Genomic DNA, 57,671 nt, shown 5'->3' on the forward strand with positions numbered 1-57,671 from the left:
ATCTTGTTTCATTTCAAAAGCAGGTGTATCTTCTTCTGGCGAATACGTAAATGCGCCCATACGATCCCAATGTACATCTTCTACAAATCCCATCAACTCATCAAAGTCTTCTTTCGTTTCTGTTGGAAATCCAATAATAAACGTTGTACGCAGTGTCGCTTGTGCAAATGTAGCACGAATCTTTTTCACAAGGGATAGTACTTCTTCCTTACTACCTCTACGATTCATTGCTTCCAACATACGATTGTTCGCATGTTGCATAGGAATATCGAAATATGGTAAGACTTTTGGTAATTTCGCCATTCCCTCTATCAACTCTTCATCAATTTCATCTGGATACATATATAATATACGAATCCAATGAAACCCTTCGATTTCATGAACCTTCTGTAAAAGATCTAACAAGGAGCGTTTCTCATATAAATCCACACCATACTTTGTAGTATCTTGTGCAATTAAAACAAGTTCTTTTACACCACGCTTCGCAAGTTCTTTTGCCTCTATGACCAATTGTTCCATAGGAAAGCTTACATTCCCTCCACGAATCAAAGGAATTGCACAATAGGTACAACGATTGCTACATCCTTCTGCTATCTTTAAGTATGCACTCCAAGGTTTTGAAGAAACTTTGCGTTCGCATTTATCATAGCTAATCAAATCTTTTCCATTTAATAATTCCCCTAATATCTCATGAAGATGAGGGTACTCTTTAATACTAATCACCGCATCAATTTCAGGTATCTCTTGTTGTAGAGTATCTTTATAGCGCTGCGCTAAACACCCTACCACAATTAACTTCTTACAATTTTGCTGTTTATATTCTGCCATTTTAAAGATTGTGTTAATTGCTTCTTCTTTTGCAGAATTGATAAACCCGCATGTATTGATAATAATCGCCTCTGCTTCTTGTGCATTGGCAACCAATTCATGTTGTCCACTCGTAATCATGCCCATCATTTTTTCACTGTCCACTAGGTTTTTACTACATCCTAATGATATAAATCCTATTTTCATAATTCAACACCTCGCTAATAATATAACATGAAACAAATCTTACATCAAAGGAAATAACGAATTTATAGTTTGTCACATTCTGGATATGATATAATAAATAATATTTATAAAGGAGGGAATTCATGTATAAACCTATTCACATAGAAGATGAGATCAAACAACATATATCAATCGTACTAAAATATTACAGGAGTTTTCAAAAAATAAAACAAAGTGATTTTATTTTATATAATAATGCTTCTGTATGTTCAGCCGATACCTATAGTCGTATTGAAAATGGAAAAGTAATCAAACGAAATTCGATCTATACTTATCTTTTATATCAAATTGATGCGACTTATGAATGTTTCCCTTCCTTTTGGAACAATGAACTTCCTAAGTTTCAACAACTCGTCCGTGCTTTGACTATGTATCATATGGAAGACTATCGTAACCTATGCGAACAAATCAAATCTGACTTACAAGGTTCTAAAGACTTTCTCGCAAGAGAAATCTATAGCTTTTTAGATATTTCTCTTCAATATTTTGACACACGTGAAATGCTTAAACGCGATATATTTGAAAAATATAGAGAGATTTATACAATATTTCCAAATCCATTACAAGAAATTATAAAGACAATGCTGTATCAAAATGCCTTCTATCATCAAAGGAATATTACTTTATGTAAAAAAATCTTTTATGAAATGCATATGGAAGAATCTACATCCCCTTTCGTACGCATTGACCAATGCCGTCAATATTTCTTTGAAGAACGTTATTTAGATTCTCATGCCATTGCCTTGCGGTTGGAAGAACTTTTCATTAAAGAAAAGAATTACCAACGCTTATTGGATATTTATGAAGTTCTATTGTTGTTGTATCGCAAAGTCCAAACCAACGATACCATTCGTGTATATTTACTTAAATTCTTTCAATTGATTCAAGAACATTCTGAAAATTTCCATCCTACAAAACAAAAACAAGGTTTACTCATCGCAGGAATCATGCATTATTATCAAAACGATGTAGAAGAAGCGTATGCATGTTTCTCGCATTTAATTACACTTGATAAAGCATATTATCTCCCTGCCGCATTGTTTATGAATATTGTTGTAAAACAAGGTCCATATGAAGGTGCTCAAATGTTAGAACCAATTAAAAACAAAGAAAGTTATCCTTCTTATATTGTTTCTTTCTATCAATACTTTATCGATCGCCATCAAAACTGTACCAATGAATATTTAGAGAATTTACTTGTTAAACAAGTACTTCCTTATTGTAGTCCTTCTGATATGTTGTATTGGGAACCTTTAAAGGAAGAATTATTATCGCTCATAAAAGATACAAAGCATTACTATATTAAAAAGAAATTAATGGAGAATAGTGATTAAAAAGATAGTTCCTAGTGATAAGAACTATCTTTTTATTAGAGCTTTGATTTATAAAAGTTTCTATTTTCAAGCGCAAAGACACGCTGTGTGAACTCTCCTGGTTCTACTGTTTTTAATGCTTTTTCCATAGTATTCATACGTGCATCAATGTTATCTAATAAATGTAATATTTCAGCTTCTGGAATCATTGGAAGTACTGGAGAACCATATTCATATACCCCATGATGAGATAAAATCATATGTTTCAATAACGTAACTTCTTCTCCTTCAATACCTAATGTTTTTGCCAAATGATCAAGTTCCGCTTGCATCATAGAAATATGCCCAAGTAGTTTTCCCTCAGTCGTATATTCTGTAATGATTGCCCCACTTAATTCATGAAGTTTTCCAATATCATGTAGGAATACCCCACCATACAACACATCTTGATGTAACAATGGATATTGGCTACATACTTGTTTTGCCAAATCCAACATCCCTAACACATGAGTCGCTAATCCTCCAACAAAATCGTGATGATTTTTTGTAGCGGCAGGATATTCGTAAAAATCTTTTTCATATTTCTTAATTGTTTCTTGTACTAGTGTTTTGATCTTTTCATTTTGTATTGCATCTAGATACGCTTGTACACGTGTTACTAGTTCGTCTTTAGGAACTGGTCCTTCTTGTGCGTATTCTTTAATATCTTGTGTATCTTGTTCAAGAATATCTGCTTTTTGCACACGGAACTGTAATTGCTTTTGATGAGAGATAACATCTCCCTCGACTTCCACAATGAGTCCTGGCTTATAACTGTATAAAATTTCTTCACTTACGTTCCAATACTTCGCATCGATTGTGCCTGTATTGTCTTGCATAGTAAAGGATAAATAAGGTGCTCCTTTATTGGTAACTCCACGTCCTACATGAATGAGTAGAACACTGACTTTGCCTTTGAATCCATCTTGTAATTCATTAATTTTCATTGTGGTCATTCCACTCCATTTCATTTAATTTATCATTGATATCTGCTGTATTAAATCCTTTACGCATACAATGTGCTAATATACGTCCACGCAATTCTCTACCCGCATATTTGCGCATATAGCTTCGCATTGCTTTTTGGATTGTCTTATCCAAAGCTTCACTATCGTCTTCTTCATCCAATCGTAAGGTATCTCCTGTCGTCTTCGCTATATCACTATCGAATCCTAAGTTGATTAACTTTTGAATGATGGTTTGTTTTTTCATTTTGCTGGATTTATCTTTGATTGTCATTAATAATTTCTCTGCCATTTTCACAGCTTTTTCGCGTTCTTCATCATCTCCGAAATCCGCAAGTGCTTGATCTACTTCTTCCGCAGGAATCCCCTTGTTGATTAAGGTACGACGAATATTTCCCTTACCAGTTAGTGAATACTGCATCTTTTCTATTTTTTGACTCATATATAGAGTATCATTGATATATCCTTTTTCCTCTAACTCATGAATGATTTTATCTTTATCTTCCTCACTCAAGCTTGGATATTTATAGAAGTATTGTTTCATTTCCTTACGTGTATAATCACGCATTCGAAGTCTTCGTATCGCACCACGATACGCTTCCAATAAGATTTCTTTTTGTTCAAACAAAGAAACAGTCATACGATCCAACATCGTATGAACGCGAATCTTATATAAGAAGTAATCATCCAAATCAATCAAAATCTTCTTTGGTTCATCTTCTTTTTCGTTCATAACATAAATACGAACATAATCATCTAATGCTTTGACTTTAATAACTTCATACGCATCCTGAAAATCATCAATTGCTTGATAATATACACTGATTACTTTTGAATAAAATACCTTAGAATCATACTTTGCAATTTTTGAAATTGCTCGTCCATGAAAAGCAAGTTGTTCTTCTTTTGGCAACTTCATAAAGTCCATAAGTTTCTTCGCAAATTCTTGTGGTGATTGAAATAAGAACCCACTATCATTTTCAACCACAAGGTCTTTTAGCACATCATCTGGTCGTGCAAAGACTGGAAGCCCACATGCCAAAGATTCAATATAGGTCATTCCCTGCGTTTCTGTTAAAGATGCCGAAACAAAACAATCTGCACATGCATAATATGCAGGTACTTCTTCTGATAATACTTTATCTGTAAAGATAACTTGTTTTTCTAAGTGATATTTCTTTACCATACCCTTTAAATCTTCTAATTGTGGTCCACCACCAACAATGAATAGTTTAATCTTAGGGTCATCTACATAACGAAATCCTTCAATTGGAATATCAATGCTTTTTTCTTGTGCAATTCTTCCTACAAAGGTGATAACTTTATCATCTTCCGCAATACCATAGCTTTCACGAATCTTTTTTACTTTTTCCATATCAATACGATCTGGATTAAATTTATCAAAATTCAATCCTGTTGGTATTACATAAATAGGTGTTTTCACCCCATATTTCAATAATGTTTCTTTTGTTTTCTCACTGGGAGAAATAACCGCTTGTACATTATCTGAAATCGCACGAGAAAATGTAGAAACTACTTTTTTAGATACTTGATCTACACCTTCAAATTCAAAGCGATTGATATAGTGCGTGTAGTCTTCATACATCGTGTGATAAGTTGATACCACTGGTATATTGAGGTATTTCGCAACGATTCTTGCGAACATCCCTACCCCAAATTCCGTATGCACATGAATCACATCCAAATGCATTTTTCGCACTTCTTCTTTCGCTGAGATATGATATGGAGTAGAAAGCTTATACCCATATAACCATTTTAATTCTAAACCTGGCAAACGTAAAACATTACCTTCTCGTTTCGTGGATAATGCTTTATGATTACATATCACATACACAGTATGTCCATTTTTTTCTAATTCATTTTGTAATGTCACAATGGAGGATACAACCCCATTAATATCTGGTGAATACGTATCTGTAAAAATCCCTATCTTCATGACAACACCTCCTGCTCTGTAATGTCATCATCTAGTTCCTCTGTTTCTGTTCTATATTTTTCATTATTATATTTATGCTTTAGATAGATAAACACACCAGCACCTACAAGCATGACAACATGATAGGTAGAAAAACGCCACAAGATCATAATACCACTTGCACTTGCATAACTTCCTACAAGATAGATAAATAATTTCGTAAAGACAAGTTCTGTTCCTCCACTTGCTCCTGGAATCGGTATAAAGGCATTCACCATCAAGACAAAGCTAGATAAAGCTAGACAGTCTACAAACTTGTCCCATCCTATGGTAACTCCAATCGCATTGGCAATAAAGAATGGCAATACAAATTGTATCGTCATACGAATCACATTTAAAACCACAGTCTTAATAATCATTTTTTTCTCATGCCGCATTTTCTTTATCTCAGTTGTAAAACCTTCTACTTGAATGGTCCAAGTAGACAAAGTCTTTTCTTTATTTTTTACAATATGCAATTTCACTAACAATTCTACTACGATCTGACTTAAACGGACATATAACTTAGGAAATAACGCCATTGTCCAAAGAATCGCAATGACAAACACATTCACAACATACCCAAAAAGAATACCTAAAAACCAACTACCAATAATATCCATATAATGGCTATAACGAAGTGCAAATAATATGGTTACATAAATCATCATTGTAGTTTGATAAACAATAAAATCCGCCCATAAGATTGAAGCACCATCACTATACTTTATTCCTTGTTTCTTAAAAATATACGCTTGAGCAAATTGTCCCCCAGTAGCACTAGGTGTAATTCCACTAAAAAAGATTCCTACCAATCCATTTTGAAATCCTTGTAGATATGTATATTTTTTCCTATTACGTCTGGCAAATACAGTAAGTATCATTCCTATCACCCATGCATAGAGAATCCCCCAACATAAGATGATGGCAAGCCAGTACCATTTTAAATTTGCTATCAAAGCCATTACACTGTGATAATTATCCTTTAGCGCAAACCAAAGAACCAATACGGTAAACCCAAGTATAATGAGCAAATTGAGAGCATAACTTCGAAAAGAATTTTTCATTATGGCACTCCTCATATATATAATCCTATAAAATGACTATATTTCGTTTTCTAACGTAGTTATTATATCACATTCCCTATAGTAAGAAAATGACAATAGTGTAAGCTTTACGAAATCCCCTCGTAAGAGAAAGAACCTCTCACGAGGTTCTTATTTTTTCTTTTCTTTAGGTTTGCGTTTCTTTGCTTGAATCACGCCATCTTCTTGTTCTTCATATACCTTTGTATAGAAATCCTTCCAAATTTGCAATACATTTTCTTTACAATAGAATTCACTGATTTCCTTAGAACGAATTTGACATTCTTCATAACTCTTTTTATCGTTATACAATTTTTCAATTTCTTGTGCGAAGGTATCGTTATCATCTCCACGTTCATACTTTTCAAATAAAATATCACGATATAAATCAAGATCGCGTAACACAAGTGGAATATGTAAGTTTACAGCTTCTAAGATTGCCATTGGAAACAATTCATTATAAGAAGGCATAAACAATACATCTGACATGTTATACATATCGTTCATTTCACTTCTTGGCACAATCCCAGTAAACTTCACATTTGCCGGTGGGTTTTCTACAACTTCACTTAATTCTTCATACCCATCTGTTATCTTTCCAAAGGAGAATCCTCCACACCAAACAAATTGCACTTCAGGAAGTTTCTTCGCAACCTCGATAAAATCCAATACTCCTTTACGCATTTGAACTTGTCCCACACCAATGACCACAAAGGCATCTGGATCAATTTCATACTTCTTACGCAATACATCGCACGCTTCTTTTGGTTTTGGATAAAACTCTTCTTTAGATACATAGTTTGGAATATACACCATTTTATCTCTTGAAATTCCATATTTTTCTAATTCATCCATAAATGTAGGATTTACTACGATTAAGTAATCCGCAGATTTATAAAAACTGATAACATATTTCTTAAAGACAGAAAAAGCTATTTTTGGTAACTGGATACTTCCATCTAATGTATCAGGTAAAAAATGCACGTAACAAACCACTGCATTTTTACTACTTTTCATTTTGATATAGTTCTGTGGATCAACTGTATGCGTATGGATGATATCTGCTTTTTTTATACTATTGATACGCACATCAAACATCTCAGGAGCTCCCTCACTCACAAGTTTGACCTGTTCAAGATAGGCACTACCAACACCCTGTCCCTCAATTTTGTCTGCACTTGATAACATATTGATGGTAATTTTCTTATTCAATTCGATCCCTCCGTTTTTCATGCTTTTTATTCTTTGTGTAAAACACTTATGTAATTATAGCATAACTTACTTAACTAGCATACCCAGATTTCCTTCTATTACAAAATTGTTAGTGATCTTTATATATTTCGTAATGCAAAATAAGCGCTAAATGTAACATCGCTTTGTGTAATTTTCGATGATACGTACTCTCCACAATGCCACCTAATTCTTTCATGACTTGTTGTTTACTAAGCTGTCTTACATAAACATCAAAAAGGAGTTCTCGCTCACTCTTCTTCATCTGCGCGATTCCCTCTAACAAAATATATGCTTGTAAGTCTCTTTTCTGTAGTTGTTCTTTGTGTTTTTGTTGCCTATGCATGGCTTGTAATACAACATTCTCTCGCTCATGATAGCTTGCATTTCGCTCGATCTGTACAACACTCTTCGTATATTGTAAATAATCTCCAATTTCATCCTCAATGCGCAAGGTACTATCATACTCTCCATATAGAATACTTTGCAAACGAACTCCTGCACTGTAATATCGCAAATACTCTAATCTTTGTTTCATATCCTTTACTGTTGCTTTTTCATCAATGTATGTTTTTATACTTTCCATAGTGCCTCCTATTAAACCCTTACACTATGTATATACGAGATAAAATTCAAAAATCCTAAAAAAAAGAGAAATTATTTAAAAATTTTCTCTTTTTCATAAATGGAAAACACAATTTCCTTCTGTCTGCCATGACTTTCCCACACCGCATCTTCTCCTAAATACGTATAATAATGCCCATATTTCATCTTTCCAAGAATCGCTCCCATAAGGATATCTCGAATATTTCTAGTGTCTGAAAAATAAGCAAGTGCTTCTCCTCTCATACATTTATAAATTGCATCTGGACATCCCAAACGATGTTCTTGATCATCCACGACAGTATATCCTTGTTCTATAAGATGTTGTACAATATCTTGTGAAAGACGGCTATTCTTATAGATTATGGATGGAGTATGCTCATTGGGGATATAATTGAGTTCTTCCCCATCGTTGATATCCATACATGATACTTTTTTATAAAACAAAGTTCCCACTCCATCACAATAACTATACATCTCATCTCTAGCAGGAAAATACACGAGCGCAACTTTCATATCTTGATCCTGTAGGATAGCACTACAAATCGAATAGGTATCCCTTTGTTGTAAGTAATCGAGTGTTCCATCGATTGGATCCAATACAAGGGTCATTGCGTAATCTTGTTTCGTAAATAGTTGAATACTTTCTGTATCCTCTTCTACATCTAAGGTAAGGATATCTTTGTATTTTGGCAACAAAGAAGTAAGGATCATTTCTTGTACGATTTCATCTGCTTTTGTTTTTGCTTCACGCATTGCCTTATGATGCGCATCTTCCCCTTCTAATAAGTCCACTTTCTTACCTTCATTCAAAATCCCTTGTTGCATTATCTTTGCAACAACTCCTGCTTGTTTACTTACTAGAAACAAACGTTCATATAGTTCTTGATACATAGTTTCCCTACTTTCTTCATATTAAGAAAAGACAATCCAAAGGGATCGTCTATTTCAAGAATGCTGGTGCAGCATTATTTGCGATATTCATATATTCTTCTTTTGTTTCTTTTTTAAGTTTTTTAAGGAATGATTCTACTCCTTTATAAAGTTCACTATCTTTGCTATCTTCTTCCATTGCCATAACCAAAGACTTACTAACTTTAAATCCTTTTTTCAAGGATACAATACTTACATCACTATTTTGTTTTGCAACAAGTGCAGCAGTAGCATTATCTAAAACGATTGCATCTGTTTTCTTATCTTTTAATGCTTTTAAAAGCTCTGCCGTATTGGCTTTAGGTTCTTGATGTTTTACATCCTTGATTTGATCAATGACACGATCACTTGCCATACCAGCTTGTGCACTTACTTTTAATTTTTTGAACTGTTTGATATCCGTGAAGGCTGCACTTTTATCATCCTTACGTACAACTATGGATAACCCAGATTCTCCGTATGCAGAAGAATATGTAACGTTATCATTTTCATCTTCTTTTAATAATCCATTAATTACGATATCTACTTCATCAGAATCTAGTGCTTCTTCAAATTTTGCACTGCTCATCTTTTTAATAACCAGTTCTTTCTTCAAAGATTTTGCTAAATCTCTAGCAACTAGTACATCATAACCACTTGCAAAATAAGATTTCCCAAATGCTATCGTATTGTCATTTTGTGTTTCGGATAGATAATTGTAAGGCGCACTTTCCGTATCCATTGCGACAATCAATTGTTCTTTTCCTGTATTTTCGCTGATGTTTGGTTCTTCATCACTACCACATCCTGTTAGTAACAATGTACATGCAAACATAACTGCTAATAGTTTTTTCATATATACCTCATTCCTATACTCACAGTTCGAGTATTTTTTCATTTTATAGTACAACAAAGAGAATGTCAAATTTTCACATAAATTCCCTTATTTATAAATCTATGTACGCAATCATTACACTAATCTAAGCATACTTTTCAAGGATTTATTCTCTACTTCCTTCTCTTCATTTTCATTCCATCATAGAATTTGATAAGTCATAAATAAATCATAGAAAAATACATATGAAAGATGTTCTTTTTGTAGTATGATATTAAGACAATAAAATAGTACAAAAAATGTAATAGTACTTTTTGTGAATCATAAAAAGGGGAAATTTGAATGAAATGCATAGACGAGCTTCAAAGCAATGAACAGAAAAAAATAATGATTTTATTGCTTTCTGAAAACAGTATGATTGTCAATGAGATTAAATACGACTTATGTGAACATCTCAGCAAACAAGCTTTAAACTTATTGAAACTTCTCCTTCTGCATGGCAAACATACCATTCCAAAGGAAGACATTATGGATATTTTATGGAATGACGCAAATAATCCTCAAAGTTCCTTAAAGTTTTATATCTATAAACTTAGAAAAGAACTTAAAGAAATCCCTGGATTAGAGTTTGTAGATATCATACGAACAAGTAAACAAGGTTATTATATTGATGAGTGTATACAATCTGATTGTTATGACATAGAAACCAAATTTGAACAAATAAATTATGAAACACTACTTTGTGACGAATTAGTTTCTGATGCAAATGAAATTATAACACTTTATGCAAATGGATTACATACGACAAGTGATTCTCTATGGTTCATACAAAAATGTGAATATTTTAGAGGGATTTATTTGGAAACTGTTGATAAATTATGCGAATATTATTATACGCATAATGAATTCGAACAATTAAGAACACTAGCTTTGCAATCAAGTATACTAGAACCATCAGTAGAAATACATCACTACAACTATATTCGTGCTTTACTAGCATTAAAGAACTTTGGATATGCTTTTACATATTATCAAAGCATCTCAAAAATACAAACAGATCTAGGTTATCAACCAAGCAATCGAATGAAAGATTTAAAGAACCAACTTTCCGATTATTTTGAAGAAGAAGTAGATATCCATATCATTTCAAATCATTTGAAAGAGAAAAAAATAGAAGATGGTGCACTTTGTTGTGATCGTATCGTATTTGATCATTTATTTGAAGTATATTTAAGAGATAGTAAGCGTACAAATAAATCCTATTTCCTCATTATGTTTCAAGTGAAATCCCCTCTTACACAGATTCCGTTGGAACGATTATTGATGCGTACGCAAACATGTATTCAACAAAGTTTACGCAGTCAAGATATTATGACACATATTAGCAAAACACAGTTTATGGTGTTGTTACACTGTAAGGAAAAAGACGACGCATTTAGCATTGTACAAAGAATTATGTTAAAATTTAAAAAATATATTTCAGTAGAAAAAGGTAGATTATCTTACTATATAGAACATGTTATATAAACGCGATAGAAATATCAGCGTTTTTCTTTTTTCTAACCGTTTATTATACCTTTACATCATATACTATAGATGTAGATATTTATTTATCTGAAAAGGGGTATAGTATATGAAACAAAAGAAATTTAAAAAGACAATATTGTCTTTAGGAATTGCATTATTTACAATATTTTCGATAAGTAATCCAATCCTAGCAATCAGTGATCCAAATAAAAAAACAAAAGAAGTATACGAATCTTTGGACAGTATACTTTTCAAAAGTAAAGTAACTGTACAAACAACTGGTGAGTATGCATCCGAGGGAAATGTTAATCGTAATGGCAATTGGGTTGGTAATACCTTTGCTTGTGGTACAGGAGAAGTATACTTTAAGGTCATTGTACCAGTTGAATATGATGTGGAGTTTAGTGCTACAGTTAGTGAATTAAGCGGAGGCGCAACAGCACAAGATTTCTATAACGTACAGTTATCGAATGAGAATTCAAATGGAAACGCAGTATACGACATTACTGTTTATCATAGGTCTATTGGATATCATAGACACGGGGGTATCGGTAATGAATTATTAGACATCGTAATTAATGCATCTATTACAAAAAAATTGGATTTGACAACGTACTCAGCAGAAGTTAATTATGAAATTGATACTTGGAAAGAAGATGGAAGTCAAATTCAAACTCCTCAAGCTCCAATTAAGCAACAAATTAATAACTTAAAGACAAACGAGTCTTATACAATTGATTCTCCATTCATCAATGGATACACACCTTCAAAAGCAAGTGTAACTGGAATTATCACCAACAGCAATGTATCAGAAAAAGTTATATATTATAGAGACCGTAACAACAATGGCGTAGCAGATAAAGATGAAACTAATTATTCAGCAACTGTAAGCTATGTGATAGATCCTGAATTGAATGAAACAATTTATGGAGATAAACTACCATCAGCTCCTAAAGCACAAGTGATAACTGGATTATTAACTACGGAAGAGTATTCATTTACTTCCCCAATCTTAGATCGACTTGTTGCGGAGAAAGAAGTAGTTAAAGGTGCTATTATAGATGTAGATGTTAATGAGACTGTAACCTATTATCTAGATCGTAACAACAATGGCGTAGCAGACAAAGATGAAAGTAAATATTCAGCAACTGTAAGCTATGTGATAGATCCTGAATTGAATGAAACAATTTATGGAGATAAACTACCATCAGCTCCTAAAGCACAAGTGATAACTGGATTATTAACTACGGAAGAGTATTCATTTACTTCCCCCATCTTAGAGCGACTTGTTGCGGAGAAAGAAGTAGTTAAAGGTGCTATTATAGATGTAGATGTTAATGAGACTGTAACCTATTATCTAGATCGTAACAACAATGGCGTAGCAGATAAAGATGAAAGTAAATATTCAGCAACTGTAAGCTATGTGATAGATCCTGAATTGAATGAAACAATTTATGGAAATACATTACCATCTGCTCCTGAAGCAAAGAGTGTGTTGGATTTATTAACTAAGGAAAAATATTCTATAACATCTCCAACATTAGAAGGATTTGTGGCAGATAAAGAAGTAGTTGAAGGTACCATCGAAAATTCTAGTGTTAATGAGACTGTAACTTATTATCTTGACCGTAACAACAATGGTATTGCGGATAAAGATGAAACACTATTGAAAATAGAGTTCGTTGATTATAATGATGAAGTATTATCTACGCAACTTGTTCTTCCAGGATTATCGGCTTCACTTCCAACTGATCCTATAAGAACTGGTTATGAATTTACAGGTTGGAGTGGAATATATCAAAATGTTTCAAAGGATGAAAGGGTTGTTGCGACCTATCGTAGTTTAATTTTACCAATCGTCCCAACACCAACACCAACACCAACACCAACACCAACACCTGGACAGCCAACAATACCAGCTCCAGTGTTACCTGCTCCATTTGTACCTGTAGTGAACACACCAGCACAAGTTGTGCCAGTGCCAGTTCAAAATAACAATCCTCAAAATGCTCCTCAACCTGAAGAAGAAGTAGTTGTTGAAGAAGACGTAACTCCTAAAGCTGAGCCGGAGAAAGTAAAAGACAATTCCACACCAAAAGCAAAAGCTGAAGGATCATGGGCACTATTCAATTTAATCGCAACAGGATTATCTTGTATACTAGCAATCTTCTTACTACTTTCTAAACAGAAGAAAGATGAAAAAAACAATGGTTTTAAAAAACTTGCTTCTATAATAGTACCAATTGTATCAATCGTTACATTTGTATTAGTGGAAAATATGACGATGCAAATGGTAATGAGCGATAAATGGTCACTATTATTCGCAGCATTCTTGATTGTTCAAATAGCAATTTGTGCAGTAGGAATTAAATATAGAAGTACTAAAAATAAAGAAGCTTAACAATTCATTACTTCGATAAGCATCTTGTCAAGAAAACATCCTTTGACTAAGATGCTTTTTTATTTGCAATCTTCATTTTAATATAACATAATTTCATAAAATAAAATTTACAAAAAAACGTCGTAGTATAAAAACTTATGATACTATGTAAGAAATAGATGATAAAAAGGAGAACATTATGGAAAAAGCAATGGATTTTAGTGAAGTTATTGATGCGTCAATTGAAAGTGTTTGGGAGGTCTTACATAAGCCTGCACACATTGTGACGGAAGGATTTTCAAAACTTCGTATAGAGGATGATTTACATTGGGTTCAAAGAGAAGGTGAAGTTGATACAAACTGCACTGCTACATTACACGAAGATACATATACAGTACATGTTGTAACACAAAACACAAAATATGATAGTGAAAAAACAGACATTACACTACGTCTTGAAGAAGTTGATGGAAAATGTAAAGTAAATGTTCATTATGTAGTAGATACAACCGCCCTTTTGAATATGTTAGTGTTCAAAACTATGGGTGAAAAATTAGAACATCACGCTAGCAATGTAATTATTAAAAACATCAAAAAAGCGGTACGTTAAGGTTAAACATTAGAGTAAACAAAAAAAGTGGAAAATCCACTTTTTTTGCTTAAGAACATATAACATCACAATTTCTAAAGTTGCTTTGTCTTGCGTCTCTCTTTATATTTTATGAGTACTTTATAATATATTTGTAAAAGCATAAAGCCAAGTGTTCCACCAAAGGTATCAATCAGTACATCCTTAAATTGTCCACTTCTGCCTTCCACAAAAAGCTGATGAAATTCATCTGTTGAAGCATATAGGAAAACTGCCACGATTGCATATACACCATAATGTTGTACATTTATCTCTTTAAAATATAGAGCAAATAAGATTGCTAAGACTGCATATTCACTCATATGCGCAAGTTTTCGTAAAATGAAGCTTGCCACATCAAATAGCCATCCACCATTTTCCACAAGATTTATATTGAAGATGCGATCTATTAGTTCAATTAGTTTATTGCTCATTCCTTGGGAATCATCCGCAACTTGAGCAGAGAACCAAAATATAACGGCCATCCAAATAAAACACAGAATTAGATAAATATGTTTTCTTTTCATACAATCACTCCTGTGCTTCATTATATATAATATTGAGTGTTTTGTCAGTTATTATTTTTTATTGGTATTTGAAATTGTATCAACTGTTTTAAATGTATACCCTAAATCTTTCATATTTTTAATGAATGTATCCATAGCTTCATAGTTGCCTTTATTGCTTGGATGCAACAAATAAATGGCTCCATTATGGTAATGATCCATCATAGTCTTTAATGCCTCTTCCCCACTTACATCACTTGCATAATCATAATATGCATGACTCCAGTTATACGTACGATAACCTAAATCACTCACCATCTTCATTGCACGTTCGCTGCTTCCACCTTTTGGAAAACGAAATACTTTAACCATAGGTTTTCCTGTTACTTGCATATAGGTCTTTTCTGTTTCAGTTATTTCCTTCACAAACTTATCTACACCACTCGCATTCGCAAGCGTCGTCATATCATAATGATGCCACGTATGATTACCTATTAGATTTCCATCTTTGACAAGTTCTCTCATAAATTCTGGATTATCTCTAATATAATTCAAGGTTAAGAAGTACGTTGCCTGTACATCATTTTTCTTTAGTACTTCGGCAATTTCTTTGATATAGGTAATGTCATTGCCTCCTTCATCAAAAGTTAAATAAATCACTTTCTCATCAGGTCCTTGAAAAAAGGTATTATATTTCAATAGAAATTGTTCATCTTGTGCCGCAGTGGTTCTTTTGTGATCTTTTGATTTGCGAAACCACCACTCTTCCATTTTATTATCATAGGTATCATGATTATAATAGAGTTTCACACTTGTAGGATCATCACATACTTGTACCTTACGAACAGCTTTACCAACATTTCCACTACTATCTTTTACCTCATATTCAATCTTATAAGTGCCTTTTTTCTTGTTGTTCACATGATTTTTTATCGTTACTTTTTCTTGCAGTTGTTGATCATAATTATCCTTCACTTCATACCCTGCTTCTTGAAATTCACCATTCATAAATATACGTACAGTATTGTCTCCCTTTAGATGAAATTTCGGAGGCGTTGTATCCACGACACGAACTTCACGTGTTACCTTTTTTTGATGTCCCTTTGATTCATAAGTAATTTCATATGTTCCAAGTTTGTGTGTGTTTAACGTGCTATTTACTTGTATATCATCACTATAGTCTGTTAAATGATAACGTGCCTTTACACCAGGATCTACAAAGGCAGTGTTTACTTCTATCTCCATTTGTTGTTTACCCTCAAGTTTTAGTAACGGTACAAACAATCCACTAAAACATAGAATTTTTATAAGCAGCGTAAATACAAAAACACCCACACATCCAACAAGAACATATATCCCTAAACGACAACGTTTACTCACAGCGTTCACCTCTCATTTCAATCTATGCCCTTCCTCTATAGAAAATGCTATGAGTATGTTATAATATTGGATATAAAGGTGTGACGAACGTGAAAAAATACTTATTTATTACAACTCCTATCATTATAGCGCTTCTCTTGTTATTGCGTTATTTCAATGTATTACAAGGCATATATGCAGAACCCATCTTCATTTTATTGGTCGCATTGATATTGTCGATTGCATTTGCGTACATAGAGAGAAACGCCCAACATAATGCAGATGAAAAAGAAGTACATTATGATAATCTAGATATTACTAGATTTGCCTTGTCTATCGTTGTTGTACTAGTACATATGAGACCATTCCTTGGTTATAATGATCATCTAGATTTAGCATTTAATTACATCGTTGGAAGAATTTGTGTACCTCTGTTCTTTATAACTTCTGGTTATTTCGCCGCAAAAAAAGAACAGGAACGCCCTGGGTATATACGAAACTATATCAAAGGATCCTTAAAGTTCTATCTTGTTTGGAGTATTATTTATCTGCCATTTGGAATAGAAGCGTTAGAAACGCTAAACATACAATTACCTCCTGCAGCCTTCCCTTTAGCTATCCTTGTGGGATTCTTCTATACTGGTACCTTTTATCACCTTTGGTACTTTCCTGCGCTGTTACTCGCGATGATTGTCTTAAGAGGATGGATGAAGCGTTTCCCTATGAAACCATTATTGGTAATTTCGTTCCTTCTCTTACTCTTAGGCGCAACAGAAACATACTTTGGTTTTCTACCTGATCAGTTACAACACTTTCTATCTACATATTACTTCCAGATTTTCTATACAACCCGCAATTTCTTATTCTTTGGTTTGTTTTATGTTGCGCTTGGATATTACATCGGCACAAAAGAAAAAACTTATGTATCCTATGCTTTTTTAAAGCTCTTGTTGTGTTGTGTGTTGTTAGTGGCAGAAGCCTTAATCCTACAAACCATCGATCGTTTAGATAGTAATATTTTATTATCTTGTATCCCATTGGTGTATTATCTCTTTATTACTCTCATTCACACAAAGCCATTCTTTAAAACAAAGAAAACAATTCCATATCGTGAATACTATAAATATTATTATTTAGTACATCCTTTTGTAATATATTTTGCGACGATGGTATTCTTGCATTTTGATCGTTTTGAAGGTCATTATTGGATACAGATTGTCATTGTATTAACGAGTGTTCATCTATTATCTAAAGCAATCTTGATGCTAAAAAAGAAGTATCCCAGGGCTTTACGCCATCTGTGATACTTTTTCTTTTATATATTGAGCTACTCCATCATCTTCACAGGTTCCACAAATTTCATATGCCTCTTTTTTTATCTCATCACATGCATTATGTACTGCGATGGTATATGGAAATTGTTGAAAGACTTCTAGATCATTATTGCTGTCTCCAAAATATAATAAGTCTTCCTTTGCTAGTTGTTGATAAGCTAGTACTCTTTGAAGCATAGAGGCTTTATTTACACCCTTTGCGGTTATCTCAATATTGTACGGCAAAGAAGAGGAAACTTGTAAATGTTCAAACATGTGTAATTCATCCTTCACTTGTCTAATAAATGCTAGATTTACACACATGGTTTCCATTTTTAAAATAGGTTCATGTATTTGTGTATAGCTATCCACAATATGAACAGGTTCCATGAAATACTCTCCTTGATAATCTGGATGATAATATGCTTTTACACAGTCCATCATACCTTGCAATTCTCCACTTCCATAAATTCCACGAGAGGTGAAGTAAAGACACGGTAAATGATGGTTTACTATGGTTTCTTCTATGTTCTTTATATATTCATCTTGCATCGGATATGATAAAATCTCATTTCCAAGAGCATCTACGTATAAAGCTCCGTTTAATAATATGGCTGGTACCTTTATATCTGTTGGAAAGGCACTTCGAAAATCCATATAGCTTCTTCCTGTACAAACTAGAAACAATATCTGTTTCTCTTCGAGTTCTTTTAACATCTCTCTTGTTTTCATACTCATGGTATTGTCTTCTAATAAAAGAGTGCCATCTAAATCACTTGCTATACATTTCATTTTAATAGTTCCTTTCTTTCAAAGAGGGAACGATACATCTTCGAATTATTCTTTAATTGCACAACGCGTTTATATAACCATCTTGTTGTTATCCCCGTAAGACATGCAGATAATACGGTTCCAATACCGATGACTCCACCTAATAAGAAACCACAGAGAAAGAATACAATATCCAATGAAGTTCTTATCCATACATAGGATAATTTAAAACGTACAACAAAGAAATAGATAACCGCATCCACCATATTCATCCCACGTTCTACAGTTTGAAAGATCGCATAGGACATGCCAAAGCTTAACTGTGCAAGAATGATACATAAAAATCGTATGATGAAAGATTGTTCACTAAGATTCATAGGGATGATAAACACGTTGAAAAAATCAATCGCAAACCCTATTAACAAAGTATACAAAATAGAAGGCCAACCGATATAACGTCGATTTACCAACAATGCAAAAACTAAAAAGAAAATAGAAAATAATTGATCTGCTCTTCCTAAGGAAATATTTAACGTACGATGTAATCCATCCACAAATACATCAATGGTATCACTTCCTAATCCTACCTCTACAAACAACGCAACCCCAATCGCACATATACAAGTAGAAAATAGTGTTTCTACTACAATTACAGCATTCTTCTGAATCGTTTTCTTCATACAACCCCTTTCCAAAAAAGGGGAAGCTTTCGCTACACCCTTTTCTAATCATTATAATTGTTCACCATTTGTTTTAATGACTTCTTGATACCAATAGAAGGAATCTTTACGTAAGCGTTTCTTTGTACCATTTCCTCGATCATCGATATCTACATAAATGTATCCATAACGTTTACTCATTTCGCCTTGTGAACAACTGATGATATCAATTGGACCCCAAGACGCATAACCAAATACATTTACACCATCTTTAATAGCTTCTTTCATAGCGCGTATATTTCCTTCTAAATAGGAAATACGATAATCATCATGTACTTTACCATCCACAACTTCATCAATTGCGCCAAGTCCATTTTCCGCGATAAACATAGGTACATGGTAGCGATCCCAATACTGATTCAAAGAATTACGGAATCCAAGAGGATCGATTGCCCATCCCCAAATGGATTTTTCTAAATAAGGATTGGGTTGTGGTTCTTTCATACCCGCTTTTGTTGTACGTGTAAAATAGTAAGAGAAGGATAAATAATCAGCTGTGTTTTCTTTTAACAGTTTCATATCTTCTTCTTTCATTTCGAAATCAATTTGATTCTCGTTAAAGAAACGTAGCGCATACTCTGGATAATATCCTCTTAATAAAACATCACTATAGAAATATACACCCATTTGATTAGCTTGTGTTGCTGCGAACACATCCTTTGGATCACAACTAGCTGGATAGCTTGTATCATCCCCTGTCATCAACCCGATTTGTAGATTAGGATTGATTTCATGCGCGATTTTTGTAGCCATTGCACTTGCGATAAATTGATGATGAACACCTAGATATACATCACTCAAAGTATATCCCTCCATAAGTCCAAGAGAGGAGAATTCCCCCCATCCTCCAAGGGAATTTATTTGATTGAATACAATCCAATATTTTACTTTGGATTGATATCGTTTAAATAGTACTTCGCAATATTTTACAAAGCATTCCATTACATAACGACTTTTGAATCCGTTATATTTCGTAACTAAATTCACTGGTATTTCATAATGAGAAATGGTCATAACTGGTTCTATACCTAGTGAAATCATTTCATCCAACAAATCATCATAGAATTGTAGACCTGCTTCATTAGGTTGTGTTTCTTCTCCTGTTGGAAAAATGCGTGTCCAGTTGAAGGAAGTGCGGAAACACCTGAAACCCATTTCTTTCATAAGAGCCAAATCTTCTTTGTATGTATGATAGAAATCAATTGCGCTTCTTCTAGGATAGTATCCTACGCTATCTTGTAGTGCTTCATCAATTTCTTCTTTGCTATGTTTAAAGCCTACAATACTTGTACGACTATATTCTTCAGGTAAAATTTCGATATCTGCGATAGATGGACCTTTTCCATCTTCATTCCATGCACCTTCTGCTTGATTTGCCGCAATGGCCCCTCCCCATAAGAAATCCTTAGGGAAGCCGGTTGGAGTTTTTATCATAATTTGCCCACCTTTTCTTCTATTTTTCGAATCATACGAATGATATGATTGGTCATATTTACTTCTGAATTGATGGTCATTAAGGTATCTTGTGCATGTGTAAAGAGTAAGGTTGTTTGTAGTTCCTCATCTTCTATCGTACTTTGAATCATATCCGTTTGTACTTTATGCGCAATCGTGATTTCATCTTTTGCTTCTTTTAGTTTCGCATTCACAGCATTTACATCAACGCCATCTTCTGTATCATGTACTGCCTCATTTAATAAATTTCGACAGTTGCCGGCATGCAGAATCATCTGCATTGCCGCACTGTTTAGTTCTTCTGGTGTTACTTTTTTCATAGGAATTCCCCCTTATACACTTTCTTCTATTTCTTCTCTATGTGCTGCTTTCTTCGCAGCTAGTTTTTCTTTCTTTTCTTGTTCTGCTCTTTCTTCTTCACAAACTTGCTTGTCGTAAATTTTGAAGAATGGATAATAAATCACCCAAGAAATCGCGAAGATTACCATAACAAGAATTGCTCCATTTAATGATTTTGTGACCATGTATCCAACGATTGGACTAGGTAAATACCAAAATCCAAATGTTTCTGCAGGAATTGGAGCCCAGCCCCATGCTAAAGCCGCGTAAACTATCATTGGTGAGATTAATCCAATAATCCACATAGGAATCATTAACAATGGGTTAAAGGCAACTGGTGCACCGAAAATCAATGGTTCGTTGATATTACATAAAGAAGGTACAAATGTTGATTTTCCAATTACTCGTAATTTCTTTGATTTCGCAAGCACTAATAACATAACCGCAAGTGCTAAGGTAGTACCACCACCTCCAAGTAGGAATAAATTAGTGGTTTCACTTGTATGGATGAAGGTAGGTGCATTTCCTGCCGCAACTGCAGCCATGTTATCACCCATTCCTTGTAAACAGATTGCGGATGTAATTGGATAGATTACCCATGTAGAAATACCGAAGGTATATAAGAATGCATATCCAATGAAGTTTAGTAGAACAAATCCCCAGAAGGATTGTCCAATAGAAATAAATGGTGTGAATACTTCATAGATTACATCGAAGATACTAATCTTTAATGTGAATGTGAAGATAAATCCAATGACAAGACAGATTGTAATAGGAATCAAAGTATCAAACCATACCGTTATAAAGTCTGGTAATGCGCTATCTTCTTTAAAGAATGAATGTTTTGCGAATTGATTCATCACAGCTCCAACAAATAGACCCGCTACAAGTGAAGCAATCATACCTCCAGTACCTAAGTTTGAGAATACAATTTGGATATTCCCAGCATCATCGAAGGTAGGATACACAATCATTAAGAAGAAGGCAATTCCTGCCATACCTGCTTGTTTTGCTGTTTTCTTGTGTTTTTTCTTCTCCATAAGAGTAGATGGAATTAAGTATGCCAAGAAGATGGAAAGTAGTCCAAATGAGAAACTGCTCAACATCGAAATATCTGGCATTTGTGGTACAAAGTCTCTAATAATATTAAATACAGTCGCAAAGGAACCAATTAAGATAAGTGGCATTGCCGCAAGAATTGATTCTTGTACAGAGGCAAGCCATGGGTTTCTTGCAATTTTGTTCATCTTTGGCGCAAATACATCTGTCATCCAATTCATAAATGATTTCATAAAATTTCTCCTCTTTTATTTAAATGTCTAGTTCTTTTCTGATAGAGTTTAATACAGCCGCTCCATCCAATGATCCATAAGCATTTTCATCAATGATTCTTACTGGAACATCATAAGGATCTGCAATTTCCTCTAGGTCATGAAGCATATACTTTAAATGTGGTCCTACCAATAATAGATCGATTTCCTCAATATAATCTTCTACTTCAGAATCACTTCGTGCTTTCACACCTATTTCAAATCCTTCGTTTTTTGCGGCAACGCGGATATTTTTTGCCATAAAGCCACTGGAAGCACCAGTTCCGCATACTAATAAAATGTTTTTCATATTCTAATCTCTCCTTTTTGTGAAATTTTTCGTGAAATTCATTACGATTGATGATAAACTATATTTGAGATATATCTACTGACTGTATGAGCGTACAAGTTTGAGGGGATGTATCTCTTTTTCTGTCTTTCACGAAATGTTTCTAACCTCCTTTCCTCTCTTTACACTTCAAGCATATAGGATTGTAAAAATTCCTTCAAATAAAAAAAGTTCCTCTAGATGGGAACTAATTCCATTTGTATCAAGGAAGCTTCTTTTATATACTGTAGGTAGCATAATAGGACAATACTGTCTTTTCATTGGGGTGAACATATGAAAATAAAAAAACAAGATCAGTTGGTCATATTGTTACGAGATGAGCGTGAAGAACGATATGTCCCTGCACAAGAACTAGCCGATAAGCTAGGCGTATCCACTCGTCAGATTCGTAAGTATGTAGTAAATATCAATGCGTTTTATAATGCTTCTGTCATCCTTTCCAACTATCGTGGATATTGTATGGATCAAGGCCTATATGCAGATATACAAGAACATACACCAACACGTACCATCGAAACTCCAGAAACAAGGAAGAACTATATCCTACAAAAGTTAATTTGTATCAAAGAAGGATATGATATCTTTGATTTAAGCGACGAACTATTTGTAAGTAGTGCGACGATTGAAACTGATTTAAAAGAAATCCGAAGCATTCTACGCGATCACAATTTACATTTGATTCGCAATAAGAATATGTTGTTGGTAGAAGGAAATGAAATGAACAAGCGTACCTTCATGAGTCACCTCATATCTTCTGATAGTTATGATAACTTTATCCTGAAAGATGAAGTTCAACTACTGACATTCCATTATCATTTTTGGGATTTTCGAAAAAATATAAGAGATATATTTTCACAAAATGATATATTTGCGAATGATTATACCCTAAACAATACAGCACTGCACCTCATCATCATGATTGATCGTATCCGCAATGGATGCATTATGAAAGATGAAATTGATTTAGATAGAGTGAAAAAGAGTAAACAATATCAAGTGAGCACCCAAATTCAAAGTTTTATAGAAACAACCTATGATGTTAAAATCAATGATACAGAGTTGTACAATTTGGTATTGATTATATCCAATCATACAACGATATTGGATTATTCCTTTATTACTTCAGAAAATATTAGTGAATACATCGAACAAAAATTTATTGATATTGCCCATAATGTCATACGAAAAGTGGAACGTAATTACTATTTAGATGCTTTTGATGAAGACTTTATAACGAAGTTTACTGTACATGTCAAAAACTTATTTAATCGCGTAGAAAATGAATATTATGCCAAGAACCCTTTAACCGCTAAAATCAAAACATCGTATCCATTGATTTATGATATTGCAGTCTTTATCGCACAAGAATTTAAACGAGATTATCAAGTAGTTTTAAATGAGGATGAAATTGCCTTTATTGCCTTTCATATCGGAAGCTACTTTGAAAATAATGTACAAAGTAAAAACAAAGTGACGTGTGCCTTTATTTATGCAGATTATTATTCCATTCATAAGAATGTATTAGATAAAATCATGCGACAATTTGATCAACGTATCAATATGAAATATGCCATCTCCATTAACAATTACAACCCTGGTTTATTACACGCAGACCTAATTATATCTACGATTGACATGCCTTTTGCGAACGCTTCTGTTACTATACACCCCTTCCTTACAGAAAAAGATACTCGCGCAATACGAGATGCGATTGAACGCATCAGCCAAACAAAGAAAGGAAATGCGTTAAAAGCATATTTGATGAATTTCTTTGATCAACGTCTCTTCTATAAAAACCCTTCCTTTAAGGATAAAGAAGAAGCACTAGAAATCATGTGTAGAGATGTTGTAAAGCTCGATTATACGGAAACATCCTTCTATGAGGATGTACTCGCAAGAGAGCATATGTCGAGCACGGCCTTTGAAGATGTTGCAGTTCCTCATTCTTTATCGAAGAATACAAAGTCTAGTTTTATATCCATTGCGATAAGTGAAGAAGCAATTCCATGGGGATCACATCCAGTACATATCATCGCCTTAATTGGAATCAATGAAGATTCCAGAAAAGTATTCTCTGAAATCTTCGAAGAAATTATTGAAATATTAAGTGAACCTGTACATGTAAGAGAACTATTACAAATGCAGGATTTCAATGAGTTCATCCAACATATGAAACAATTAATGTCAAAGGTTCGTATCGATTAAAGGTACAAAAAAAGTAACATAACGTTACTTTTTTTCGTATTGATATAGTTCGATTAGTTTTTCTGCACATCGCAATCCATCGATTGCCGCAGATACAATACCACCAGCATATCCTGCGCCTTCTCCACAAGGATATACTCCTTTTACAGAAATGCAGTTGCATGTATCTTTTTCTCGTTCAATGCGTAGTGGAGAAGAACTTCTTGTTTCCACTCCCGTAAGTATTGCATCATCCATCGCAAATCCTTTGATTTTACGATCAAAATTCACAATTCCCTCTTGCATCGCTTCGTATACATAACTTGGAAGGATGTCTTGTAAGTTACAAGGCGTAACGCCTAATGTATAACTAGGTTTCACACAACCAACGGTTGTGGATGGAGTCCCTGCTAGAAAGTCTTTCACAAGTTGTACAGGTGCATGATAATTACTTCCTGCTAGTTGATACGCTTTTTTCTCTATGTCACTTTGTAACTGTATTCCTTTTCTAGGATCATCATCAAAATCAGAAGTACGCACTTGTACAAGAACTGCACTGTTTGCGTTTTCTTGATCCCGCGCATGTTCACTCATTCCATTCACTACAACTCCACCTTCAATGGATGTAGAAGGTACAACACTACCACCAGGACACATACAGAAGGTGTATACACCTCTTCCATTGCTTGCTGTATGTACAAGACGATAGTCCGCAGCCTTTAAGCGTGGATGATCCGCATGTTGTTTATATTGTGCTTGATTGATTAAGGTTTGAGGATGTTCGATTCTTGCGCCAATCGCAAATGCTTTGGCGTGAATAGAAAATCCACGATCCATTAACGTTTCAAAAGTATCTCTTGCGCTATGACCAATCGCAAGGATAGCTTGTTCACAAGGGATTTCTTCTCCATTGGCAATTACTTTTACAAGTTCACCCTGTTCGATTACGAAATCTTCTACCTTCGTTTCAAAACGAATTTCTCCACCTAATCGAATAATTTCTTCTCTCATTTGTTTCACAATATTTCTTAAATAATCTGTACCAATATGAGGATGTGCCTGATATAAAATTTCTTCTGGTGCACCAAAGCGTACCAGTTCTTCTAATATTTTAATAATTCTTGTATCTTTTACACGAGTGGTTAATTTTCCATCAGAGAATGTACCTGCTCCACCTTCTCCAAACTGTACATTACTAGAAGGATCAAGAACACCTTCTTTCCAGAAACGTTCTACGCTTTTCACACGTTTTTCAACGCATTCTCCACGTTCCAACACCAAAGGTTGATACCCAAGTTGTGCTAACAACAATGCTGAAAACATACCCGCTGGGCCAAACCCAATGACGATTGGGCGATGCTTTAAACCGACTACACCTTTTTTGGGCATATGGTAACGTTCTTTCACAGCTTTTGATACATCTTTCATTTTATACTTTAATAGCTTTGTTTCATTTGCTACTTTACAATCCACGGTATATGTAAAATGAATATCTTCTGCTTTACGTGCATCAATACTTTCTTTCACTATATGATAGGATAATAACTCTTCTTCTGGAATACGTAATTTCTTTACAATCTTTATTGGAAGAATTGTTAGTTCCTCATCTAGAGATAGTTTTAGCTGTTGGATTCTTATCAATACATTCACCTCGTCCTTAGTATACTGCTTTTAGTATATGGATTCTTCTAGATATCCAAAGAATCACATAAGAGAATACCAAGCTTGCCGCAACAGAAATGAAATATCCTAATAAGGAATTCAACTCTGGCATTGTCCATATTAGGACGCTGACAAACATGATATGTGATACATATACCAACAATGACATCTGTCGAAGTGTTTGGTATATTTTTTGTTTTTGAAGATCGATACGTTTCAACCATAAAAACAAGAAGCTTACACAAGGGATTAACATCACATACATACTTGCTAAATCACTCATAAAGCCATTTGCTTTCAATAGATAACATTCCCCAAACAATAACGCTAGAGAAATCAAAAAACCTACAAATAACACTGGTTTCTTCACATAGAGCATATGTTTAGAGAAATATGCTCCAAGTGCTATAAATATCATTCCAAAAAACAATCCATTTCGAGTGGTAGAGAAAATATCTACATAGTATTTCCATATAAAGTCCACAACTGGAATTCCTTCTAATAATTTTGGATATACATTTCCCATCATTCCAATCAAATACAATAGAAGGGTAATCCAAATCGTTTTCTTTACATTTAACATGGTAACCAAATAATAAACAGCAAATACCGCAAACATAAGTGCTGGTAAAAACCACAAGTGATAAAAGCTTCCCATAAAGAAGAAATCTCGCACATAACGTAAGATCGCCGCAAATGTAACACCATCCCCTGATCGCATAATCCAGTAGGTAAATGGAAGATAAAGAATCGTCCAAATGACATAGATTTTAAAGAGCCTTCCTAAATAGTGTTTTAATACTTGTATATTTTCATAATCGTTCCATTCTCTTTGCAAATCAATTTTCTGAAAAAAGAAGAAACCTGAAGTGATAAAGAAGAATGGTACTGCCACACGTGATAATACTTGTACAAGGACAAAGTTCGCGTCCATATTAATATCTACAAGTGGTGCTGTATGAATGCATATGACAAGCAATGCACTTACAAATTTCGCAATATCTATCGCATAATAATTCTTTTTTTGCATATTCTCTCTCCTTCATAAAAAATAGCCTTGATCGGCTATTTGTAGATTCTTGGCACTCTTGCGCTGATCCAGCAAAGAGTTTCATTGTTAATGGTATTTGCTAATCGAGTAAGTTCATCAATGCTTAGATGTTCTTCTTGATCATTCCCAAACAAGGTCACTACATCTCCCTCTTTTACATCATCAATATCACTTACATCAATCATCATCTGATCCATACAGATGTTTCCAATGATGGTTGCTTTTTTTCCATGGATCAACACATGGCTATCCTTATTTGATACACAGCGTGGATAACCATCTGCATACCCAACAGATAACGATGCGACTTTTGTTGGCTTAGATGCCTTGAAATGCCTTCCATAGCTCACATTAACACCCTTTTGGATGGTTTTCACTAAGGATACATTCGCTTTCCACTCCATGACTGGTAAAAAGTTAGGAGCGGTATTGATTTTAACTGCATCATCGCTAGTAACACCCATCCATAACAAACCAGGTCTTACATAATCATAGGATAGTTCAGGATAGTTTAAAATTCCATAACTATTTTGTAAATGACGTGTTCCTACCTCGATCCCTGCCTCTTTTAAATCCTGTAGAACACGATCAAACATAATCTTCTGTTGTTTCGTATAGGCTACATTGTCTTCTTCTAAACCATCACTCACACTAAAGTGAGAAAAGATTCCACAAGTTTCTATATGTTGTAGTTGATACACTTGTTTAATGTCTTCAATATGGTATTCATGCTCTTGCGCAACAATCCCAATCCTTGACATACCTGTATCTACTTTTACATGCCCTTTGATACACACTTGATGTTGTGCACAATAAGCATCTACTTTTTGTGCATATTCCAAAGATACAAAGGTCTGTAACAAGTTTTTTTCATGAAGATAATGAAAATGTACAGAAGGAGTATATCCTAGTATTAAAATTGGGGAGTGAATACCATTCTCACGTAAGGTAATCCCTTCATCCACACTACTGACACCGAAGAAATCAATGCCACATTTCTCTAATTCTTTTGCACAAGCAATATCTCCATGTCCATATGCATTTGCTTTAACGATTGCCATAATCTTACTTGATGATGGAATCAGTTTTTGTATTTCTTTGATATTATGTCCGATATTGGACAAATGAATCTCAAGCCATGATCTTGTATCACTCTCAAGCACGGTCCTCACCTCTTTATTGTTTGTTCATTGCTAAATCTACTAAACGATCAATCAAATCCGGGAACATAATCCCCGCTTCTTTCATCATTGTAGGATAACGTGATGTATCGGTAAATCCTGGAATTGTATTCACTTCATTAATCACAATCTTATTCTCTGGTGTTTTAAACATATCCACACGTGTCATACCAGTACAGTTTAAAGCTTTATAGGCACGTTTTGCTAATACACGTGCTTCTTCTCTTAACGCTTCACTGATTCTTGCTGGACAATAGATATGAGAATCTACCATTTGATACTTTCCTTCATAATCGAAGAATGGTGCACTGGTTTCAATTTCATCTACATTCCCTGCAAATATGTCATGATTCCCCATAACTGCACAACCAATTTCAAACCCTTCAATCGTTGTTTCAAGTACCAATTTACCTTTTCCATCATGATAAAACGCATCTTCCATAGCTTTTTCAAATCCCTCAAACTCTTGAATTTTACTAATTCCAAAACTACTTCCCGCATTGCATGGTTTCACAAATATTGGTAACCCTAATGTTTCTACAGCATTTTCATAGATTGCTTTATAATCCATATCTATTTCTTTGTATACACAAATATAAGGAGCACAAGGTACACTTGCATGTTCTAATATGATATGTGTCATTTCTTTATCCATACAAACAGAAGAACTCATATGTCCACATCCAACATAAGGAATGCCACTGAGTTCAAACAATCCTTGAATCGTTCCATCTTCTCCATTTTTACCATGTAGAATTGGGAAGATACAATCCACTGCGATTGTTTCAAATGTTCCATCTTCTTTTAGTTTCAAGAATCCCTTATAAGCTTCACTACAGGACAATACACATGCACAAGTAGTATCATTTTGTAACCATGTATCGTGATCAATACTTTCTACATCTCCATTATATAAATACCATTTTCCATCTTGACTTATACCCACAAGAACTAAATCATAACGTTCTTTATCAATCTTACGAATCAAGCTTCCAGCAGAATGTAAAGATACTGGATATTCACTAGATTTTCCACCAAATATAATCGCTAATTTAATTTTCTTCATTGTCATTCCTCTTCTTTCACAAGTGCATCTACCAATTCGTCTAATTTCATACCACGAGAGCCTTTCACTAGCATCATGCATTCTTTATCCATATATGGTTTTACATACGTATATAAATCTTCTTTGTTTTGGAAGTGTCGAACTTCTACATCTTCTAAATAGTTATTTGCTCCTTGTGCAATATAACGCGCCATATCTCCAATGGTTAGTACTTCCTGTACATGAAATGCTTGTAAATCTTTTCCAAGTGTATAGTGAATGAGATCACTCGTATCACCCAATTCTAACATATCTCCTAAAATAGCAATTTTATAATCATATGCAAATTCTTCCATCGTTTCTAAAGCCGCAATCGCACTTTGTGGATTGGATTTATAAGAATCATTTAGAATCAAACATTGTTTCACTTTTACAAGTTCATTACGTAACCCAGTCTTTTCAATAGAAGCGTATCCTTCTTGAATCTCCTCTACACTTAACCCAAGGCTTTTTGCGGCAATATATGCAGCTGTTGCGTTCATCGCTTGATGTTTCCCTATCATATCCAAATGGAACTTCTCTTTGTTAATAGCGAAATCAAGTCCATCCGCAAGTTGTTTTACATCACTCACGATATAATCATTTTGTTCCCCTTGTCCAAAGGTACGTATCGCGATATGTCCAGGCAACTGTGCATCTCGTACTGCTTGTTGTAAAAGCGTTTGATCTCCATTGTATAAAAAGAGTCCATTTTCTTTTAAACCCTCTGTAATTTCAAGCTTTGCCTTCGCAATGTTCTCCATACTACCTAAGTTTTCAAGATGCGCAGTACCTACATTTGAAATAATCGCAATGTCAGGTTCTACAATATGCGTTAGAAATGACAATTCTTCCAAATTCTCCATGCCCATTTCCACAACACCCACTTCTACATCATCTGAAAAAGACAACAAAGTTAAAGGTACTCCAATTTCATTATTATAGTTTCCTAATGTTTTTTGTGTACGATAATGTTTCGCAAGTACAGAAGAAAGAATATCTTTGGTACTTGTTTTTCCATTGCTTCCAGTTACTCCTACGACTTTCATCTCTAACTGGTTACGATATGCTTTTGCTAACTCCTGTAATGCTTTGGTTGTATCTTCTACTAGTATCACAGGTACTTCTACAGGAGGATTTGGTTCTCTTCTTTCCCATAAAACTGCTTTTGCACCCTGTGCTATTGCTTGCGAAGTATATACATGCCCATTGTTGTTTACTCCACGAATAGGGATATATAAATTTCCTTCTACTACTTTACGAGAATCAATACAAACTCCCATAATTTTATCTTCAATACTTCCATTTTCTATGTAATCTGCATCCAACATCGCAATGATGGAATCAATTGAACGTATAATCATGAATCGTAACTTCCTTTCAACTATTGCATAAACGAATACCATATGCGAAACATACTTGTAAATATATGCGATAACATTATACCATAGCCCATTAAAATCCGTTAAATAAATTCAGATATTTCAGAAATCTTAAGATATTCCTCTGCTTTTTTTCTAACAATCATATAAGTGTACTGTTTCATGTAAGAATATGCTATACTTTTTTTATGAAATATATATTTATTATAAACCCTACCGCAGGTAAAGTAGATCGTTCAAAACAATTAAGTGAAATGATTACTACCGTGTTTAAAAAACACAACTTACAAAATGATTTGATCATCCACATCAGCGAAGCGCTAGGAGAAGCAACTACCTATACCAAAACCATGGCACAGACTTATACAACTCGTCTGCGTTTTTATGCGTGTGGTGGTGATGGAACATTAACTGAGGTTGTAAATGGTGCTTATGGACACCCTCATTGTGCCGTTGGTGTACTCCCTATTGGAACAGGCAATGATTTTATAAAAACATTTAAGGAATATACGATGGATGATTTTCTAGATATCGAACGTCAAATATTCGCAAGAGAAGAAGTCATCGATTTAATGAGAATAAAAGATATCGTTAGTATCAACCTAATTTCAACGGGTTTGGATAGTGCTATCGCTGAAAATGTAAGCAAATTCAAAAATCTGCCGTTGATCAGTGGACAAGGTGCTTATAACTTATCCCTTGCCTATTGTTTCTTTACTTCTATGGATCATCAATTTTCATATAAAGTAGATGGTGAAGTCTTTCCCAATGATACATATATCTTTGCGGTCATTGCCAATGCGCAATACTATGGTGGTGGATATCATGCCGCACCTCAAGCAGATGTCCAAGATGGCTTATTAGATTTCATATGTGTAAAACGCGTCTCCAGATGGAAAGTTTTAAAACTTGTTAACATTTATAAACTTGGACAACATCTCGAGATTCCAGATATAGTCATCTTTAGAAGATGTAAAGAGGTGGAACTTATTGCGAATAAGCCATTGACTATGAACATTGATGGAGAAATTGCAAATATGGAAAACCCCAAAATTACAATTGATCAAAAAGCATTAATGTTTCTAATGCCCCGACCAAAAGACACCTTATAGTAAAAAAAAGCGTATATACAACACGCTTACTCAAAGTAGAATAAATCTTCAAACTTCTTATCCAACGCTACACACAAGATCAATGCTAGCTTAGCAGTCGGATTAAATTGTCCGACCTCAATAGAGCTGATGGTATTACGCGATACTCCAACCATTTCAGCAAGATCGCTCTGTGATAGCTTTTTTTCTGCTCTTGTTTCTTTCAAACGATTATATAATACTAACTTATCATCCATAATCTACCTCCTACACCACCTACTTCATTCCCTTATTTCTCAAATGCTTTCAAAGCAATGAAAAATATACACAAAAGATGTTATTAAAACTTCCTTACCTTGTAATTGTATAAAAATATAATCCAACAAATAGGACCACCAACACTAGTGAAACAATACTTAAAAAATAATATAAATTATCTTGTTTAAATTTAGCTTTATAATAACAACGCGGCGCATAAAAGCCCAAGGCGATAGAGAATAATAAGAATGCCACTGCAAAAGAGCCATCTACAAATTCGGTACCGAGCAAAAAGATGGGAAATAGGATACCAAATATACCATAACCAACCTTTACACTTAAGGATGCGTAATGCTCTTCTCCCTCATCAAGCGAAGCATTCTTCTTCGCTTTTTTTAGTATATCGTCTTTTTCCATAACAAACAACCTCCTTAGTTCATGATGTTTTATGTTCACCTTTATACTATCATTGCCAAGTTTACTTGTCAATGATTTATACCAAGTTTTATTGTCAAAAAAAAAGAACTGCATTTACAGTTCTTCGCCTATCACTACGATAAAACCTTTTCAAAAAAGTTTTGCTTACTCTTGTAGAAATTATTTAATTTGCTACAAGATCAAATATTATATAGTGAGCATCACTAAGCGCACAAATATCTAAGTCTTCTTCTTTCAATTCTACTGCATCCTTACTTGTAAGCACTTGATCCTTTATCCTGCCACTTCCTTCTAACTGAATGAGGTATAGCATCCTTCCCGCTTTACAAGAATATGCTTGCCTTTTTCCTTTATCAAGACTTAAAACAGATATAGCAACATCTTGATGAAGCACTACTGAAGAATTGTCCAAAGTATTTGATGCAATGCATAGCCATTGATTTTTACGCTCTTCCCACCGATAAGGATAATCTCCATATTGTGGTGCATATCCATTTTTATCTGGTAGTATCCATATTTGCAAAAAACGTAGAGGTTCTTTACCCAAATTATGTTCACTATGAAAGACCCCTGTACCTGCACTCATATATTGTACTTGTCCACGCGTTAGTTCTCTACGATTCCCCATACTATCCTGATGCGTAAGTGTTCCATCAATCACATAACTAATAATTTCCATATTTTTATGTGGGTGTGTATCAAATCCGTTACCTGCATCAAAGATATCATCATTTACAACACGTAGCGCTCCAAAATGCATGTTTTTAGGATTGTAATATTCCGCAAATGAAAAATGAAATGTACTATGCAACCATCCTCGCTCGCTCTTCCCCATTTGCTCGCTTTTTATAACCTTCATCATTTTGTTATCCCTCTTACAATCATACGCTCTGCTATGGGCATATACGTAATATCCTTAGGCTTACTCATAGGCTTGCCAAACGGCATTTGAGAAAGTAGTTTCCAGTTTGATGGACAATCGAATTCCTGCATGACCGCTTCATCAATGAGTGGGTTATAATGTTGCAATGTACCCCCTAAACCCTTGGAAGAAAGAGCAGTCCAAACTGCATATTGCAACATACCAGAACTTTGATTCGACCATACTGGAAAATTATCAGCATAAAAAGGAAAACTTTCTTGTAATTCTTTTACAACATCCATATCTTCAAAAAATAAGATCGTCCCATAGCCTTTCGCAAATGCACTTATTTTTGCTTCAGTTGGCGCAAATTTATCTTCTGGCACGATTGCTTGCAAGGTTGATTTTACGATTGACCAAAGCTTTTGATGTGCATCATCAAATAGTAATATTGTTCGTGATGTTTGCGAATGAAATGCAGAAGGAACATAGGTCATCATATCTTTTAACACATTCTCGATTTCCTGCTTTGTAAGTGGTGATTCATTACTAATATCATATTGACTACGTCTGTATTTTACTGCTTCTAAAAATTCCATAAATGTATACCTCTGTTTCTTTCTTGATGTATCATATGGATTTATATAACCTCTCGCTTTTGGCTATAGGATACTATTTCTATGAAAAACATACTATGAAAAAGAACTATATACAAGTAAGATGCTTAAGAAAAAGACTGCACTCGCAGTCCTTTTCTATAATTCTTCAAGATATGTTTTTAAGAACGTAAAGGTACGATCAAAACTAGCAAGATCTAATTTCTCATCTGGTGTATGAATATCAAACATAATAGGCCCCATTGTCACGATATCCATATCTTCATCCAATGCTTTGAATACTCCACACTCTAATCCACCATGTACCGCAACAAGTTCTAACTCTTTTTCATACAGTTCGCGGCATACTTTTTGTAACGTTTCACGCATTGGGGATTCTTTCGTATAACTCCATGCAGGATAACGAGCTTCTCTTTCGCTTTCATATTCGAATGCTTCTCCAAGAATCTCTACTTCATCACCGATCATATCCACAAAAGACTCCAAAGCTCCACGCACAGAACAATTGATGGTGATGTGTTCTCCACTTTCAATCACTCCAACATTACTGCTGGCAGTTACCAAATCCTTGATATCCATACTACGTGCACGCATACCATTTGGCAAGGCACACAATAGTTTTACAAGTGCTTCACTTTCTACTGTTGCCATTGCCTCACAAACTTCTTCTTTTTGGAATACGACATGTACACCTTTATCACTAAATTCTAATTCTTTTTTGATTTCTTTTTCAAAGGTACGTACAAGCTTTTCCATGGTTTCATAAGATGCATCACTCACAAACAGGGCAACTGCTTCACGAGGAATGGCATTGTCTTTGATTCCTCCATTGATACTATGAATCTGTAATCCACAAGTGGAATCTATTTTATATAAAATACGTGCCAATAATTTATTAGCATTGCCTCTTTCTTTATCAATTTCTCCCCCACTATGTCCACCAAACAAACCCTTTACTTCTAAGGAATATCCTTGTGTACTAACAGGAACCAAGATACGTTCTTTTTTCAATATAACATTTACTCCCCCAGCACTCGTTGTACAAGTAGCACTCTCTCCACCATCATCTAAGTTGATCATTCTCTTTGCGTGAATATCTTCTTTTTTGATTGCCATAGCCCCAAATAAACCAACCTCTTCTTGTACGGTAAAGATACATTCAAGTGCAGGATGTTTCGCCTCTTTATCTTCAAGTATGGCTAACATATATGCAACACCAGTTCCATCATCCGCGCCTAATGTTGTCCCCTTCGCTTTCAAAAAGCCATCTTCTATCACAAGTTGTAAAGCATCCTTATAAAAATCAAATTCTGTATCTTTATTCTTTTCACATACCATATCCGTATGTGCTTGTAAAATCAGTGCAGGATGATCTTCATATCCTTTTGAAGCATCTTTATAAATAATCACGTTGTTCATCTCATCGTGTTTATAGGCAAGTTGATGTTCCTTTGCGAATGCAACCAAATACTTCGCATACGCACCTTCCTGAAAAGAACCATGTGGGATTCTTGTCATTTCTTCAAAGTATCGCTGATGTGCCAGCGTATGATCCAAAACATTTTTCATAAATAAATATCCTCCATATGAAATTATTTTACCACATTCCCTTATGTTTACTAAGTATTTCGCAAAAGAAAAAGTGGAAACCCACTTTTTCTAAATTAATGATGAAATAAACGAAGGTGCGTAAACGCCATCGCTATATCATATTTATCACATGTTTCAATTACATTGTCATCACGAATGGATCCACCTGCTTGCGCAATATAACATACTCCACTGCGATGTGCACGTTCGATATTATCTCCAAATGGGAAGAATGCATCAGAACCTAAAGATACATCGGTAAATGTAGATAACCAAGCCTTCTTTTCTTCTTTTGTAAATACGTCTGGTTTATGCGTAAAGATATTTTGCCAAGTTCCTTCCGCAAGTACATCTTCATAATCATCCGATATATATACATCAATGGTATTGTCACGATCTGCTCTTCGTATTCCTTCTACAAATGGAAGAGATAATACTTTTTCATGTTGACGTAAATACCAATTATCTGCTTTATTTCCAGCAAGTCTAGTACAGTGTACACGGGATTGTTGACCCGCACCGATGCCTATAGCTTGTCCATCTTTCACATAACAAACGGAATTAGATTGAGTGTATTTCAATGTAATAAGTGCTATCATTAAATCTCGTTTAGCACCTTCACTCAACACTTTGTTCTTAGTAGGTAATTCTTTTAATAAGTCTTCATTGATGGACACATTATTTCTTCCTTGTTCAAAAGTGACTCCAAATACATCTTTACGTTCGATTTCTTCTGGAACATAGCTTGGATCTATTTGTATTACCAAATAGTTCCCTTTCTTCTTTTTCTTAAGGATTTCAAGTGCTTCTTTTGAATATGAAGGCGCAATCACGCCATCGCTAACCTCTCTAGCCAAATAGGTTGCACATGCTTCATCACACTCATCACTAAGTGCCGCAAAATCTCCATAACTAGACATACGATCACTTCCACGAGCTCGCATGTATGCGCTAGCCATTGGTGTACACTCCACTCCATCCACAAAATAAATCTGTTTCAAAGTTTCATCCATTGGCACGTAAACAGCAGCTCCTGCAGGAGACACATGTTTAAAGCTTGCGGCTGCTGGTAAACCCGTAGCTTCTTTTAATTCCTTTACCAATTGCCAACTATTCAAAGCATCCAATAAATTGATATACCCTGCTTTTCCATTTAAAATTTGAATTGGTAAATCATGATTCTTCGTATAAATTCTTGCGGGTTTTTGATTTGGATTACAACCGTACTTTAATTCCATTTCTTTCATATAAATTCTTCCTTTCCATAGAAAAAGAGCCGATATTTCTGGACTCTTCACCCAGACGGTCGGCTCACTTACGATTATACTTCATGTGGTCAATTCCACTTCCGTCAGTCGTATAACTGCTTTTATTTTATACCACAAATATTACAAGGTCAATGAATTCTGATATCTAATATGCGATTTTTTGCTATCCCTTATATAATCTCCTTATTTTTATAATTGTATAGTAGCCTAAGAAGTATAACCATGTTAAAATATAGACATCTTAAGTATGGAGGATACTATGAAAAAAATATTGTTATGTTTTGTCGTTGGAATGTTATGTTTAAGTGGATGTTCCAGCAAAGGAAATGATGTTGATGTAAAGAAAGCAGTAAGTACTATTTTAGAAAGTAAGGCAGATGAATTGCCTGCGACTATGGAAGTAGATGATCAAGTTTTAAAAGACTTGTTTCAAATCGATGTAGCGGATGTAGAACAATATGCTATCGCAATTCCTATGATGAATGTACAAGCTACAGAAATCATTATGATAGAAGCGAAAGATGGAAAAAAAGATGTAATTAAAAAAGCCCTAGATCAACGTATGAAAACAAATGAAGATACATGGTCTACTTATTTGCCTGATCAATATGAATTGGTAAAAAATCGTCAAGAATATGAAAGTGGAAACTATTTCATTATCGTAATCGCTGAAAAAGCGGAAGATATTATGAAGGAATTAAAGAAAGACTTCTAATGTTATTCTCAAGTTTACTATTTTTATTTGCATATTTACCACTCGTGTTACTTATGTACTATGTTTTACCAAAAAGGTATCGTAATGGATGCCTTTTTGTTGTTAGCTTGTTTTTTTATGGCTGGCAAGAACCTGTATATATTATAGTAATGCTAGTATCAATTCTGGTAAATTTTCAGATCGGTAAACTTGTCTATCGAAATCTTGATACAAAACAGAAGGCAAAAACATATGTCATTGCCTCCGTAATCTTCAATATTGCATTGTTAGCTTTCTTTAAATATTTCAATTTCTTCCTTTGGAATATATCCACCCTACTTCAAACAGGTACCTTGGATATTATGCAGATTGCTTTGCCGATTGGTATTTCCTTTTATACCTTCCAAACCCTAACCTACCCAATTGATATTTACCGCAAAGAAACTTTACCACAAACAAATTTCATGAATTTTGGAATGTATGTAACCTTCTTTCCTCAATTGATTGCGGGTCCTATTGTACGTTATCGTGATATCTCTTTACAGATTACGAATCGAACAACGTCTTCTTCTTTGTTTTATGAAGGAATCCAAAGATTTATCTGTGGATTATCTAAGAAAGTACTCCTTGCCAATCCTTTGGGTTCTATTTGGAATCAAGTTTCCTCTTTGTCTCAAATGAGCATGCTTACCTCTTGGATTGGTATACTCGCATTCTTACTACAGTTATATTATGATTTTAGTGGGTATAGTGATATGGCAATCGGACTTGGTAAGATGTTTGGATTTCATTTTCCTGAAAACTTCAATTACCCTTATATTTCAAAGAGTATGAGTGAGTTTTGGAGAAGATGGCATATGACCCTAGGCACTTGGTTTCGTGAATATGTGTATATTCCACTTGGTGGTAATCGTAAAGGAATATCTAAAACGATAGGTAACTTACTAGTCGTTTGGTTTCTAACGGGATTATGGCATGGAGCTAGTTGGAATTTTGTCATATGGGGATTGTACTGTGGGATTTTCATTATTCTTGAAAAATATGGTATTGGGAAATGGTTACATTCACATGCATTCTTATCTAGACTTTACTTCTTTATCATCATCGCTTTTGGATGGATTCTATTTGCCTGTGAGGATATTGCTTCTGCAGTATCTTATATGCAAGTGTTTATCGGATTTAAAAGTCAAGGTTGGATGGATGCTTTCACACTTTATTTATGGAATACACAAATACTGCTTATTGTCTTTGCGTTAGTAGGTTGTACTCCACTAGTACATAAGATTTATGTGCGTTTGAAAAACAAGTCCTACATCTTATATATAACACTATTTATAACGATGTTACTTCTCTTGTTATGCACTTCTCGAATGGCATCAGATACTTACAATCCATTTTTATATTTCCGTTTCTAAGGAGGTCTCTATGAAAGCACAAAGAATTGTACAACATATGACGATATGTATATTTCTACTCTTTTTAAGTGTGCCTTTATGTATGTTTTTAGTAACTCCAGAGAAATCCTTTTCAGATTTAGAAAATCGATATTTATCGAAAATGCCTTCTCTTTCTAATACATCCATATGGGATAAGTCATTTCAAAAGAAGAGTGAAGATGCCTTTAATGATCAATTTCTATTTCGAGATTCTTTGGTCAGTTTGAATACATTTCAAGATTATGCTTTGGGTTACTCTTCCATTCATGATGTATACTTTGGTAAAGATTCTTATTTGCTAAACCAACAACAACGTCTAGATGAAAGCATTTGGAAACAAAACATAAAGGTACTTAATACCTTCGCACACAATCAGGATATTCCTATATATTTAATGTTGGTACCTTCTACGCGTACCATACTTGAAAACAAGTTGCCAAACCCTCATTATGATATTGATGAAGATGTGATAGTCAAAGACATCCAATCTTCCCTTACCAAACAAATCAACTATGTGGATGTCTTTCAAACCCTACGAAATCATAGTTTGGAAGATATCTATTATAAAAGTGATCATCATTGGAGTGCACTTGGAAGCTATTATGGCTATGTTGCCTTTCAAAAAGAACGTAACCAAGAGCCTGCACCACTAGGTACAAAAGAACTTATCAAATCCAATTTTCTAGGAAGTTTATATGCTCGTTCAAAAGCCTCTTGGTACCCAGGAGATACCCTTTATGCGTATAAGAACCAAGTGGACGTACAAGTAACATACGATGAATTACAACGAGATACCTTATACATTGATGAAAACGCAAAGAAACGTGATGCTTATACTTACTTTATGGATGGAAATCATGCGGAAGTAAATGTAACAACCACAAATACACAAAAAGAACACATCTTAATTGTAAGAGATTCCTTTGCGCAAAGCTTTGCGCCATATTTAGTAAATGATGTATCTCAAATCACCTTATTAGATTTGAGATACTACAAAGGAAATATCAGTGAGTACATACAAGAACATCATGTAGATGAAGTACTCTTTCTCTATAGTATGGATACCTTCATAAACACACGTGATATCTCCACATTAAAATAGCTGCCTGCTCATAAAGAACAGACAGCTTTTCTTATAAAATCATCAATACAACCATAAACACAATGACTAGAATCACCAAGAAACGCTTGTTCCATAATTTGATTTGTTTATTGATAAAACTCACCTCTATTTCGCGATTTTCACTTTCACCCAATAATCAGAAATGATTTTCTTTGTGACATCATTGTACTCAAAGATTTCATCCTTCTTATAACCTACTCGTGGTAAATATGCATTATTTCCATCAAATTCTCCATCAGGAGCACTGACTTCCTCAAGAACTTCTTCATTCATTGATGCATATCCAACAAACAATGTATTCTTCATACTTTGTTCATAATCTAATACAAAGTTAATGTATTCATTTGCTAGTTTTGGATTTTTCGCATCTTTTGGAATGACCATAGCATCGCTCCACAGATTGGTTCCCTGTTTTGGTGCGTAATAATCCATATCTTCATTTTCCGATAAGATATAGGCCGCATCTCCACTATATACCAATGCCATATCTTTATTACCATTTACCATGGAATCGATAACTTCATCCGTAACGATTTCAGGACTCATGGTTTTTACGACATTGCTTAACCATTCATAAGCTTCTTCTAATTCCTTAGGATTTTCTGTATTCATAGAATAACCCAATGCTTTTAATGCCATCATAAAGGAATCACGTTCTGAATCATACATATAAATTTTTCCCTTATACTTTGTATTTTGGAAGATATTCCATCCTTGTTTTTCTAGGTCTGCTTTATCCACGTTATGCTTATTGTAGACTATACCAACACTTCCCCAGAAATATGGAACACTATACGTATTCTTTGGATCATATGCAAGATTTTTTACACGTTCACTTAAATTCGTAATATTGGGAATACGTTTTTTATCAAGTGGTTGTAGCTTATCTTCTAGAAGTAAACGTTCAATCATATAATCACTAGGCACAAGGATATCATAAGATTCTCCACCTTGTAGTTTCGTATACATTAATTCATTAGAATCAAATGTATCGTATATGATTTTTACTCCAAATTGTTTTTCAAATGCAGTATTGATGTCTGGATCAATATATTCTCCAACATTATAAACCTTTAAAACATCACTTCCATATTTTGCGATTGCATCTTCTGGAGATGATTGTGATACACCACCTTTTAAGGCAAACAACATTCCACCAATGACTAGAGTGAAACACAATCCAACAATACCAAATGCTTTATTGGAGATAGGTTTGTTTTTCTTTTTGGCTTTATCTCGTACAAGCGGTAAGATATTCACAAAGATTAACGTAATGGTAATCATGAGTACGATAATAGTTGATAAAGAGTTGATACTTGGATTGATACGTTTACTCATTGTCCACACAAGTGTAGAGATATTTTTTACACCATTTCCACTCACAAAATAGGAAATCGTAAAGTCATCAAACGACATCGTAAAAGCAATCAATGCGCCAGATACAATCCCTGGCATAATTTGTGGTACGATGACTTTCCACATTGCTTGTGATGGCTTAGCACCTAAATCCATGGCTGCTTCCGCTAAGTTTGGATCAAGACTTCTAAGCTTTGGCATAACGCTTAGGATTACATAAGGAATACAAAAGGCGATATGTGCCAACAACATGGTAAGAAAACCTTTTTCAATACGAAGCGATACATAGAACAACATCAATCCTACTGCCGTAACAATTTCAGGATTCATGATTGGTAAATTGTTTATTTGTGATACTACTTCACGTACCACACGACGTGATCTAGATAAACCAATGGCGGTAATCGTACCCACTATCGTTGAAACAAACGTCGCAATAACCGCTGTTACTAACGTATAATAAATTGCCTCCATCATATTTCGATCACTAAACATCTTGTGATACCACTGTAGCGAGAACCCATCAAAGCTCGTCAAAGAACGAGAACCATTGAAAGAAAATATTAACATATATAAAATAGGAAAATAGAAGAATAAGAAGATGAGTCCAAGAATCAATCTTTTCGCAAGTTTATTTGATATCATGAGCCACTTCCTCCTTCTTTGGAGTGTGAAGCGTCGTCTCCTTTATCCAATCTTCTCGTCACATACATACTAATCATAATAATAACTGCCATAATCATAGAAATCGCACTACCAAAGTTCCATTCTCCAACGGTAATGAACTGGTTCTCTATGATATTACCAATCATCATAAAGCCTCCACCACCCATTAACTTAGGAATTACGAAACTCGATACTGCTGGTAAGAATACCAACGTGATACCAGATATTACCCCTGGTAACGATAAGGGAAGTGTCACATGACGAAAGCGTTGGAAACGACTAGCCCCTAGATCATTCGCTGCCTCTAATAAAGAATTGTCCATTTTTGCTAAGGAAGAATCAATTTGTAAAATCATAAATGGTACAAAGTTGTACACCATTCCAAGAATGACCGCAAACTCAGTATACAATAATTTCACATGACCCAATCCAACAAGTGACAACAGAGTATTGATGAGTCCATTATCGGATAAAATTCCAATCCATGCGTACGTACGAACCAACATATTAATCCACATTGGTAGAGTAACTAATAAAATCAATAAATTTCTTTGTTTTGATTTTGCGATGACATACGCTACTGGATAACCTATTAGAATACATAGGATGGTCGTAATAAACGCAATGCGCAAAGATACCCATAGGGTTTTTAAGAATGCGGCATCGGTAAAAAACTTTGTAAAGTTGTTGAATGTAAATTGTAGGGTAGCGACGCTGTTTCCCTGTTTTGTTAAAGCATATACAATAATTAACAACATAGGAAGAACAATCATCGCGACCATCCATATAATGTATGGATACGTTAATCGCTTAAATGTCTTCATGATTAGTAACCCATCTTACTCATGACATGAATATCTTCTGGTTGAAAGCTAAGCCCTACTTCGCTACCTTCACTCGCAATATCCGTTGTATGAATCTTAAATTCACGTCCTTGTGTAGAGAACGTAACCTTATAGGTTCCTGTACGAATGTTATCTGGATCAAAATCATAATCCACATCGGAAATTTCCACAACACTTTCATCACTTAACTTCCAACTCTGTGCATTCGCCCAAGTTTTCAAGTCTGTATCAATCGCAGAACTTTCTTTGATTTCATCCACGGTTTTAAAGAAGTTAAATGCAGAGATAGCCTCGTTTGCTTTAGGATTTTCTACATATTCTTGTTGTACAACAAAGACATTGATGGTAACACTAGTTCCTGAATTTGTAGAGAATGTCACTGGATAAGTACCAATTTCTTCTTGAATATCGTATTCCATTTTAGAAATAGAAATATATTCATCATCTTCAGGACTCCATGCTTGTGCATCCGCACGTGCAATAATTTCCGCATCATTTAATTCTTTGATATCTTCAATATCTACGAAGAAGTCATTGGCAGATATTTTTTCCTTCTTATTATCGGAGATAACATCATGTTCTTTCGATACGTTCATACGTACCGTTACGGTTGTCCCTGGCACTGTTTCTACCATGATTTCATAATGAACACCCTTAAATAGAACAGATTTTACAAGTCCATTCATTTTTCCATCCGCTACTTTTACAATATCTAAATCTTCAGGACGCAGTACAACATCCACAGCTTCATTTTTCTTAAATCCAAAATCCACGCATTCAAATGTAATATCATCAAATTGAACCTTATAATCATCTAACATAGTTGCAGGAATGATATTAGACTCCCCTATAAAATTCGCTACATAGCGATTTTGTGGTTCGTTATATATATCTGTAGGAGAACCAACTTGTTGGATTTCTCCATCTTTCATAACCACAATCTTATCAGACATTGTCAATGCCTCTTCTTGATCATGTGTTACATAAATAAAGGTAATCCCTACTTCTTGTTGAATCTTTTTCAATTCATATTGCATCTCTTTACGAAGTTTTAAATCTAGAGCTCCTAAAGGTTCATCCAACAATAATATCTTAGGTTCATTAACAAGTGCACGTGCAATCGCAATACGTTGTTGTTGTCCACCAGATAATAATGTAACATCTCTTTTTTCAAAGCCTTCTAATCCGATTAGTTTTAACATCTTCAATACTTTTTGTTCGATAACGTCTTTACTCATCTTCTTGATTTTTAAACCGAATGCGATATTGTCATATACATTCATATGAGGAAATAACGCATACTTTTGAAATACGGTATTCAACTCTCTTTTATAAGGAGGAACTTGTGAAATATCTTCTCCCTCAAACAGAACTTTCCCTTCACTCTGTATCAAAAATCCCGCAAGAATTCTTAATAAGGTTGTTTTACCACATCCACTTGGTCCTAGTAAAGTTACGAATTCATTTTCATGAATATCCAAATTTATTCCTTTTAGTACCAACTGTCCATCAAACTCTTTTACTATATTTTTAAATTGAATCAACTTTTTCTCTTCCATTTAAGTTCCTCCTAAAATAATGGTGGCGTAGTGATCCATAATACTTTCGCATCCACTTTGCCAACATTCTTTAAATAATGACGATATTTCCCATTGATATAAAACGTTTCTCCCTTTTTTACTGGAAGTTCTTGTTCTCCATTTACAAGGGTAATTCGCCCCTCTAAAACAAAGCCAAACTCTTCTCCATCATGGGGATCAATTTCTTTGGATTGCCCATGGGAATAAATATCTAAAACAATGGGTTCCATTTCATTCTTTTGTGCATTTGGGACAATCCAATGAATACAATATTCATCATGCTCATCCACAAAATAATCTTCCTTTTTAAAGACGACTTTTGACTCTTTACTTTCCTTAAAAAAAGACGCAAGGTCAGTGCCTAGCGCCTCTAAAATATCCTCCAATGTAGAAACAGAGGGGGAGGTAAGATTCCTTTCTAATTGGGATAAAAACCCCTTAGTAAGTTCACTTCTAGACGCTAATTCTTCCAACGTAAGATTATTTTGTATACGTAGTTGCTTTATCCTTTGACCGATGTCCATACATACCTCCCTTTTCTGTTTAGTATCACTAAACTTTTCGTATGATATTTGAAACAGAAAGATTATATCATGCTTCTATAGATTTTCAAGTAGATTTGATAAAATATTCGATATATTAAACAAAAAGTTTCATACAAGAAAAAAAATGAGCATGAATATGCCCATTATCTTCCTGGTTTTATATGCTCATCTTCATCAAACATATAGTGTACTATCTTATACACTTCATCGATTCCTTCTTCATCAATCCATGATAATAAAAGGTCCAAATCTTCTCTTGTGGTACAACATGTATCCAACATGTAAATTAGTTTTTGTTCATTACTCATTGTCTTCCCTCATTATACATAAAAATACTATTGTTATTGGTGTAATAATATTTTACCATTTTTATTGGTATTCTGCCAAGTTTTTCCATTTCTCATTTATACTTAGTACAGGAAGAGGTGTTGTCGTGATAAATATAGGTGGTATCATACGGGCACAAATGGTACGAAAGAAACTGCATCAAAAAGACCTGGCGGAACAATTAAACTTGGATCAAAGAACAATATCCAGTTATTGTACAAATAAATCTTTCCCAGATTTAGACACTTTATCCGCATTATGCAGAATATTAGATATAGATATCCGTTTTATATTAGATATCAAAGAAAAGAATTGTGCGCATTTGTTAGCACAGGATGATAAAGAATATAAGCTGTTAGAAGGCTTTCGTTCGATTCCTGAAGAACAGAAAAAGGAATTTCTTGAGAGCTTTTTAGGTCTAACAAACCTCTTAAAAGATTAAATCACATATTTTCCCACAATTTACTTATCTTTTTCCTTTATCTTTTTGGTATAATACTATGTAGGCAAAGATATTCTTCGCCTGATAGAAAATAACCCCCTAATTATTTTCTATACATTCTATCCCCTTAATAATTTAGTATCAAGAAAAAAAGCGTATCCCTAGCGCTTTTTTTCTGTTTATAGAGATTATTTAGAAATGAACTATACAGAACATGGCACGAGTTCATCTTCAACCAAGTCCACTCGTTCAATATACCCTTCTTCCATTAAGTACTCATTCATTCCATAATCCATCATAATTTCAATTCCCACATTCATCATCTTGCGAAGACATTTCAATAACTGTGCTCCACGATTGGTTAGTGCGTATTCAATGATTTGTTGTGGCTTTCTTTTCACATGCACCACTCTACTCACCAATCCTAATTCTATTAACTCATTCAGTTCCTCAAAGATAATTTGAGAATCTAGTGAGGGAATGTTATGAACAAGAGAAGATAACTCTTGTTTTTTCTTTTCCATTTCCCATAAAATAAGTGCCTTCACACGTTGTTGTGTGACATCAATGGCCAATACTAACGGATCTCGATACGTCTTTACTTTCATAGATAGCATTCCCTTCTTTTTATTATCCTTATCGTAACAAAATCAATGAATTTCATCAATACATTGAGAAGAAGTTGCGTTTTTTTCTATTTTCTTGAAATAAATATGCATTCTCGAGGTTTTCATGAATGAAAAAGTTGGCTAAGGGGTGCCAACTTTTTCAAAATTATTTAAGGGGATAGAAAATTGTATGAATTATCATTAGGGAGAATGATGAGTACATACGGACAAGGCATTGTTCCTTGCCTGTATATAGTATAGTAAATCAGTGTAAGAAAAAAATGTTTGAAATTCGTGAAAATGTGTGAACTCAAAAGTCAAAGAAAAAGCCCTGCATTTGCAGAGCTATACCATAAATTGTAAGAAATAATCCAACTGTTTTTTCCACCAATACCAATCATGAGATACATCATATCCCCAATAATCAATCCAAACATCTACTTGTTTGTTTTGGAAGATTTGTTCCATCTGTTTTAAACTAGCTTCCATTTCTTGTTCCCAAGCACCTCTTCCACAACACAATGCAATTTCAGCACTATGGTAATACTCCATATATGGATGATCTTGTTGCATATTTGGAAGATAATCAGATGGTGAATTTTGATAAGTTAACTCATCGTGATAATCTTTGAAAAAGAAATCTGCGTGATAAATTCCACTCATGCCAAGTACGCGTTGGAATATATCTGGTCTTCTTAATAGAAAATTTAGCGCGTGCATAGCTCCCATGCTACAACCACATGTCATAATTCCATGTTCCTTATGTCCATTGATATCATAGATTAACGGTACTAACTCATCAACGATATAATGATACCAGCGTTCGTGTTGTTCCATACGTTCACGTGGATTCCCCGCTTCATTTGACCAAGTTTCCGCATCAATACTATCGCAACAAAAAAATTGGATTCTTCCAGATTCGATATAATCTTTTGCAGCATCAATCATCCCAAAATTTTCAAAATCATAAAAATGTCCATCTTGTGCTGGAAACACTAAACAAGGTATCCCACTTTCCCCATACACCTTAAATTGCATTTCACGATTTAGTTCATGGCTGAACTCTTTGTAGTATTCCACTTTCATAAAACCATCCTCCTCTTTTCTTCATGTGCCAATGCCTCTCCCAGACTTACACATTTTACTTCCTGGCTAATATAAACTTGTACTACATAAACTAAAAAATAAACTTATATGCTACTCCTATTATACCACTTAATGAAACGTATGTAAAAATAAATAAAAATTTTCACTTTGTTTCATGATAAAAGTATTGCCCATATTCACAATACTTTTATCAGAAGATATCTTTTTGTTTTTTTCAAATTCAAACGCAATAAAAATATATCTATTTCACTAAATTAGGATGATAGGTATACAACTCGGATACGGTCACAAGTTGATATCCGGCCTCTTTCAATTTTGGAATTATAATAGTTGCGGCTTGTGCACTTGATGCATATAAATCATGCATTAAGATGACATCTCCATCCTTTACAGTATTCATGACATTATCTACTACCGTTTTTGCGTTTTTACTAGCCCAGTCTCTAGTATCCAAGGTCCACGCTACTACTCTTTTATCATGAGCGCAACTGATAACAGTATCATTTTTACTTCCATACGGAGGACGCACAAGCACTGGATAGCGGTGTGTAATTTCATAGATTGTTTCCTGTGTAACATCAATTTCTTCTTCTATTTTTTCTTTAGATAATGTGGTTAATTGCTTGTGAGAATACGTATGATTTCCTATTTCATTCCCCTCAAGTACCATTCGTTGTAATAAATCAGGCGCGTTATTAGCACGACTTCCCAATATAAAGAAAGTTGCACTTGCATTGTTTTCCTTTAAAGCATCCAATATCGCAGTTGTGTATCTTCTTGTTGGTCCATCATCAAAGGTAAGTGCCACCATAGGTTTATTAGGATCAATCACTTTCACAGGTTCATTTAAAATATCCGGATATGGAACGAATGTTGGTACTGTTTCATTCTTTAAATCCACGGCATCATCAATATCTTGATATCCAACTTCAAAGGTAGCGCTATTTTCAAATAGCTTCCCTTCTTCAAAATAGAATACAATACGATCCTTCTTTAATACAAAGGTATCAAAATTATCTTCAATTGCGGATATATGAGAACGAAATACATCATTATCACATTCTTGAGGAAAGCGTTCCTCGAAATAAGACTTCGCCATAGCGGACAACGCTTGCATCTTATCCTCATTATAAATATCGTACAAATGCAAGAATTCATCTTTTTGTTGATCGAATACAATCGTTTCTATATATTCATGATTCTGATAGATGGATTCAAATATTATAAGTTTTATCGAGATATAACGATTCGCTTTTACATACGATTCATACGATACATTAAATTCTGCTTTTCTATCTTCCTTAAAATTCTTTACTTGTTTATGAAAGCTTTTACGATATGTCTCAATACTTGCTTGGATTTTCTTATCCAACTTCGTTATATTCGTTTTTGGATACTGGATACTTTCTAAGTATTTTTCTTCATATTTTAGTTGCTGTATGTTCTCTCCTATTTCCTGTTTTTGGTTTCGATTCGTTTTTATGGTATTAGAAGAGCAACCAAGCAATAATGCGAAACATAAGAAAGGGCATACAAGTTTTAACAATTTCATTACTTTATCACCTACTTTCTCTAGTATATTGAAATAAGGGTGAAAATAATGCATTATTATGCGAAAAAAATTGTAATTGTTGCGGTTTCGGTATATTATTATAAGGTTAAAAGGTGGAATAAAAATGAGTGAAAAAGAAAAAATTATAAATATCGCCGTCATTGCCCACGTTGATGCAGGAAAATCTACACTAGTAGATGCCTTCTTACGTCAAAGTGATGTGTTCCGTAGCAACGAAGAAGTCGTTGACTGCGTGATGGATAGCAATGATCTGGAAAGAGAACGTGGAATCACGATCTATTCCAAAAACTGCAGTGTCATCCATGATGGTGTAAAAATCAATATTGTGGATACGCCAGGCCATGCCGACTTCTCTAGTGAAGTAGAGCGTATCATCAAAACCGTAGATACGGTTATCTTATTGGTAGATTCAAGTGAAGGTCCAATGCCTCAGACACGCTTTGTATTAAGTAAGTCTTTGGAGTTAGGACTTCGTCCAATCTTGTTAATTAACAAGATTGATAAGAAAGATGCACGTCCTCAAGAAGTTGTGGATGAAGTCTATGAACTATTCTTAGACTTAAACGCAAGTGATGAACAATTGGATTTCCCAATCCTTTATGGTATCGCAAAACAAGGTATTGTACAATACGATGTAGAAACACCTAGTGATTCTATTGAACCATTGTTTAAGACAATCTTGAACCATTGTGATGTATATCCAGATTTGGATGATGAACCATTACAAGTACAAGTATCTGCACTTGCTTATGATGAATATATCGGTCGTTTAGGAATTGGTAGAATTTATCAAGGTGTGTTACGTGCACAACAAAGCATTGTGGTATGTGATTCCTTTGGAAACAAACGTAATGCTAATACAACACAAATCTTTGTATATCGTGGAATGAATAGAGTTTCTGTAAAAGAAGCACATGCTGGTGATATCATCGTTGTGGCTGGTATCTCTGATATTTCTATAGGAGAGACTTTATGTTTGAAAGACCATGAGCTTCCATTGCCTGGTATCCATATTGAAGAGCCTACATTAAGTATGAACTTCATCGTTAATAAATCTCCATTTGCAGGATTGAGTGGAAAATTCGTAACCAGCCGTAATCTAAAAGATCGTTTGGAAAAAGAATTAGAAGTCAATGTTGGATTGAAAGTAGAACCAACGGATAGCGGAGATTGTTTCAAAGTCAGTGGACGTGGAGAACTTCACATCTCTGTACTATTAGAACAAATGCGCCGTGAAGGTTATGAAGTTGCTGTATCAAAACCAGAAGTTATCTTACATAAAGATAAAGATGGACATACTGTAGAACCAGTAGAAGAAGTTGTCGCAATTGCCCCTGAAGAATACTCAGGATCAATTATTAACAAATTGAATCTACGTAAAGGTACAATGATTGATATGGTAGAAGAAAATGGTTACTGCCGTATTACATATGAAGCACCAACTCGTGGATTGTTAGGATACCGTAGTGAATTCATCAATGATACACGTGGTGAAGGTACATTAGTTCGTAGAATCAATGGATATACAGAATACAAAGGTGATATCCAACAACGTGCAAATGGGGCTATGGTTTCTACTGAAACTGGTGGAGCTATGACATATGCATTATGGAACCTACAAGAAAGAGGTACCCTATTCATCACTCCTCAAACAGAAGTTTACCAAGGAATGATCATCGGTGTATCCGCACGTACAGTTGACTTAGATGTCAATCCATTAAAGAACAAAAAGCTTACCGCAATTCGTTCTTCTGGAAATGACGAAGCAATGCGTTTAACGCCACCTAAGTTGATGACTCTTGAAGAAGCATTAGAATGGATCAATGATGATGAGTTAGTTGAAATCACACCAGATATGATTCGTCTTCGTAAAAAAGGTTTAACACCTCAAGAAAGACGTCAATATTTCCGTGATCGTGTTTCCACAGACGAAATCTAAAGATAAATAAAAGGATATGTTCTCCCAAGAACATATCCTTTTATGTGCGTTTATCAAACTTTGTCTTACATTTTGGACAAGTGATTGTAATTTCACCTTTCCCTTTTGGAACACGCAGTTCCTGTTTACAACTTGGACATTTATAATATTTATAGAATTTACGATCACGAAATCTTTTCTTTAAAGAGCGAAAACGACTTGTAATTGGAAACACCAAACGTAAAAATTTTGTATTTTCCGCAGATCTTTTATACGTCTTTCTGCTTAGAATTCGAAACCAACACCAAAACATTAGAATCAAAGATAAATATGTTAGGATCGGTAATCGTAAGAATGAAGACACAATGGTGATCACCAAGTATAATGCTAATAGAAAAAAAGATAACTGATCAGGACCGTATCTCCCTCTCATAAAATTTTGTAACCATCTCATGATAAAATCTCCTTCCATCGGGACTCATTATATCACTTCAATTAAGGAAATTCCATGAGATACGCAAATTTAAGATAGTTTCACACAATCTACCTAAGAAATGCAGTATACACTAAAAAAGCTATATTTAAAATATTGAGTAACCATGATAATAATACAACACGTAGATCCAATCCACTTCCCTTTTGGTATCCTCTACAAATAACAAACCCAATTGCTGGAATTAGCCATACACCAAGATATTTATTCATACTCCAATTCACACTTCCATCTCCCGCAAACTGCATCGGCATATCCATAGGCAAATAAAACAATAAGATGAGAGTGGAGACAAGGCTAATTACAAAAGGTAGAAACACCATAAATTTCATATCATAAAGCCTGTTTTTCATTGTTTTTTCTCCTTTGATCAAAACGATAAGATAAAAGTCCAGGTATAAAACACCATAACAATACTCCCATCGCCATACATTCTTTACTATCTAAAAAGTATCCAACCATCATAACAAGCAAACATGGAATTGTACAGTATCCAACCATACGATGCGCATATCGCCAAGTATGCTCATTTTGTAAAGTCCATGGCAATCGCAATCCTAATGTTCTATTATAGCCAATCTTAGGTGAAAGATTTCCAAGTACGCCTACCAACAAAATCAAAAACAAATAAGAATTTCGATCTTCATTCATAGAAGTAGGAGCAATGAAGTAGCTATAACAATACACCACAACCACTATCAACATCGAAAAAGCTGACAAGTAACGATACGTCTTCCATTTTGGGCTTCCTTTTTCATAATTTGAAAAAACATCCGCATGATGAAACAGATACCATTGAATCAATAACACCATACCAACAAAAACATAACGAAGCAAATCAAAATAATTAGAAAGTACGCCAAGTACAATCATCACAACTGTGCAAACATTTAATACACTTCTATTCTTCTTCATAACCATTTCCCCTCGCTCTCATACACTCTTGCGTAAAGAACATAAATACAAACTATAACTTTTCATTTTGTTGTTTAAGTTCTACAGCCTCACTCTTGGTATGTTCAAAAAAACTTAAAAAATCTTGCAGTGTATTTTGTAAGGCTGTTGTATTAATCGAATATACAACAAATTGACCACGTTTTACACAGTCTATTAAATCTGCATTTTTTAATATATCTAAATGTTTGGATATGGCAGGTTTGGACATCTCAAATTCTTTTGAAATATCTCCCGCTGATAGATCCTGTGCTCTTAGAAGTTGTAAAATCTTTCTTCTTGTTGGATCTGATAAAGCCTTAAATACATCTGACATGAAATCGCCTCCTATCAGTATTTAACTATTTAGTTAAATATATTATATAACTTTCCAATACAAAGTCAATATATTCTTATGTTATAATGACAACAGGAAGTGATAAAATGAAACCTAACCAAGATACCGCTGCCATATGTGGATTGTTTTGCGGAACTTGTCCTTGTTATCCAACAAGCTGTCATGGATGTTTATCCGCCCATGTTAGAGGAGACTGTGAAACATGCGCCAATGGCTTTCGTGCTTGTGCAAAACACCATCGAGTAACACGTTGTAGTGAATGTGCAGATATGCCTTGTGAACGCCTTTTGAACTTTAAAAAGTGTCATTATCAAAATGGTATTGGTCACCACGAAGAAGTAATTCATGATCTTACTTTGATGAAAAGCATCGGTATAGATGCATGGGTGCATCAAAAAACGATAGAACACACTTGTCCTCATTGTGGAAAGCTTATATATTGGTATGACAAAAACAAACATACTTGTAAATAAATCATCTGCGTTGACAAGAAAATAAATTCCTGTTATGATATCCGTGACAAAAACTTCAGGGTCGGGTGAAATTCCCAATCGGCGGTAAACCCCGCGAGCCATGTATGGCAGGAACCGAGTGTAATTCCGGTGGCGACAGTAAAGTCTGGATGAAAGAAGTGTATTTTTTTATGTAATTCCCTAAAGGTTTTGTTGAAAGACCTTTTTTTGTTATAAAAAAGGATATGTGAACGATATGTAGAGGAGGAAAATATCATGTCAGCATATGTTTCAACAAAAAACCGCATGAACATTCATGCAATTACCAAAATCAGTATTCTAGGAGCTTTATCCTTTATTCTGATGATGTTCGAGTTTCCATTACCAATCGCACCAACGTTTTACCAATTAGACTTCAGTGAAGTCGTAGTACTCATTGGTGGATTTGCATTGGGACCATGGGCTGCTGTTTGCATTGAAGGACTTAAGGTTATTTTAAATCTAATGATCAACGGTACTATTACCGCAGGAGTTGGTGAATTTGCGAACTTTCTAATTGGATGTTCCCTTGTTTTACCAGCTGTCATTATCTATCAAAAAGACAAAAGCAAAAAACATGCTCTCATTGGTTTATGCTTAGGTGTTGTTCTTATGACCATCGTCGGTGCTATCTTGAATTATTTTGTATTGATTCCAGCATATACAATGTTCGCAAAAATTCCATTAGATGTCATATTGACAATGGGAAAAGCAGTAAACTCTAACATAGATGGTTTGTTTGCGCTCATTATGATTTGTGTAGTCCCTTTTAATTTGATCAAAGGAATTATGGTCAGTGCTGTGGTGTTTTTAGGATATAAGAAAGTATCACCACTATTGAAAAGAATATAAACCCTCGTTTCACCCAATAAAACAAGAAAAGTGCCCCTCGGCACTTTTTATTTTGCTTCCTTCTTTTTCTTTGACTTCTTAGCTTCCTCTCTTTCTATTGCATATTGCTCATTTTCCTTCATACGAAATTCCACAATCTCCTTAATAAGTGAGATAGGAATATCTTTTTTATCATCTAAATGGATCGATCCTTTTGTACATACAAAATCTTTTAAACAATCTTGAAACATGCTCACACCAGTATTCGCAGGATAAAAGCCAATATGATGTTTTGCCTTCGCAAAATGAACCAGATTAAAACCACAATATACAAACGTTGGCATTTTCCAGCTCATTCTCTCCTCTGCTTCAGGGCAAACTTCTTTGATAGTTGCATATAGAAGTTGCATACGTTTCGCATCTTCCTGTGAAAACTGAGCAATATATTCACTGATTGTATTTATCTCCATAGAAACTCTCCTTTATAATGTTTCGTATATACAAGAAATTCCATTAAATTATTTCCTATATCTGAACTGCAAAGTGAATTTGTAAGTTACTTTCTATAAAGCCTATAGCCTAACTACCAAAAAGTTTTCCAAAATAGTTAAATGCTTCTGGTAATACTATATTTTTACTTTCACCTGCTAATGCTTCAAAAAAATCCTGCATTGCTAATTCCTCCAGTATAAATATGTTCTATTACAAATTCTAATTTCTGCCTTCATTGCTTTCTCACTAATTTCACGATGGATTCAACATGTTCCGTAAAGGGAAACATGTCCACAAGTTGCATAGTCCCTTCTGTTTGATATCCCATCTTTTGAAAAAGTTTTATATCTTGAATTTGCGTTTCAGGGTTACAAGAAATATATAATACTTCTTTTACTTTTAACATTGCCACACTTTGAATAAATGCCTCACTGCTCCCACTTCTTGGAGGATCCATAATAACAACATCTAACTTCTCTCTCTTAGCTGCCATCTTTTGCATATACTTCCCCGCATCATCGCATTGGAAATGTATATTATGAATTGCATTCAGTTTTGCATTTACTTTCGCATCTGCTACAGCATCCTTATTAATTTCGACACCAATCACTTCTTTTGCGAATTGAGATGCATACATGCCAATCGTTCCGATCCCACAATACGCATCTAATACTTTCTCATTTCCTTGTAGATGCAAACGTTCGATGGCCATTTTGTAAAGAACTTCGGTTTGTTCATGATTGATTTGATAAAATGATTTTGCGGAAATACGATAGGTACAACCACATAAGGTATCCTCTATATACCCTTGTCCATAAAGTACGCGTTCTTCATTTCCAAGCACAACACTTGTTTTTCTAGAGTTTACATTTTGAATAATGGTGGTAATTTCTGGATGCTCCTTAAGTAAAGCTTGTATGAAATTCTTACGTGCTGGAAACACGTTGGATTGAACAACTAAAACTACCATAATTTGTTTACTTACTTTTCCATAACGAATCAACACATGTCTTAACATACCACTTCGTTTGTCTTCATTATATAATTCCACTCGAAATTTCTCTAACAAGCGAGTGATCGTCTGTATAATTTCATCACATATGGATGGGTGTAAATGACAATCTTTATACGGTATAATTCTATGAGAAAATTCTTCGTAGAATCCTGCCTGTATATGACGTTGCTTATCTTTTTGAAAGCCTACAATGATTTTATTACGATAATGGTAAGGATCTTTCATAGTACAAACATCTTCTACCTTGATAGATAGTTTTGCCTTCTTACAAAGCTCTTCAATCATGTTCTTTTTATACTTGCTTTGTACATCTTTTTTCATATGCATCAAATGGCAACTACCACAGCGTTCATAAATTCCACATTCTGGTTTCACTCGATCTTTCGAGGGTTTTATCATTTGTTTAATTTGTGCAACATATCCTTTTTGAATACGTTTCTTGATAATCGCTGAAACTTCTTCATTTACAAATACATTTCGTAATAAGACATAATCTTTCCCTTGTACAAGAACACCATTCCCAAATTCATCTATATATTTAATAGTACCTTTTACAATCTGTCCTTCTTTTAACATAGTTTTAAACTCCCAATTATTTCTTCTGCTTTCTTTTTTGCATCTTCTAAATTTTCAAATAATACTCCATGCACTTTCAATTGATTCGCTTGTTCGATATTAGGTAAGTTATCGTCAAAAAATATCGTTTCTTCAGGAATCAAAGAATATGTATCAAATAAAGCTTGATAAATCTTTACATCTGGTTTATTTACTTTATATGCATAAGATAGAATTTCTCCATCCACAATTTCAAAAAAAGGCATACATCCCTTCAAATAATCTGCAGAATCTTTACTTATATTAGAGAGTAAATACAAATGAAATCCTCTTGTCTTTAGTTCCTTCATATAGGCAAACGTTTCCGGCATAAATTTCATAAGAGGAAGCCAGTGTTGTAATATGTAGGAGATATCTTCATATTGTATAGGATATGCTTCTTGGTAGATTTCATGGAGCTCATCCATAGTTTTTAACCCTTGATCATACCATCCCCAAGCATCATGTGAAAACACCTGATGACAGAGCTGTTTTGTCTTTTCTTCATCTTTAAAATGGGGTAAAAAGTGAGCCATTGGATGAAATGTAACCAATACATTTCCAATGTCAAATACGATATTTTTAATCATTTAACGCACATCCTATCTATAGGTATATTATACATGATGAAGCTCTATATAAAAAGAAAATTCCACCTAGAATAGATGGAATAGCTTTACGAAGATTGCCTGTTCATTAAATTGCATAGGCATATTTGGAAATACCGTAATCATACGTACTACATAGATACCAATAAACACAATCAAGAATACCGTAGTAGCACTCTTAAAGGCAATGGTTTGTTTCATATCTGCTTTATATTTATAAAACAGAAAAGCGCATATACCTGCGTATATTAGGAAAAACAACCAAGCTGGATGATAATACGTCGCAGTCTCTATATTGCCTC

The 57,671-nt window shown here is 34.4% G+C and carries 57 protein-coding genes and 2 riboswitches (2 of these 59 running past the window's edge); of the genes, 14 read left to right on the forward strand and 43 right to left on the reverse strand.

The annotated features are described in order from the left end of the window. On the reverse strand, window positions 1–1,014 hold the 5' portion of the coding sequence (rimO, locus tag ACWG42_RS00600) for a 30S ribosomal protein S12 methylthiotransferase RimO (RefSeq protein ID WP_455789497.1). 288 nt of this gene lie to the left of the window's left edge; 1,014 of the gene's 1,302 nt are visible here — the first part of the coding sequence; it begins with the start codon at window positions 1,012–1,014; its stop codon lies off the left edge, out of view. Window positions 1,015–1,136: 122 nt separating this feature from the next. On the opposite strand from rimO, the gene ACWG42_RS00605 reads away from it, so the two are divergent. Beyond that, entirely contained in the window at window positions 1,137–2,387 is a 1,251-nt protein-coding gene (locus ACWG42_RS00605) for a hypothetical protein (RefSeq protein ID WP_455789498.1), read from the forward strand. A gap of 35 nt (window positions 2,388–2,422) precedes the next feature. Here the strand turns inward: ACWG42_RS00605 and ACWG42_RS00610 are convergent, their stop codons facing one another. From ACWG42_RS00610 to ACWG42_RS00640, 7 genes are all read right to left on the reverse strand, one after another. Continuing rightward, complete coding sequence (locus ACWG42_RS00610; RefSeq protein WP_455789499.1) at window positions 2,423–3,352, reverse strand: 3'-5' exoribonuclease YhaM family protein; 930 nt, start codon at window positions 3,350–3,352, stop codon at window positions 2,423–2,425. After that, window positions 3,342–5,327 carry a glycosyltransferase gene (locus ACWG42_RS00615; RefSeq protein ID WP_455789500.1) on the reverse strand — a complete coding sequence of 662 codons (1,986 nt, stop codon included), beginning with the start codon at window positions 5,325–5,327 and terminating at the stop codon, window positions 3,342–3,344. The genes ACWG42_RS00610 and ACWG42_RS00615 overlap by 11 nt, the downstream gene beginning before the upstream one ends. Next, the gene (locus tag ACWG42_RS00620) at window positions 5,324–6,412 is read right to left on the reverse strand and encodes a lysylphosphatidylglycerol synthase transmembrane domain-containing protein (RefSeq protein WP_455789501.1); all 1,089 of its coding nucleotides are present in this window, start codon (window positions 6,410–6,412) and stop codon (window positions 5,324–5,326) included. Before ACWG42_RS00620 ends, ACWG42_RS00615 begins: the two co-directional genes overlap by 4 nt. Window positions 6,413–6,562: 150 nt before the next feature. Beyond that, window positions 6,563–7,642: a glycosyltransferase family 4 protein gene (locus ACWG42_RS00625; protein ID WP_455789502.1), complete on the reverse strand. Its 1,080-nt coding sequence runs from the start codon at window positions 7,640–7,642 to the stop codon at window positions 6,563–6,565. A gap of 109 nt (window positions 7,643–7,751) precedes the next feature. After that, window positions 7,752–8,246: a hypothetical protein gene (locus ACWG42_RS00630; protein WP_455789503.1), complete on the reverse strand. Its 495-nt coding sequence runs from the start codon at window positions 8,244–8,246 to the stop codon at window positions 7,752–7,754. Window positions 8,247–8,317: 71 nt separating this feature from the next. Then, the gene (locus tag ACWG42_RS00635; protein ID WP_455789504.1) at window positions 8,318–9,157 is read right to left on the reverse strand and encodes an inositol monophosphatase family protein; all 840 of its coding nucleotides are present in this window, start codon (window positions 9,155–9,157) and stop codon (window positions 8,318–8,320) included. Between the two features lie 49 nt (window positions 9,158–9,206). Beyond that, the gene (locus tag ACWG42_RS00640) at window positions 9,207–10,031 is read right to left on the reverse strand and encodes a transporter substrate-binding domain-containing protein (RefSeq protein WP_455789505.1); all 825 of its coding nucleotides are present in this window, start codon (window positions 10,029–10,031) and stop codon (window positions 9,207–9,209) included. 321 nt (window positions 10,032–10,352) lie between these two features. Between ACWG42_RS00640 and ACWG42_RS00645 the strand changes: the two genes are divergently transcribed. The 3 genes from ACWG42_RS00645 (at window position 10,353) to ACWG42_RS00655 (ending at window position 14,527) form a co-directional block, all read left to right on the forward strand. Next, entirely contained in the window at window positions 10,353–11,537 is a 1,185-nt protein-coding gene (locus ACWG42_RS00645; protein ID WP_455789506.1) for a winged helix-turn-helix domain-containing protein, read from the forward strand. A gap of 106 nt (window positions 11,538–11,643) precedes the next feature. Then, a complete protein-coding gene (locus ACWG42_RS00650) occupies window positions 11,644–13,938 on the forward strand; it encodes a hypothetical protein (protein WP_455789508.1) in 2,295 nt (764 codons plus the stop codon). 178 nt (window positions 13,939–14,116) lie between these two features. Next, the gene (locus ACWG42_RS00655) at window positions 14,117–14,527 is read left to right on the forward strand and encodes a hypothetical protein (RefSeq protein WP_455789509.1); all 411 of its coding nucleotides are present in this window, start codon (window positions 14,117–14,119) and stop codon (window positions 14,525–14,527) included. 74 nt (window positions 14,528–14,601) lie between these two features. On the opposite strand, the gene ACWG42_RS00660 is transcribed toward ACWG42_RS00655, so the two are convergent. Beyond that, window positions 14,602–15,072, reverse strand: coding sequence for a VanZ family protein (locus ACWG42_RS00660; protein ID WP_455789511.1), 471 nt, complete (start codon window positions 15,070–15,072; stop codon window positions 14,602–14,604). A gap of 51 nt (window positions 15,073–15,123) precedes the next feature. Then, window positions 15,124–16,431, reverse strand: a complete 1,308-nt coding sequence (locus ACWG42_RS00665) for an immunoglobulin-like domain-containing protein (RefSeq protein WP_455789512.1) — start codon at window positions 16,429–16,431, stop codon at window positions 15,124–15,126. 89 nt (window positions 16,432–16,520) lie between these two features. On the opposite strand from ACWG42_RS00665, the gene ACWG42_RS00670 reads away from it, so the two are divergent. Then, window positions 16,521–17,714 carry an acyltransferase family protein gene (locus ACWG42_RS00670; RefSeq protein WP_455789513.1) on the forward strand — a complete coding sequence of 398 codons (1,194 nt, stop codon included), beginning with the start codon at window positions 16,521–16,523 and terminating at the stop codon, window positions 17,712–17,714. Here the strand turns inward: ACWG42_RS00670 and ACWG42_RS00675 are convergent. From ACWG42_RS00675 to ACWG42_RS00700, 6 genes are read right to left on the reverse strand one after another with little or no spacing between them, the layout of a single operon-like run. After that, the gene (locus tag ACWG42_RS00675; RefSeq protein WP_455789514.1) at window positions 17,700–18,515 is read right to left on the reverse strand and encodes a Cof-type HAD-IIB family hydrolase; all 816 of its coding nucleotides are present in this window, start codon (window positions 18,513–18,515) and stop codon (window positions 17,700–17,702) included. The genes ACWG42_RS00670 and ACWG42_RS00675 overlap by 15 nt on opposite strands. Beyond that, window positions 18,512–19,174, reverse strand: coding sequence for a YczE/YyaS/YitT family protein (locus ACWG42_RS00680; RefSeq protein WP_455789515.1), 663 nt, complete (start codon window positions 19,172–19,174; stop codon window positions 18,512–18,514). Before ACWG42_RS00680 ends, ACWG42_RS00675 begins: the two co-directional genes overlap by 4 nt. A 51-nt stretch (window positions 19,175–19,225) precedes the next feature. Further along, a complete protein-coding gene (locus ACWG42_RS00685) occupies window positions 19,226–20,647 on the reverse strand; it encodes a glycoside hydrolase family 1 protein (protein ID WP_455789517.1) in 1,422 nt (473 codons plus the stop codon). Continuing rightward, window positions 20,644–20,988: a PTS lactose/cellobiose transporter subunit IIA gene (locus ACWG42_RS00690; protein WP_455789518.1), complete on the reverse strand. Its 345-nt coding sequence runs from the start codon at window positions 20,986–20,988 to the stop codon at window positions 20,644–20,646. Before ACWG42_RS00690 ends, ACWG42_RS00685 begins: the two co-directional genes overlap by 4 nt. Window positions 20,989–21,000: 12 nt before the next feature. Then, on the reverse strand, window positions 21,001–22,299 hold the full coding sequence (locus ACWG42_RS00695) for a PTS sugar transporter subunit IIC (RefSeq protein ID WP_455789519.1): 1,299 nt from the start codon (window positions 22,297–22,299) through the stop codon (window positions 21,001–21,003). Between the two features lie 19 nt (window positions 22,300–22,318). Beyond that, window positions 22,319–22,627 carry a PTS sugar transporter subunit IIB gene (locus ACWG42_RS00700; RefSeq protein ID WP_455789521.1) on the reverse strand — a complete coding sequence of 103 codons (309 nt, stop codon included), beginning with the start codon at window positions 22,625–22,627 and terminating at the stop codon, window positions 22,319–22,321. A gap of 312 nt (window positions 22,628–22,939) precedes the next feature. Here ACWG42_RS00700 and ACWG42_RS00705 point away from each other — a divergent pair, with 312 nt between their 5' ends. After that, window positions 22,940–24,871 carry a BglG family transcription antiterminator gene (locus tag ACWG42_RS00705; RefSeq protein ID WP_455789522.1) on the forward strand — a complete coding sequence of 644 codons (1,932 nt, stop codon included), beginning with the start codon at window positions 22,940–22,942 and terminating at the stop codon, window positions 24,869–24,871. 24 nt (window positions 24,872–24,895) lie between these two features. Here the strand turns inward: ACWG42_RS00705 and ACWG42_RS00710 are convergent, their stop codons facing one another. Genes ACWG42_RS00710 through ACWG42_RS00730 form a run of 5 tightly spaced genes read right to left on the reverse strand, consistent with a single transcriptional unit; the run spans window position 24,896 to window position 31,192 of the window. Next, a complete protein-coding gene (locus ACWG42_RS00710; protein WP_455789523.1) occupies window positions 24,896–26,491 on the reverse strand; it encodes an NAD(P)/FAD-dependent oxidoreductase in 1,596 nt (531 codons plus the stop codon). Between the two features lie 16 nt (window positions 26,492–26,507). Continuing rightward, window positions 26,508–27,542, reverse strand: coding sequence for an acyltransferase family protein (locus ACWG42_RS00715; RefSeq protein ID WP_455789524.1), 1,035 nt, complete (start codon window positions 27,540–27,542; stop codon window positions 26,508–26,510). A 35-nt stretch (window positions 27,543–27,577) separates the two neighbouring features. Then, complete coding sequence (gene alr / locus ACWG42_RS00720) at window positions 27,578–28,726, reverse strand: alanine racemase (protein ID WP_455789526.1); 1,149 nt, start codon at window positions 28,724–28,726, stop codon at window positions 27,578–27,580. A 13-nt stretch (window positions 28,727–28,739) separates the two neighbouring features. Beyond that, window positions 28,740–29,810, reverse strand: a complete 1,071-nt coding sequence (locus tag ACWG42_RS00725) for a D-alanine--D-alanine ligase family protein (protein WP_455789527.1) — start codon at window positions 29,808–29,810, stop codon at window positions 28,740–28,742. A gap of 2 nt (window positions 29,811–29,812) precedes the next feature. Next, the gene (locus ACWG42_RS00730; RefSeq protein ID WP_455789529.1) at window positions 29,813–31,192 is read right to left on the reverse strand and encodes a UDP-N-acetylmuramoyl-tripeptide--D-alanyl-D-alanine ligase; all 1,380 of its coding nucleotides are present in this window, start codon (window positions 31,190–31,192) and stop codon (window positions 29,813–29,815) included. Window positions 31,193–31,398: 206 nt separating this feature from the next. Between ACWG42_RS00730 and ACWG42_RS00735 the strand changes: the two genes are divergently transcribed. After that, on the forward strand, window positions 31,399–32,322 hold the full coding sequence (locus ACWG42_RS00735) for a diacylglycerol/lipid kinase family protein (protein ID WP_455789531.1): 924 nt from the start codon (window positions 31,399–31,401) through the stop codon (window positions 32,320–32,322). A gap of 26 nt (window positions 32,323–32,348) precedes the next feature. Here the strand turns inward: ACWG42_RS00735 and ACWG42_RS00740 are convergent, their stop codons facing one another. The 6 genes from ACWG42_RS00740 to ACWG42_RS00765 form a co-directional block, all read right to left on the reverse strand. Next, window positions 32,349–32,558 carry a helix-turn-helix transcriptional regulator gene (locus ACWG42_RS00740; protein ID WP_455789532.1) on the reverse strand — a complete coding sequence of 70 codons (210 nt, stop codon included), beginning with the start codon at window positions 32,556–32,558 and terminating at the stop codon, window positions 32,349–32,351. Window positions 32,559–32,652: 94 nt separating this feature from the next. Beyond that, entirely contained in the window at window positions 32,653–32,976 is a 324-nt protein-coding gene (locus ACWG42_RS00745; protein ID WP_455789534.1) for a DUF6442 family protein, read from the reverse strand. A gap of 184 nt (window positions 32,977–33,160) precedes the next feature. Next, on the reverse strand, window positions 33,161–33,859 hold the full coding sequence (locus ACWG42_RS00750; RefSeq protein WP_455789536.1) for a pirin family protein: 699 nt from the start codon (window positions 33,857–33,859) through the stop codon (window positions 33,161–33,163). After that, window positions 33,856–34,458: a nitroreductase family protein gene (locus tag ACWG42_RS00755; protein ID WP_455789537.1), complete on the reverse strand. Its 603-nt coding sequence runs from the start codon at window positions 34,456–34,458 to the stop codon at window positions 33,856–33,858. The genes ACWG42_RS00750 and ACWG42_RS00755 overlap by 4 nt, the downstream gene beginning before the upstream one ends. Window positions 34,459–34,614: 156 nt before the next feature. Next, complete coding sequence (gene pepD / locus ACWG42_RS00760; protein ID WP_455789538.1) at window positions 34,615–36,045, reverse strand: beta-Ala-His dipeptidase; 1,431 nt, start codon at window positions 36,043–36,045, stop codon at window positions 34,615–34,617. Window positions 36,046–36,140: 95 nt separating this feature from the next. Further along, a complete protein-coding gene (locus tag ACWG42_RS00765; protein WP_455789539.1) occupies window positions 36,141–37,313 on the reverse strand; it encodes a phosphoribosylaminoimidazolecarboxamide formyltransferase in 1,173 nt (390 codons plus the stop codon). A 42-nt stretch (window positions 37,314–37,355) separates the two neighbouring features. Further along, a riboswitch (ZMP/ZTP riboswitch) is annotated at window positions 37,356–37,435 on the reverse strand. A 158-nt stretch (window positions 37,436–37,593) separates the two neighbouring features. On the opposite strand from ACWG42_RS00765, the gene ACWG42_RS00770 reads away from it, so the two are divergent. The 3 genes from ACWG42_RS00770 to ACWG42_RS00780 all read left to right on the forward strand — a co-directional run bounded on the left by ACWG42_RS00770 (window position 37,594) and on the right by ACWG42_RS00780 (window position 40,566). Continuing rightward, the gene (locus ACWG42_RS00770) at window positions 37,594–38,049 is read left to right on the forward strand and encodes a DUF4358 domain-containing protein (RefSeq protein ID WP_455789540.1); all 456 of its coding nucleotides are present in this window, start codon (window positions 37,594–37,596) and stop codon (window positions 38,047–38,049) included. A gap of 149 nt (window positions 38,050–38,198) precedes the next feature. Continuing rightward, a complete protein-coding gene (locus ACWG42_RS00775) occupies window positions 38,199–39,443 on the forward strand; it encodes an MBOAT family O-acyltransferase (protein ID WP_455789541.1) in 1,245 nt (414 codons plus the stop codon). 10 nt (window positions 39,444–39,453) lie between these two features. Then, window positions 39,454–40,566 carry a DHHW family protein gene (locus ACWG42_RS00780; RefSeq protein ID WP_455789542.1) on the forward strand — a complete coding sequence of 371 codons (1,113 nt, stop codon included), beginning with the start codon at window positions 39,454–39,456 and terminating at the stop codon, window positions 40,564–40,566. A 126-nt stretch (window positions 40,567–40,692) separates the two neighbouring features. On the opposite strand, the gene ACWG42_RS00785 is transcribed toward ACWG42_RS00780, so the two are convergent. The 5 genes from ACWG42_RS00785 to ACWG42_RS00805 all read right to left on the reverse strand — a co-directional run bounded on the left by ACWG42_RS00785 (window position 40,693) and on the right by ACWG42_RS00805 (window position 45,887). Then, a complete protein-coding gene (locus tag ACWG42_RS00785; protein ID WP_455789544.1) occupies window positions 40,693–42,588 on the reverse strand; it encodes an extracellular solute-binding protein in 1,896 nt (631 codons plus the stop codon). Beyond that, entirely contained in the window at window positions 42,585–43,433 is an 849-nt protein-coding gene (locus tag ACWG42_RS00790) for an ABC transporter permease (RefSeq protein WP_455789545.1), read from the reverse strand. Before ACWG42_RS00790 ends, ACWG42_RS00785 begins: the two co-directional genes overlap by 4 nt. 2 nt (window positions 43,434–43,435) lie before the next feature. Next, window positions 43,436–45,013, reverse strand: a complete 1,578-nt coding sequence (locus ACWG42_RS00795) for an ABC transporter ATP-binding protein (protein WP_455789546.1) — start codon at window positions 45,011–45,013, stop codon at window positions 43,436–43,438. Between the two features lie 11 nt (window positions 45,014–45,024). Next, the gene (locus ACWG42_RS00800) at window positions 45,025–45,558 is read right to left on the reverse strand and encodes a helix-turn-helix domain-containing protein (protein ID WP_455789547.1); all 534 of its coding nucleotides are present in this window, start codon (window positions 45,556–45,558) and stop codon (window positions 45,025–45,027) included. Between the two features lie 164 nt (window positions 45,559–45,722). Next, complete coding sequence (locus tag ACWG42_RS00805) at window positions 45,723–45,887, reverse strand: hypothetical protein (protein ID WP_455789548.1); 165 nt, start codon at window positions 45,885–45,887, stop codon at window positions 45,723–45,725. Between the two features lie 125 nt (window positions 45,888–46,012). On the opposite strand from ACWG42_RS00805, the gene ACWG42_RS00810 reads away from it, so the two are divergent. After that, window positions 46,013–46,348 (forward strand): helix-turn-helix domain-containing protein, encoded by a 336-nt coding sequence (locus ACWG42_RS00810; RefSeq protein ID WP_455789549.1) that lies wholly within the window; start codon window positions 46,013–46,015, stop codon window positions 46,346–46,348. A gap of 203 nt (window positions 46,349–46,551) precedes the next feature. On the opposite strand, the gene ACWG42_RS00815 is transcribed toward ACWG42_RS00810, so the two are convergent. The 3 genes from ACWG42_RS00815 to ACWG42_RS00825 all read right to left on the reverse strand — a co-directional run bounded on the left by ACWG42_RS00815 (window position 46,552) and on the right by ACWG42_RS00825 (window position 49,615). Beyond that, on the reverse strand, window positions 46,552–46,956 hold the full coding sequence (locus ACWG42_RS00815) for a winged helix-turn-helix transcriptional regulator (protein ID WP_455789550.1): 405 nt from the start codon (window positions 46,954–46,956) through the stop codon (window positions 46,552–46,554). Window positions 46,957–47,301: 345 nt separating this feature from the next. Beyond that, window positions 47,302–48,042 carry an esterase family protein gene (locus ACWG42_RS00820; protein WP_455789551.1) on the reverse strand — a complete coding sequence of 247 codons (741 nt, stop codon included), beginning with the start codon at window positions 48,040–48,042 and terminating at the stop codon, window positions 47,302–47,304. Window positions 48,043–48,304: 262 nt separating this feature from the next. Next, complete coding sequence (locus tag ACWG42_RS00825; RefSeq protein WP_455789552.1) at window positions 48,305–49,615, reverse strand: polysaccharide deacetylase family protein; 1,311 nt, start codon at window positions 49,613–49,615, stop codon at window positions 48,305–48,307. A gap of 124 nt (window positions 49,616–49,739) precedes the next feature. Here ACWG42_RS00825 and typA point away from each other — a divergent pair, with 124 nt between their 5' ends. Next, window positions 49,740–51,575 carry a translational GTPase TypA gene (gene typA, locus ACWG42_RS00830; protein ID WP_455789553.1) on the forward strand — a complete coding sequence of 612 codons (1,836 nt, stop codon included), beginning with the start codon at window positions 49,740–49,742 and terminating at the stop codon, window positions 51,573–51,575. Between the two features lie 40 nt (window positions 51,576–51,615). On the opposite strand, the gene ACWG42_RS00835 is transcribed toward typA, so the two are convergent. From ACWG42_RS00835 to ACWG42_RS00850, 4 genes are all read right to left on the reverse strand, one after another. Next, window positions 51,616–52,008 (reverse strand): hypothetical protein, encoded by a 393-nt coding sequence (locus ACWG42_RS00835; protein WP_455789554.1) that lies wholly within the window; start codon window positions 52,006–52,008, stop codon window positions 51,616–51,618. An 89-nt stretch (window positions 52,009–52,097) separates the two neighbouring features. Next, window positions 52,098–52,400, reverse strand: coding sequence for a DUF1648 domain-containing protein (locus ACWG42_RS00840; protein ID WP_455789555.1), 303 nt, complete (start codon window positions 52,398–52,400; stop codon window positions 52,098–52,100). Beyond that, window positions 52,381–52,962, reverse strand: a complete 582-nt coding sequence (locus ACWG42_RS00845) for an SdpI family protein (RefSeq protein WP_455789557.1) — start codon at window positions 52,960–52,962, stop codon at window positions 52,381–52,383. Before ACWG42_RS00845 ends, ACWG42_RS00840 begins: the two co-directional genes overlap by 20 nt. Before the next feature lie 52 nt (window positions 52,963–53,014). Beyond that, window positions 53,015–53,317 carry an autorepressor SdpR family transcription factor gene (locus ACWG42_RS00850; protein ID WP_455789558.1) on the reverse strand — a complete coding sequence of 101 codons (303 nt, stop codon included), beginning with the start codon at window positions 53,315–53,317 and terminating at the stop codon, window positions 53,015–53,017. 107 nt (window positions 53,318–53,424) lie between these two features. Between ACWG42_RS00850 and ACWG42_RS00855 the strand changes: the two genes are divergently transcribed. Both ACWG42_RS00855 and ACWG42_RS00860 read left to right on the forward strand, forming a co-directional pair. Then, window positions 53,425–53,811: a DUF3795 domain-containing protein gene (locus ACWG42_RS00855; protein ID WP_455789560.1), complete on the forward strand. Its 387-nt coding sequence runs from the start codon at window positions 53,425–53,427 to the stop codon at window positions 53,809–53,811. A gap of 47 nt (window positions 53,812–53,858) precedes the next feature. After that, window positions 53,859–53,976: riboswitch (FMN riboswitch) on the forward strand. A 90-nt stretch (window positions 53,977–54,066) separates the two neighbouring features. Then, the gene (locus ACWG42_RS00860) at window positions 54,067–54,681 is read left to right on the forward strand and encodes an ECF transporter S component (RefSeq protein WP_455789561.1); all 615 of its coding nucleotides are present in this window, start codon (window positions 54,067–54,069) and stop codon (window positions 54,679–54,681) included. Window positions 54,682–54,728: 47 nt separating this feature from the next. Here ACWG42_RS00860 and ACWG42_RS00865 read toward each other — a convergent pair whose 3' ends face one another. The 4 genes from ACWG42_RS00865 to ACWG42_RS00880 form a co-directional block, all read right to left on the reverse strand. Next, entirely contained in the window at window positions 54,729–55,130 is a 402-nt protein-coding gene (locus tag ACWG42_RS00865) for an iron chaperone (protein ID WP_455789562.1), read from the reverse strand. 254 nt (window positions 55,131–55,384) lie between these two features. Beyond that, window positions 55,385–56,743: a 23S rRNA (uracil(1939)-C(5))-methyltransferase RlmD gene (gene rlmD, locus ACWG42_RS00870; protein ID WP_455789564.1), complete on the reverse strand. Its 1,359-nt coding sequence runs from the start codon at window positions 56,741–56,743 to the stop codon at window positions 55,385–55,387. Further along, window positions 56,737–57,351 carry an HAD family hydrolase gene (locus ACWG42_RS00875; protein ID WP_455789565.1) on the reverse strand — a complete coding sequence of 205 codons (615 nt, stop codon included), beginning with the start codon at window positions 57,349–57,351 and terminating at the stop codon, window positions 56,737–56,739. Before ACWG42_RS00875 ends, rlmD begins: the two co-directional genes overlap by 7 nt. A 66-nt stretch (window positions 57,352–57,417) precedes the next feature. Beyond that, window positions 57,418–57,671, reverse strand: the 3' portion of a protein-coding gene (locus tag ACWG42_RS00880) for a DUF2752 domain-containing protein (RefSeq protein ID WP_455789566.1). The gene runs 145 nt beyond the window's last position; the window shows 254 of its 399 coding nt (coding positions 146–399); its start codon lies off the right edge, out of view; its stop codon occupies window positions 57,418–57,420.

Source organism: Amedibacillus sp. YH-ame10, from assembly GCF_053848885.1.

Coding starts and splice junctions, on each gene's coding strand:
- ACWG42_RS00750 (WP_455789536.1), bottom strand. CDS start 33,859: ATGATGAAGGTTATAAAAAGCGAGCAAATGGGGAAGAGCGAGCGAGGA.
- ACWG42_RS00800 (WP_455789547.1), bottom strand. CDS start 45,558: ATGGACATCGGTCAAAGGATAAAGCAACTACGTATACAAAATAATCTT.
- ACWG42_RS00785 (WP_455789544.1), bottom strand. CDS start 42,588: ATGATATCAAATAAACTTGCGAAAAGATTGATTCTTGGACTCATCTTC.
- ACWG42_RS00790 (WP_455789545.1), bottom strand. CDS start 43,433: ATGAAGACATTTAAGCGATTAACGTATCCATACATTATATGGATGGTC.
- ACWG42_RS00820 (WP_455789551.1), bottom strand. CDS start 48,042: ATGAAAGTGGAATACTACAAAGAGTTCAGCCATGAACTAAATCGTGAA.
- ACWG42_RS00715 (WP_455789524.1), bottom strand. CDS start 27,542: ATGCAAAAAAAGAATTATTATGCGATAGATATTGCGAAATTTGTAAGT.
- ACWG42_RS00735 (WP_455789531.1), top strand. CDS start 31,399: ATGAAATATATATTTATTATAAACCCTACCGCAGGTAAAGTAGATCGT.
- ACWG42_RS00770 (WP_455789540.1), top strand. CDS start 37,594: ATGAAAAAAATATTGTTATGTTTTGTCGTTGGAATGTTATGTTTAAGT.
- ACWG42_RS00705 (WP_455789522.1), top strand. CDS start 22,940: ATGAAAATAAAAAAACAAGATCAGTTGGTCATATTGTTACGAGATGAG.
- ACWG42_RS00860 (WP_455789561.1), top strand. CDS start 54,067: ATGTCAGCATATGTTTCAACAAAAAACCGCATGAACATTCATGCAATT.
- ACWG42_RS00850 (WP_455789558.1), bottom strand. CDS start 53,317: ATGTCAGATGTATTTAAGGCTTTATCAGATCCAACAAGAAGAAAGATT.
- ACWG42_RS00815 (WP_455789550.1), bottom strand. CDS start 46,956: ATGAAAGTAAAGACGTATCGAGATCCGTTAGTATTGGCCATTGATGTC.
- ACWG42_RS00835 (WP_455789554.1), bottom strand. CDS start 52,008: ATGAGATGGTTACAAAATTTTATGAGAGGGAGATACGGTCCTGATCAG.
- ACWG42_RS00645 (WP_455789506.1), top strand. CDS start 10,353: ATGAAATGCATAGACGAGCTTCAAAGCAATGAACAGAAAAAAATAATG.
- ACWG42_RS00640 (WP_455789505.1), bottom strand. CDS start 10,031: ATGAAAAAACTATTAGCAGTTATGTTTGCATGTACATTGTTACTAACA.
- ACWG42_RS00615 (WP_455789500.1), bottom strand. CDS start 5,327: ATGAAGATAGGGATTTTTACAGATACGTATTCACCAGATATTAATGGG.
- ACWG42_RS00605 (WP_455789498.1), top strand. CDS start 1,137: ATGTATAAACCTATTCACATAGAAGATGAGATCAAACAACATATATCA.
- ACWG42_RS00620 (WP_455789501.1), bottom strand. CDS start 6,412: ATGAAAAATTCTTTTCGAAGTTATGCTCTCAATTTGCTCATTATACTT.
- ACWG42_RS00855 (WP_455789560.1), top strand. CDS start 53,425: ATGAAACCTAACCAAGATACCGCTGCCATATGTGGATTGTTTTGCGGA.
- ACWG42_RS00655 (WP_455789509.1), top strand. CDS start 14,117: ATGGAAAAAGCAATGGATTTTAGTGAAGTTATTGATGCGTCAATTGAA.
- ACWG42_RS00795 (WP_455789546.1), bottom strand. CDS start 45,013: ATGGAAGAGAAAAAGTTGATTCAATTTAAAAATATAGTAAAAGAGTTT.
- ACWG42_RS00755 (WP_455789537.1), bottom strand. CDS start 34,458: ATGGAATTTTTAGAAGCAGTAAAATACAGACGTAGTCAATATGATATT.
- ACWG42_RS00685 (WP_455789517.1), bottom strand. CDS start 20,647: ATGATAAAAACTCCAACCGGCTTCCCTAAGGATTTCTTATGGGGAGGG.
- ACWG42_RS00865 (WP_455789562.1), bottom strand. CDS start 55,130: ATGGAGATAAATACAATCAGTGAATATATTGCTCAGTTTTCACAGGAA.
- ACWG42_RS00840 (WP_455789555.1), bottom strand. CDS start 52,400: ATGAAAAACAGGCTTTATGATATGAAATTTATGGTGTTTCTACCTTTT.
- ACWG42_RS00740 (WP_455789532.1), bottom strand. CDS start 32,558: ATGGATGATAAGTTAGTATTATATAATCGTTTGAAAGAAACAAGAGCA.
- ACWG42_RS00690 (WP_455789518.1), bottom strand. CDS start 20,988: ATGAAAAAAGTAACACCAGAAGAACTAAACAGTGCGGCAATGCAGATG.
- ACWG42_RS00630 (WP_455789503.1), bottom strand. CDS start 8,246: ATGGAAAGTATAAAAACATACATTGATGAAAAAGCAACAGTAAAGGAT.
- rlmD (WP_455789564.1), bottom strand. CDS start 56,743: ATGTTAAAAGAAGGACAGATTGTAAAAGGTACTATTAAATATATAGAT.
- ACWG42_RS00610 (WP_455789499.1), bottom strand. CDS start 3,352: ATGAAAATTAATGAATTACAAGATGGATTCAAAGGCAAAGTCAGTGTT.
- ACWG42_RS00775 (WP_455789541.1), top strand. CDS start 38,199: ATGCTAGTATCAATTCTGGTAAATTTTCAGATCGGTAAACTTGTCTAT.
- ACWG42_RS00745 (WP_455789534.1), bottom strand. CDS start 32,976: ATGGAAAAAGACGATATACTAAAAAAAGCGAAGAAGAATGCTTCGCTT.
- ACWG42_RS00635 (WP_455789504.1), bottom strand. CDS start 9,157: ATGTATCAAGAACTATATGAACGTTTGTTTCTAGTAAGTAAACAAGCA.
- ACWG42_RS00825 (WP_455789552.1), bottom strand. CDS start 49,615: ATGAAATTGTTAAAACTTGTATGCCCTTTCTTATGTTTCGCATTATTG.
- ACWG42_RS00845 (WP_455789557.1), bottom strand. CDS start 52,962: ATGAAGAAGAATAGAAGTGTATTAAATGTTTGCACAGTTGTGATGATT.
- ACWG42_RS00805 (WP_455789548.1), bottom strand. CDS start 45,887: ATGAGTAATGAACAAAAACTAATTTACATGTTGGATACATGTTGTACC.
- ACWG42_RS00725 (WP_455789527.1), bottom strand. CDS start 29,810: ATGAAGAAAATTAAATTAGCGATTATATTTGGTGGAAAATCTAGTGAA.
- ACWG42_RS00780 (WP_455789542.1), top strand. CDS start 39,454: ATGAAAGCACAAAGAATTGTACAACATATGACGATATGTATATTTCTA.
- typA (WP_455789553.1), top strand. CDS start 49,740: ATGAGTGAAAAAGAAAAAATTATAAATATCGCCGTCATTGCCCACGTT.
- ACWG42_RS00765 (WP_455789539.1), bottom strand. CDS start 37,313: ATGAAAGAAATGGAATTAAAGTACGGTTGTAATCCAAATCAAAAACCC.
- ACWG42_RS00650 (WP_455789508.1), top strand. CDS start 11,644: ATGAAACAAAAGAAATTTAAAAAGACAATATTGTCTTTAGGAATTGCA.
- ACWG42_RS00695 (WP_455789519.1), bottom strand. CDS start 22,299: ATGAAATCATTTATGAATTGGATGACAGATGTATTTGCGCCAAAGATG.
- ACWG42_RS00700 (WP_455789521.1), bottom strand. CDS start 22,627: ATGAAAAACATTTTATTAGTATGCGGAACTGGTGCTTCCAGTGGCTTT.
- ACWG42_RS00730 (WP_455789529.1), bottom strand. CDS start 31,192: ATGATTATACGTTCAATTGATTCCATCATTGCGATGTTGGATGCAGAT.
- ACWG42_RS00660 (WP_455789511.1), bottom strand. CDS start 15,072: ATGAAAAGAAAACATATTTATCTAATTCTGTGTTTTATTTGGATGGCC.
- ACWG42_RS00675 (WP_455789514.1), bottom strand. CDS start 18,515: ATGAAATGTATAGCAAGTGATTTAGATGGCACTCTTTTATTAGAAGAC.
- pepD (WP_455789538.1), bottom strand. CDS start 36,045: ATGAAAAATGTTTTGGATCATACGCTGGCACATCAGCGATACTTTGAA.
- ACWG42_RS00875 (WP_455789565.1), bottom strand. CDS start 57,351: ATGATTAAAAATATCGTATTTGACATTGGAAATGTATTGGTTACATTT.
- ACWG42_RS00680 (WP_455789515.1), bottom strand. CDS start 19,174: ATGAAGAAAACGATTCAGAAGAATGCTGTAATTGTAGTAGAAACACTA.